The 57,671-nt window shown below is 61.0% G+C and carries 43 protein-coding genes and 1 riboswitch (2 of these 44 only partly in view); of the genes, 22 read left to right on the top strand and 21 right to left on the bottom strand.

The genetic code is table 11. The features are described 5' to 3' along the window. The 7 genes from P3C50_RS07100 to P3C50_RS07070 all read left to right on the top strand — a co-directional run. Window positions 1-377: the end of a carbamoyltransferase gene (locus P3C50_RS07100; protein ID WP_275545466.1), read on the top strand. It extends 1,399 nt beyond the left edge of the window; the window shows 377 of its 1,776 coding nt (coding positions 1,400-1,776); its start codon lies beyond the left edge, outside the window; it ends in the stop codon at window positions 375-377. A gap of 2 nt (window positions 378-379) precedes the next feature. Then, window positions 380-1,456, top strand: a complete 1,077-nt coding sequence (locus P3C50_RS07095; protein ID WP_275545465.1) for a polysaccharide pyruvyl transferase family protein — start codon at window positions 380-382, stop codon at window positions 1,454-1,456. Between the two features lie 185 nt (window positions 1,457-1,641). Next, the gene (locus P3C50_RS07090) at window positions 1,642-2,775 is read left to right on the top strand and encodes a glycosyltransferase (protein WP_275545464.1); all 1,134 of its coding nucleotides are present in this window, start codon (window positions 1,642-1,644) and stop codon (window positions 2,773-2,775) included. Continuing rightward, window positions 2,772-3,686, top strand: a complete 915-nt coding sequence (locus P3C50_RS07085) for a glycosyltransferase family 2 protein (RefSeq protein WP_275545463.1) — start codon at window positions 2,772-2,774, stop codon at window positions 3,684-3,686. The genes P3C50_RS07090 and P3C50_RS07085 overlap by 4 nt, the downstream gene beginning before the upstream one ends. Before the next feature lie 99 nt (window positions 3,687-3,785). After that, window positions 3,786-4,868 carry a CgeB family protein gene (locus P3C50_RS07080; protein ID WP_275545462.1) on the top strand — a complete coding sequence of 361 codons (1,083 nt, stop codon included), beginning with the start codon at window positions 3,786-3,788 and terminating at the stop codon, window positions 4,866-4,868. A gap of 30 nt (window positions 4,869-4,898) precedes the next feature. Further along, window positions 4,899-5,690, top strand: coding sequence for a hypothetical protein (locus P3C50_RS07075; RefSeq protein ID WP_275545461.1), 792 nt, complete (start codon window positions 4,899-4,901; stop codon window positions 5,688-5,690). A gap of 25 nt (window positions 5,691-5,715) precedes the next feature. Beyond that, entirely contained in the window at window positions 5,716-6,576 is an 861-nt protein-coding gene (locus tag P3C50_RS07070; RefSeq protein WP_275545460.1) for a glycosyltransferase, read from the top strand. On the opposite strand, the gene P3C50_RS07065 is transcribed toward P3C50_RS07070, so the two are convergent. Beyond that, the gene (locus tag P3C50_RS07065; protein WP_275545459.1) at window positions 6,509-7,786 is read right to left on the bottom strand and encodes a hypothetical protein; all 1,278 of its coding nucleotides are present in this window, start codon (window positions 7,784-7,786) and stop codon (window positions 6,509-6,511) included. The two genes, P3C50_RS07070 and P3C50_RS07065, sit on opposite strands and share 68 nt — an antisense overlap. 74 nt (window positions 7,787-7,860) lie before the next feature. Here P3C50_RS07065 and P3C50_RS07060 point away from each other — a divergent pair, with 74 nt between their 5' ends. The 6 genes from P3C50_RS07060 to P3C50_RS07035 all read left to right on the top strand — a co-directional run bounded on the left by P3C50_RS07060 (window position 7,861) and on the right by P3C50_RS07035 (window position 14,620). Continuing rightward, window positions 7,861-8,595, top strand: a complete 735-nt coding sequence (locus tag P3C50_RS07060; protein ID WP_275545458.1) for a lipopolysaccharide kinase InaA family protein — start codon at window positions 7,861-7,863, stop codon at window positions 8,593-8,595. 116 nt (window positions 8,596-8,711) lie between these two features. Beyond that, entirely contained in the window at window positions 8,712-10,532 is a 1,821-nt protein-coding gene (msbA, locus tag P3C50_RS07055) for a lipid A export permease/ATP-binding protein MsbA (RefSeq protein WP_275545457.1), read from the top strand. A 90-nt stretch (window positions 10,533-10,622) separates the two neighbouring features. Further along, window positions 10,623-11,696 (top strand): glycosyltransferase family 9 protein, encoded by a 1,074-nt coding sequence (locus tag P3C50_RS07050; RefSeq protein WP_275545456.1) that lies wholly within the window; start codon window positions 10,623-10,625, stop codon window positions 11,694-11,696. Beyond that, window positions 11,618-12,607 carry a glycosyltransferase family 2 protein gene (locus tag P3C50_RS07045; RefSeq protein WP_343252184.1) on the top strand — a complete coding sequence of 330 codons (990 nt, stop codon included), beginning with the start codon at window positions 11,618-11,620 and terminating at the stop codon, window positions 12,605-12,607. Before P3C50_RS07050 ends, P3C50_RS07045 begins: the two co-directional genes overlap by 79 nt. Beyond that, window positions 12,600-13,748, top strand: a complete 1,149-nt coding sequence (locus tag P3C50_RS07040) for a glycosyltransferase family 4 protein (protein ID WP_275545455.1) — start codon at window positions 12,600-12,602, stop codon at window positions 13,746-13,748. Before P3C50_RS07045 ends, P3C50_RS07040 begins: the two co-directional genes overlap by 8 nt. After that, complete coding sequence (locus P3C50_RS07035) at window positions 13,745-14,620, top strand: glycosyltransferase (protein ID WP_275545454.1); 876 nt, start codon at window positions 13,745-13,747, stop codon at window positions 14,618-14,620. The genes P3C50_RS07040 and P3C50_RS07035 overlap by 4 nt, the downstream gene beginning before the upstream one ends. Window positions 14,621-14,680: 60 nt before the next feature. Here the strand turns inward: P3C50_RS07035 and P3C50_RS07030 are convergent, their stop codons facing one another. Then, window positions 14,681-15,343 (bottom strand): polymerase, encoded by a 663-nt coding sequence (locus P3C50_RS07030; protein ID WP_275545453.1) that lies wholly within the window; start codon window positions 15,341-15,343, stop codon window positions 14,681-14,683. Further along, a complete protein-coding gene (locus P3C50_RS07025) occupies window positions 15,340-16,521 on the bottom strand; it encodes an O-antigen ligase family protein (RefSeq protein ID WP_275545452.1) in 1,182 nt (393 codons plus the stop codon). The genes P3C50_RS07030 and P3C50_RS07025 overlap by 4 nt, the downstream gene beginning before the upstream one ends. 108 nt (window positions 16,522-16,629) lie before the next feature. Between P3C50_RS07025 and P3C50_RS07020 the strand changes: the two genes are divergently transcribed. The 3 genes from P3C50_RS07020 to hldE all read left to right on the top strand — a co-directional run bounded on the left by P3C50_RS07020 (window position 16,630) and on the right by hldE (window position 20,455). Continuing rightward, entirely contained in the window at window positions 16,630-17,526 is an 897-nt protein-coding gene (locus P3C50_RS07020) for a GNAT family N-acetyltransferase (protein WP_275545451.1), read from the top strand. A gap of 4 nt (window positions 17,527-17,530) precedes the next feature. Next, window positions 17,531-18,952: a PIG-L deacetylase family protein gene (locus P3C50_RS07015; RefSeq protein WP_275545450.1), complete on the top strand. Its 1,422-nt coding sequence runs from the start codon at window positions 17,531-17,533 to the stop codon at window positions 18,950-18,952. An 81-nt stretch (window positions 18,953-19,033) separates the two neighbouring features. Continuing rightward, window positions 19,034-20,455 (top strand): bifunctional D-glycero-beta-D-manno-heptose-7-phosphate kinase/D-glycero-beta-D-manno-heptose 1-phosphate adenylyltransferase HldE, encoded by a 1,422-nt coding sequence (gene hldE, locus P3C50_RS07010; RefSeq protein WP_275545449.1) that lies wholly within the window; start codon window positions 19,034-19,036, stop codon window positions 20,453-20,455. A 212-nt stretch (window positions 20,456-20,667) separates the two neighbouring features. On the opposite strand, the gene P3C50_RS07005 is transcribed toward hldE, so the two are convergent. The 14 genes from P3C50_RS07005 to P3C50_RS06940 all read right to left on the bottom strand — a co-directional run bounded on the left by P3C50_RS07005 (window position 20,668) and on the right by P3C50_RS06940 (window position 37,187). Next, window positions 20,668-21,387 (bottom strand): PqiC family protein, encoded by a 720-nt coding sequence (locus P3C50_RS07005; protein WP_275545448.1) that lies wholly within the window; start codon window positions 21,385-21,387, stop codon window positions 20,668-20,670. A 167-nt stretch (window positions 21,388-21,554) separates the two neighbouring features. After that, window positions 21,555-23,804: a DNA topoisomerase IV subunit A gene (gene parC, locus P3C50_RS07000; RefSeq protein WP_275545447.1), complete on the bottom strand. Its 2,250-nt coding sequence runs from the start codon at window positions 23,802-23,804 to the stop codon at window positions 21,555-21,557. A gap of 7 nt (window positions 23,805-23,811) precedes the next feature. Further along, on the bottom strand, window positions 23,812-24,336 hold the full coding sequence (locus P3C50_RS06995; RefSeq protein WP_275545446.1) for a retropepsin-like aspartic protease family protein: 525 nt from the start codon (window positions 24,334-24,336) through the stop codon (window positions 23,812-23,814). Next, window positions 24,333-25,316, bottom strand: a complete 984-nt coding sequence (locus P3C50_RS06990) for an esterase-like activity of phytase family protein (RefSeq protein WP_275545445.1) — start codon at window positions 25,314-25,316, stop codon at window positions 24,333-24,335. Before P3C50_RS06990 ends, P3C50_RS06995 begins: the two co-directional genes overlap by 4 nt. Continuing rightward, on the bottom strand, window positions 25,316-27,214 hold the full coding sequence (gene parE, locus P3C50_RS06985; protein ID WP_275545444.1) for a DNA topoisomerase IV subunit B: 1,899 nt from the start codon (window positions 27,212-27,214) through the stop codon (window positions 25,316-25,318). Before parE ends, P3C50_RS06990 begins: the two co-directional genes overlap by 1 nt. Before the next feature lie 15 nt (window positions 27,215-27,229). Beyond that, on the bottom strand, window positions 27,230-27,841 hold the full coding sequence (locus P3C50_RS06980) for a YqiA/YcfP family alpha/beta fold hydrolase (RefSeq protein ID WP_275545443.1): 612 nt from the start codon (window positions 27,839-27,841) through the stop codon (window positions 27,230-27,232). Window positions 27,842-27,943: 102 nt separating this feature from the next. Further along, a complete protein-coding gene (cpdA, locus tag P3C50_RS06975; protein WP_275545442.1) occupies window positions 27,944-28,759 on the bottom strand; it encodes a 3',5'-cyclic-AMP phosphodiesterase in 816 nt (271 codons plus the stop codon). 216 nt (window positions 28,760-28,975) lie between these two features. Next, window positions 28,976-29,428, bottom strand: coding sequence for a DUF1249 domain-containing protein (locus P3C50_RS06970; RefSeq protein ID WP_275545441.1), 453 nt, complete (start codon window positions 29,426-29,428; stop codon window positions 28,976-28,978). Then, on the bottom strand, window positions 29,419-30,036 hold the full coding sequence (locus P3C50_RS06965) for an NUDIX domain-containing protein (protein WP_275545440.1): 618 nt from the start codon (window positions 30,034-30,036) through the stop codon (window positions 29,419-29,421). The genes P3C50_RS06970 and P3C50_RS06965 overlap by 10 nt, the downstream gene beginning before the upstream one ends. A 173-nt stretch (window positions 30,037-30,209) precedes the next feature. Continuing rightward, window positions 30,210-30,761, bottom strand: a complete 552-nt coding sequence (locus tag P3C50_RS06960) for a sugar transferase (protein WP_275545439.1) — start codon at window positions 30,759-30,761, stop codon at window positions 30,210-30,212. Window positions 30,762-30,801: 40 nt separating this feature from the next. Next, complete coding sequence (locus P3C50_RS06955) at window positions 30,802-31,758, bottom strand: UDP-glucose 4-epimerase family protein (protein ID WP_275545438.1); 957 nt, start codon at window positions 31,756-31,758, stop codon at window positions 30,802-30,804. A gap of 24 nt (window positions 31,759-31,782) precedes the next feature. After that, on the bottom strand, window positions 31,783-33,222 hold the full coding sequence (locus tag P3C50_RS06950) for an MBL fold metallo-hydrolase RNA specificity domain-containing protein (RefSeq protein ID WP_275545437.1): 1,440 nt from the start codon (window positions 33,220-33,222) through the stop codon (window positions 31,783-31,785). A 126-nt stretch (window positions 33,223-33,348) separates the two neighbouring features. Further along, window positions 33,349-35,232 (bottom strand): phosphomethylpyrimidine synthase ThiC, encoded by a 1,884-nt coding sequence (thiC, locus tag P3C50_RS06945; protein WP_275545436.1) that lies wholly within the window; start codon window positions 35,230-35,232, stop codon window positions 33,349-33,351. Between the two features lie 312 nt (window positions 35,233-35,544). After that, a riboswitch (TPP riboswitch) is annotated at window positions 35,545-35,651 on the bottom strand. A 117-nt stretch (window positions 35,652-35,768) separates the two neighbouring features. Beyond that, window positions 35,769-37,187, bottom strand: coding sequence for a mannose-1-phosphate guanylyltransferase/mannose-6-phosphate isomerase (locus P3C50_RS06940; RefSeq protein ID WP_275545435.1), 1,419 nt, complete (start codon window positions 37,185-37,187; stop codon window positions 35,769-35,771). 220 nt (window positions 37,188-37,407) lie between these two features. On the opposite strand from P3C50_RS06940, the gene P3C50_RS06935 reads away from it, so the two are divergent. The 6 genes from P3C50_RS06935 (at window position 37,408) to P3C50_RS06910 (ending at window position 48,556) form a co-directional block, all read left to right on the top strand. Continuing rightward, window positions 37,408-38,745, top strand: coding sequence for a DUF4214 domain-containing protein (locus tag P3C50_RS06935; RefSeq protein WP_275545434.1), 1,338 nt, complete (start codon window positions 37,408-37,410; stop codon window positions 38,743-38,745). A gap of 91 nt (window positions 38,746-38,836) precedes the next feature. After that, window positions 38,837-39,994 carry a glycosyltransferase family 4 protein gene (locus tag P3C50_RS06930; RefSeq protein ID WP_275545433.1) on the top strand — a complete coding sequence of 386 codons (1,158 nt, stop codon included), beginning with the start codon at window positions 38,837-38,839 and terminating at the stop codon, window positions 39,992-39,994. A gap of 149 nt (window positions 39,995-40,143) precedes the next feature. Next, window positions 40,144-40,659 carry an adenylyl-sulfate kinase gene (gene cysC / locus P3C50_RS06925; protein ID WP_275545432.1) on the top strand — a complete coding sequence of 172 codons (516 nt, stop codon included), beginning with the start codon at window positions 40,144-40,146 and terminating at the stop codon, window positions 40,657-40,659. Between the two features lie 30 nt (window positions 40,660-40,689). Further along, entirely contained in the window at window positions 40,690-41,523 is an 834-nt protein-coding gene (locus tag P3C50_RS06920; RefSeq protein ID WP_275545431.1) for a sulfotransferase family protein, read from the top strand. 15 nt (window positions 41,524-41,538) lie between these two features. Then, window positions 41,539-47,130, top strand: a complete 5,592-nt coding sequence (locus P3C50_RS06915) for an Ig-like domain-containing protein (protein ID WP_275545430.1) — start codon at window positions 41,539-41,541, stop codon at window positions 47,128-47,130. Window positions 47,131-47,602: 472 nt separating this feature from the next. Next, a complete protein-coding gene (locus P3C50_RS06910) occupies window positions 47,603-48,556 on the top strand; it encodes a DUF4214 domain-containing protein (RefSeq protein WP_275545429.1) in 954 nt (317 codons plus the stop codon). Between the two features lie 542 nt (window positions 48,557-49,098). Here the strand turns inward: P3C50_RS06910 and P3C50_RS06905 are convergent. The 4 genes from P3C50_RS06905 to P3C50_RS06890 form a co-directional block, all read right to left on the bottom strand. After that, a complete protein-coding gene (locus P3C50_RS06905; protein ID WP_275545428.1) occupies window positions 49,099-50,847 on the bottom strand; it encodes a DUF4214 domain-containing protein in 1,749 nt (582 codons plus the stop codon). Between the two features lie 248 nt (window positions 50,848-51,095). Next, the gene (locus P3C50_RS06900) at window positions 51,096-53,192 is read right to left on the bottom strand and encodes an acyltransferase family protein (protein WP_275545427.1); all 2,097 of its coding nucleotides are present in this window, start codon (window positions 53,190-53,192) and stop codon (window positions 51,096-51,098) included. Between the two features lie 19 nt (window positions 53,193-53,211). After that, a complete protein-coding gene (locus P3C50_RS06895) occupies window positions 53,212-55,299 on the bottom strand; it encodes an acyltransferase family protein (RefSeq protein ID WP_275545426.1) in 2,088 nt (695 codons plus the stop codon). Beyond that, on the bottom strand, window positions 55,296-57,671 hold the 3' portion of the coding sequence (locus tag P3C50_RS06890; RefSeq protein ID WP_275545425.1) for a glycosyltransferase. 1,365 nt of this gene lie beyond the right edge of the window; the window shows 2,376 of its 3,741 coding nt (coding positions 1,366-3,741); its start codon lies beyond the right edge, outside the window; the stop codon is at window positions 55,296-55,298. Before P3C50_RS06890 ends, P3C50_RS06895 begins: the two co-directional genes overlap by 4 nt.

The raw sequence follows: 57,671 nt of genomic DNA, 5'->3' as shown, positions 1-57,671 counted from the left end.
CCGTAGCGCCGCAGATGCTCAAGGTCGATCACCCGAGCCCGTTCATGACCTTCACCTTCGAGGTCAACGATGAGTGGAAGGAGCGTGTCAGCGAGGTCGTCCACGAAGACGGCACCTCCCGCGCCCAGGTCCTCAAGCGCGAATACAACCCGCGCTGGTACGACCTGATGCTGGAGCTGGAAAAGCTCACCGGCAACGGCGTCTCCCTGAACACCTCGTTGAACCGCCGTGGCGAACCGATGATCTGCTCGCCGACCGACGCCCTGAACATGTTCTTCGGCTCGGATCTGCAGTACCTGATCATGGAAGACATTCTGGTGGTCAAGGATGGCGTCGTTGCGCCGAACAGTGATCTGTCCGGCAGCGTGGAGTCTTAGGGTTGGCTGGCAGTCAGGCAAGGTTGAAGGCGTTGTTGTTCAACGACACGTCTTCAGAGGGCCATCACGGCTGCCATTTGGTGATGCAGCAGATCTACACGCTGGCCGAACAGGCTGGCATGGATATTTTGCGTTCCTGCCCGATGTATCACGACTGGCAAACAGACGAGCAGTTGCAAGCCGACATCCGCGCTGCCGATATATGCCTGGTCAACGGCGAAGGCACCATGCACGACGATGCGCCGCTGGCCCTGCGTTACGGGGCGCTGGCGCGCTACTGCAAAGAACATGAGGTGCCGTGTTTTCTGATCAATTCGGTTTGGCAGAACAATGATCGGCTCAATGCCGATGCGCCTTGTTTTACCCGGGTTTTCGTCCGCGACGTTCTGAGTCAGGCGGCGCTGGGCGAGCTTGGTGTCGCGGCCGATGTGGTTCCGGACTTGACTCTCTCCTATGAATACAAGGCAGGTGCGTCCCCCCGGCGGGGCCTGTTGATCAATGGAAGCGTCATAACCGAGCGCTTGCGTGAGGCATGGCGCGTTAGTCGTGCCAATACTCAACTGCGTTATGTCAGCATCCGTACAGTCGCTCCGCTGCAACTGGGCAAAGGTTTCGATATGTACTTGCGCAAGAATCTGCGCAAGCGGCTGAAGGCTTACCGTCGTATGGCCGCCAGTTATTTGCATCGCTACCCCGCCGACTTGCCAAACTCGCGGATAGACAAGCTGCGCTGGCGTTACGCCGTGCTGTCTCCCAAGCGCTTCCTGGCTTTGCTGCGGCGTTCCGAGGGCGTAATCACCGGGCGTTTTCACCTAGTTACCTTGTGCCTGGTCACCGGTACTCCTTTCTACGCCATTCCTTCCAATACTCACAAGATCGAGGCTCTGCTGGCACAGGTCGGCTTGAGCGGTCGCCTTCGTCTGTCATACGAAAATGCTGTTTCCGACGCTCGCGCCATCGCTTTCAGCGAGATGGAGCAGGCGCACATCGAGCGCCTCCTGCAAGAAGCCCGCGTCCAGGCCCGGGAGATGTTTGCGGCCATGGCGCAAGTAGCCAGGAGTCGCCGTGAAGCTGCTTAATGTTCAGGGCAATGCCACATAGACGTAGATGACTTATCAGTCAAGGTCGACTTATTGCCGGCCATCAGAAAAAATTGAACTAGCTGAAAAACCTTGCCTCCGACAGTTAAGGTCGAAGCATTCGCTGTTCAGGTTAAGGGCTAGAGTTCCTTTTTAAGTGTTCGTCGTGACTTTTGGTAGGGATCATGAAAACCAATAACAAGAGCCAAGCATGGGTGCTGCAGATTTGTCATGGCTACGATGGGCCGTTTCTCGATTGTGCTCGGCAGTACGCTGTGCTTTTTGCCGACACTCCGTACAAGGTGATGACCGTGTATCTGAGCGGCAAGTACGACGCTCAGGTGGAGGCGGGATCTGCCTCCGATGAGGTGGTCTTTCTCGAATACAGCAGCAAGCAGTTGAGGGGCTTGAAGCTCGGCGCGATTCGAGCGATTCGTCGCATCGCGTCTCAACGCAACTTCGCCCTGTGCATTGCCCATCGCTCCAAGCCCGCCTATGTGGCCATGCTGGGCACCAAGTTGCCAGTGATCGGTATTCATCACGCCTTCGGCGATTATCAACGCAAGTCGCGCCAGTTTTTCGCCAACCTGTTTCGTAAGCGGCTTTACCTGTTTGGTGTATCCGACGCGGTCCGTGATGACCTGCGCGCTTGCTTGCCGGGGTGGCCGCAGCAGCGCATTCAGACGCTCTACAACCGGATTGATCTGCAAGCCGTGCAGTCCGAGCAGCTCTCACGTTCAGTTGCACGCCAGGCGCTAGGCCTGCCGAGTCAGGCTTGGGTGATCGGTAACGTGGGGCGGTTGCATCCTGACAAGGATCAGGAAACCCTTATCCGCGCCTTTGCCGACGCGCTTCCCACTTTGCCGGACAACAGTCTGCTGGTCATAGTCGGAGAGGGGCGGCTCGAGGCCACGCTCAAGGCCTTGGTGGCCGAACTGGGTATCGCAGAGCAGGTTCGTTTCCTGGGGCATGTGCCGCAAGCCAGGCGCTACTTCCGGGCCTTCGACATGTTTGCTCTAAGTTCCGATCACGAGCCGTTCGGCATGGTGTTGCTCGAGGCCATGGCGGCTGGTTTGCCTGTGGTCTGCAGCGATTGCGGTGGCGGCAGGGAAGTGGTCGGTGAGAGTGGAGAACTGTTCACCTTCGGTGATTGGCATGCCTTGTCTGCCAGTCTGCGAAACGTCGCATCGGTTCAGCAGGGAGAGCTGGAGCGGCTGCGCGAAGACATGCGCGGCCGGCTGGAGAGCCGCTTCGTCGACTCTGCAGTCGCTCCGCGATTCTTCGACACCCTGTCCCGCTGGTCGGCCTGTCGCTTATGAGCGTGAGCGAGCGCCCCGGTGCGCCTTTGGTCAGTGTCATTGTGCCTTGCTACAACTACGCATCTTATGTGGGCGATGCACTGCGCAGTATCCTTGAGCAGGATTATCAGTCCATCGAGCTGATCGTGATCGATGACGGATCAACTGATGACAGTGCGCGCTGTATCGAGGATGCGCTGCGCGACTGGCGCAGTTACCCGGGGGTACGTCGCGTGGAATTCATCCGTCAGTCCAATCAAGGGGTCAGCGCCGCGCTGAACAAGGGGCTGGAATTGGCGCAGGGTGAATTCGTCGCCACTTTCGATGCGGACGATGTCATGGTGCCCGGTCGCATCGCGCTGCAAGCCCATTACCTGATGGACCATCCGGAAGTCGGGTGCCTTGGCGGTCGTGCGCAGCGTATCGATCAGCATGGCGCGATACTGCCGAAGAAAAACAAGGCTCGTGAGGTCCGGAGCTATGATTTCTCCCAGGCGCTGGCTCAGGCCTTGGTGGTAGGTGGGAATCTGGTGATGTATCGGCGCGATGCCATGCTCGCGGCCGGCATGTATGACCCTTCGTTGCGTGTGCAGGATTTTCAGATGACTCTGAAAATCGCCCATGCAGGTTACCGTATCGATGTCATACCCGACACCGTGACCCTGTATCGCAAGCACGAAGGAGGTTTGTCGCGTAATTATCTTGCCGAGTACCGTTACGGTATGCAGTTGCTTGATCTATTCCGCGATCATCCGGCTTACGAGTCCGGAAAGGCGCGCTTGCTCACCAAGATACTCGGTCCAGCCGTAACCCAGGACAAACGGTTCGCGTGGAGACTTTTCGCGCAGATCCCCCTGCGGCAGTGGGATCGTCAGCTGTTCAAGCGCTTTCGGCACCTACTGTTGAAACCGCGAGCCAGGCAAGCGTGCTGAGCTGCCATCAGTGTGCAGCGCAGCCGTCACCTAGCGATCAAGCGATCATTAATTCGAGCTACCGGCCGGGTGTTGCAAAGCAGTACCCGGAGCCTATGGATGGATGACATGGAGCACATGCTCGATAGCGATACGACGCCTGTTGGCAAACGCAAGTATTTGATTCTGGATGGCATAGGCGGCGTGCCACTGGGCCGCGAGTTGTACGAGGCCTTTCTCGGTGCTGGTGTGTCAGCAGTCCACTGGGATGCTTTGCAGCAGAAGCCGCGCCGCTGGTATGGCGTGGCATCGGCACTTTACAAGGCGAGAAACAAAGCCCGTGAACGGGACGGCTTCACTCATTTGCCGCGTCTGCCGCTGCAACCGCTGCGCAAGCTCATCGAGGAAGAGGCGCCGACGCACGTGTTGGTGATCGGCTTCCTGTACAAGCACTACGACGTGGAGCAGGTGGCAAGCATGGTGCGTGGCGCCGGTGCGCGCTTCATGCTCTACGATACCGACAGTTGCAACCTGTATTCCAAACGTCGGGAGTTTCTCTACTTCATCGGGCAGGAGCTGCCACGTTACGACCAGCTGTTCTCCTTCTCTGCGGTGACGACGCGTTTCTTTCGTGAAACCTTGGGGCTCGAGGCTCTGCACTTGCCGTTCGGTGCCGTGGTCCTGCCTCAGCATCAGGCTGAGCCAGAGCATGATGTGCTGTTCGTTGGTAGCGCCGATTTGCGCAGGGTGTTCCTGCTGGAAAATATCCGCGAACACCTGACGGTGCGCGGCAATCGCTGGCGTCGTAACCGGGCACTGATGTCTCCGGCGCTGCAACAGCGCGTCGACGATAGAACCGTATGGGGTGAGGAGTTGCGGCAGTTGCTACAGACTTCTCGAATGGTGCTCAACATCACCCGCTCGGATTTTTATGGCGCCGAAACAGGCGTCAATCTAAGGATTTTCGAAGCGCTATCGGCAGGCTGTTTCCTGATGACCGACTACTGTGAGGAAATCGCCGAGCTGTTCACGCCTGGAGAGGAAATCGAGATATTTCGCTCAAGAACCGAGCTAAGGGACAAGGTTCGTCATTATCTGGCCAACCCCGAAGAGCGTGAGCGTATCGCACGTAAGGGGCAGGCGCGCTTTCTTGCAGAACACACCTGGACGCATCGCGTGGCGCGTATTCTGGCCTGTTCCTGATGGCGATCTTTTTACGTTTCGAGATATCGCATGAATGATTTCCCTGCATCGTCACCCGTATGGTTTGACGTAGTGATACTCAGCTTCGCCAAGGACGACGCCTTGCGCCAAGTTACCGAACACTGTCTGGACTCTCTGGTCACCTCGGAAGACTCCGAGCGGATTCGCTTCCGTATCTGGGTGCTCGAGTCGAATGCACAAGCGCCTATCTATACGCAGCCGGACGTGGTCACGCTATATCCCAAAGGCGTTTTCAACTACCACGCCTATATGAACATCGGCATTCGCGAAGGACAGGCGCCCTTCGTGGCCATTTGCAACAACGATCTGTCCTTCCATCCCGGCTGGGCTTCAGAGCTGCTGCGTGTGTTCGAACAGGATCCGAGCGTCAGCAGTGCCAGCCCGGCTTGCTCCCTGCATCATCCGGCCAAGGGGTTCCCGCTCGACAGCGGTGTCTATCCAGGCTACGGCGTGCTGCGGGAAATTTCCGGGTGGTGCCTGGTGTTTCGCCGATCCATTCTGGACATCATCGGCGCGCTGGATGAGCGGTTTTTCTTCTGGTACGCCGATAACGACTACGCCTTGACGCTGCAGGCGAATGGATTGCGGCACGTGCTGGTCACCTCTTCGGTAGTCGATCATCTCGATAGCCGCACGTTAAGTACTCACACCTCGGCTCGCCAGTGGCTGATGACCAAACGAGCCAAGTACATATTCGAGGAGAAATGGCTCGGCCGTAGCCGGGGTTACCTGCTGCGTAAAAAGCTCAAGCTGTACCTCAAGTTTCCACTCTATTACCTGGGGCTGAAGAAAGTTAAATGAACGGTGGTTTTTCGGGACGCGTCGCGTGATTTCCGTTGTGATCTGCAGCGCCCAACCCGCAAGGTTGCAGGCGGTGGCTCGCAATATCGAGGCCACGATCGGTGTCGAACACGAGCTGGTCGCCATGGACAACAGTATCGAGGGGCGAGGTATTTGTGCGGTCTACAACGAGGGGGCGTCGAGGGCGAGCTTCCCATTCGTGTGTTTCGTGCATGAGGATGTCGAGTTCCTCAGCCCGGATTGGGGCGCGCGTGCGCTAGCTCATTTCTCAGGCGACGCAGAGCTTGCCCTCATCGGGCTGGCGGGAAGCCGCTACAAGGCGGCAACGCCCTCTGGTTGGCACAGCGGTGATGAAGACGATCTGTGCATCAACGTACTGCACGGTTCATCGAGTGCAGATGCCAGCGCGGCTTTCGCCAAGCCTGCCGACAGCGGTTCGAGCCAATGCGTGCCTGTCGTGGCGCTGGACGGCGTCTGGCTGTTCGCGCGCCGTTCGGTATGGGCTCAAACGCGCTTCGACGAGCGACTGAGGGGGTTTCATTTCTACGATGTTGACTTCAGCCTGCGCGTGGCCCGGGCCGGCAAGGTCGCAGTCGTCTTCGATATCGATCTTTTGCACTTTTCAATGGGCAGCTTTGGCGAGGCCTGGGCTCGTCAGGCGCTTGCCTACGCTGATGCTGCGCCGCTGGAGTTGCCTTTTTCCTGCGCGCGGCCGTTGGCCAAGGGGCAGCAGCGGCGTAAGGAGGCACTAGCGGTGCGTTACTGGCTGCGCTTGTTGAGAAGAGCGCACCTTCCGCTGGCATTGCGCGTTCGCTGGCTTAAGGCCGTGGGAATTCAGCGCTATCCGGCTCAATGGCGGGTGGCGTTGAAGTTTCTGCTGCGTTGATGATTTCGCGGTAGCGAAAAAACGAGGCGCCCAGCAGATAATCGGCGATCAGCCGGGTGTCGATTGGAGATTCAATCAGCGCTGCCAGCTCCGCGGCAGTCCGGAAACTGGGGACTCCATCTGCGGTGAGGTTGAGGCTCTGTGCCCGATACAGTGCACAGGGGACGTCGAACATCATCGTTTCGAACAGGCTGGTGGTATTGAAGCCGACGACCAGGTCGTAGCGTCCGGCGCGTAGTGTATCGGCAAGGGTAGGACTGTCATCGAGCGTTGCGCTGGGCGGCAGAGCAGCCAGCAATGTTGCATTGCTGGCGAGCAGCGGGTGCAGGCGCACTGTAAGCGGGTAGCGTGGCTGCAGTGCGGCCAGTAAACGGAGTAGTTCGATGCTGTCCTTCACGTAGCGTTTGCCTGGCAGCACGCAAAGGAGGTGCTTCTGCGCATGTGCGGGCCGCGGTGAAACTTGGGTTGGCTCAGGCGGGTTAATGTAACCGGCAACCTGCATGTCGAAATCGGGGGTTCGGGCTGTTTCGCGGTAAAACGCCTCGATCTCCGTACGGCAGAACTCGCTCCAGACCAGCAGAGTACCGGCGGTGACGTTTTCGTAGTTGATGATGTCGATCGGTTGCTCGCCGCGATAACGATGATAAAGCCCATGCTGCAGCGAGTAGGTCGGCAGGCCGTGATGCCGGCAGGCGGCGACCAGAAAGCACTCGGGAATGTTGGCGCTGTTGTAGCTCACCAGGGAGGTGATTTGCTGGGGTATCTGCAGTGTGTCGATGGCTTTGAAATGTTTGATGGTGTGGCACAAGACGCTGAATACGTAGAACCGTTGTAGCCAGGGCAACGGGCAGCGCCGTGTTATCTTCCAGGCTGCGTACATGGCACGCCAGTCCAGCGATTTGTCGGCGTCCTGCTTGATGGCAGGCATGAAGCTGATATTGCGCTCGAGCTGCTTGCCCAGGCTCATGGCCAAGGCGCTCTGGTCATCGCGGTCGCAGTGCCAGATGTACGCGTGGCCCTTCAACTGCTCGTGGTTGCTGTAACGCGGCGTCATGCGTATCAGCTTGATTGCGCTGCGAATGCGCTTGCGTGTAGAGCGATTGTCGAATAGCAGGTGTGCCAGCAGCGCGGCTGCTGGATTGCATAGGTTGTGGCCGGCATAAGTAGCGAGCCTTAGGCTCTCTTTTGTTTTGGCGTAGAGGCTATACATGAATCGATCCATGGGGCAGCAAGAGGCTGCACGCGAAGCACCCGACGCCGCCAGACTTCACTGGGAGGCTCTAGGTGAGTAAAACCATAGTCTTTCAAAAGGAGCTGCTCGGGCGCAAACAGATCGGGGCGTTGTTGCCGGTCTTCGCTCAGTTAGACGATTTTGCGCCGGGGCGAGCGGTCGCCAGGATTACGCGGGGAGACGACGTCCTGTTCGTCAAACGTTATCGCCGCTCGATGAAACCCTGGTGGAAGCGAATATTGCGTCGGCCCTACCGTTCTCCTCTACGCGATGAGGCGATGGTGCTGGCAAGGCTGCATACACTGGGATTTGCAGCCCCAGAGCCACTAATGTACACCGAAAACCGGCATCCGCGTTGTCACGAAAGCCTGCTGCTCACGCGGTTTTTGCCGGGCGTACCACTGGCGACATTGACGGGGCCGCAATTGTTGCGAGGCGCTTGCCAGTCGCTGAGCCTGCTTGGCCAGTTGCACGGTCACGGCATCGCCCATGGTGACTGTAACCCCTATAACTTCTTGGTCGCCGACGAAACTTGTCTGCTGGATTTCGAGCGTGCAGATGATTTCAGCGAAGAAGCAGGCGTCGAAGATCTGAAGAAGATTCTCCTTCGCTTGCGCGATCTGGGGCTGAGTGATCCCGAACTTCAAGATGTGGTTGCATGCTATGCCTCTGCAATTAGGTCGCCGAGGATCGACGCACGGGCTGTGCTGAATGAGCTGCATGGTATGAGCGTGGCCTGCAAACCGACACGCTGGCGTCCGCCGCAGGAATTGCAGAGTTCGCCATGACGCCATCCTGAGCTGAGCGCCAATGCAGGCGCACAAATGCGAAGGTATTTCGCCTGCATTTGGTTGCGTGTTGCCTGATGGTACAATCGCGCGCCTAATCACAGAGCCAGCATCTTATGCCTGATTCAAGCGCCAAACCGTCTTCCCTCTCCAGCTTCAAGTTGTACATGCGGCTGTTGAGCTACATGAGGCGCTACTGGTTCATGTTCGGCGTGAGCATGATCGGTTACATCATCTTCGCCTCGACTCAGCCGATGCTCGCCGGCCTGCTCAAATACTTCGTCGACGGGCTCGCCAGCCCCGAGGCCGGGATGGTCGAATTGCCGCTGCTGGGCAGCATGCAGTTACTCTACGGCGTACCGCTGGCGCTTTTGCTGATCACCTTCTGGCAGGGTATCGGCTCCTTTCTTGGCGGCTATTATCTGGCTAGGGTATCGCTGGGGTTGGTACAGGATCTGCGCATCGCGCTTTTCAACAACCTGCTGACACTGCCCAACCGCTATTTCGATAACCACTCCACGGGCTACCTGATTTCCCGCATCACCTACAACGTCGGCTCGGTCACCGGCGCGGCGACGGACGCCTTGAAGGTCATGGTGCGAGAAGGCCTGACGGTGGTTTTCCTGTTCGGTTATCTGCTGTGGATGAACTGGAAACTGACCATGGTGATGGTGGCGATCCTGCCGCTCATTGCATTGATGGTTAAGAGTGCGAGCAAGAAATTCCGCAGCCAGAGCCGCAAGATTCAGAGCGCCATGGGCGAGTTGACCCATGTTTCTTCCGAGACCATTCAGAACTACCGTGTGGTGCGCAGTTTCGGTGGCGAGCGCTACGAGCGTGAGCGCTTCTACGAGGCGAGCGAGGACAGTACCCGCAAGCAACTGCGCATGACCCGCACCAGTGCGATCTATACGCCTAGCTTGCAGCTGGTGAATTACGCCGCCATGGCGTTCCTGATGTTCCTGGTGCTGTTCCTGCGCGGCGACGCCAGTGTCGGTGATCTGGTGGCGTATATCACCGCCGCAGGGCTTCTGCCCAAGCCGATTCGCCAGCTTTCGGAGGTCAGCTCGACCATCCAGAAAGGGCTTGCCGGCGCCGAAAGCATCTTCGAGCAACTGGACGAGGCGCCCGAGCCGGATCAGGGCACGGTCGAGAAAGAGCGGGTCAGTGGAGCTCTCGATGTCAAACATCTGAGCTTCGTCTACCCGGGCACTGAAAAAACCGTCCTGCAGGACATCAGTTTTAGCGTGGAACCGGGGCAGATGGTTGCGTTGGTCGGTCGTTCAGGTAGCGGCAAGTCGACTCTGGCCAATCTGATTCCGCGTTTCTACCAGCATGATCAGGGGCAGATTCTGCTCGACGGCACGCCGATAGAAGACTATCGCGTCGAGAACCTGAGAAAACATATTGCCCTGGTCACGCAGCAGGTCTCCCTGTTCAACGACTCCGTCATCAACAATATTGCCTATGGCGATCTCCGGAATCTGCCTCGCGAGGCGGTCGAGCAGGCCGCCGAGGCTGCCTATGCCCGCGAATTCATCGATCTGCTTGCGCAGGGTTTCGACACCAAGGTGGGCGAGGATGGCGTCATGCTGTCGGGCGGCCAGCGTCAGCGTCTGGCGATCGCCCGGGCGCTGCTCAAAAGCGCGCCTGTGCTGATTCTCGATGAGGCGACCTCGGCACTGGATACCGAGTCCGAGCGTTATATTCAGGCCGCTCTGGACAAGGTCATGGAGGGACGCACCACGCTGGTCATTGCGCATCGGTTGTCGACCATCGAGAAGGCTGATCTGATCCTGGTCATGGATCAGGGACGCATCGTCGAGCGCGGTACCCACGAGTCACTGCTTGCGCAAAACGGTTACTACGCCCGCCTTCATGCCATGGGCCTCGAGGAAAAGGATGAACCGCAAGTGCAGGAACAGCCCGAGCCCTGACTGAAAGGGCGGACGTCGAAGCGACAGCGACACGGCGTTCCGAATGAGCGGATGTGCTCAAAAGTTTGCAGTACTTGGTCACGGACGATATTGGATTATGCGGGAGTTTTGATGGGCGAGGTTTTAACGCACGCTGATACCCATCTATCAGTGGTGTCGGCTGATTGTCGGATCGCATTGGTGCCTTCCATGGGCCTGGGCGATGGATGCGTCTACCTGGTACTGGCTGCCAACCTGGCGCGCGCTGGTTATCGGGTTACAGTGCTGAGCAATCACTTTGGCGCCCTCAACGACTGGTTGCCGCTATTCGAGACCCGGCCGCTGCCGCCGCCCGCAGACACATTCGCGGTGCTCGATGGTTTCGATCTGGTCATCTCAGACATGGGTAGCATGCTGACCCGCTATGCTGAGGCGGCCGAGGAATTGGCCAGGCGTTATGTCTTCGTCGGCACACTCAAAGTCGACTCACGATTCGTGCAAGACCCGGCGGTCGATACCCTGGCGCGACTGCCAGCGGAAAAGGCTCGCCTTCTGGCTCCTCTGGCTGCAGCCGCCGGGCCGCTGCGTTGCCTGCCGGACGATAGCGTCAGTATGGTCGAGCAGGCGGTCGCCTTCTGCCGTATGCGTTTGGGGCTGAGCGATGCCAGTAGCGATATCGGCCTGCAGACGCCGCCCACGCTCCAGCATCGCCGACATGCTCGGCGTGTGATGTTCCACCCGCTTTCGTACAACGTGAAGAAGAACTGGCCCGCATCTAAGTACCTGGCCTTGGCCAGGCGTTTGCGCGCTGCCGGCTATCAACCGCAGTTCGTGCTGTCGCCCAAGGAGCGCGACGATCATGTGGATGTGTTCGCACCCGAATTCGAGGTCCCCGAGTTTCCAGATGCCAAAGCGTTGGCCGCGCACTTGTACGAGTCCGGTTATGTGATTGGTAACGATTCGGGGGTTGGCCATCTGGCTTCGGCGTTGGGCGTGCCGGTTCTGACGCTTTATCGCAAGCGACGAGATGGTTTTTGCTGGCGACCGGGCTGGGGCACAGGCCAAGTCGTGCGGCCGGCTTTGTCGCTGAGTTTCATGCGTGATCGATGGGCGATGTTCATGAGTGTCAATCGCGTGGCCAGAGGCTTCCGCGTACTGAGTCGAAAGGTCGGAGGGGACCGTTAATGAGTGGGCCTACTGCGATCACGATCGTTATTCCGGCATATAACTATGCCAAAACTCTGGGACGCACCGTTCGCTCGGTGGTGCCGCAGTTGGGTGATGATGATGAGTTGCTGATCATCGATGACGGCTCCAAGGACGACACGCCGCAAGTCATCGAGGCGTTGAAGGTCGAATTTCCCGATCGCTTTACCGCACTGCGCAAGGAAAATGGTGGATTGGCCTCCGTGCGCAATCTGGGTATCGAGAGGGCTCGCCATGACTGGCTGATCTTTCTCGATGCGGATGACGAAATGGCGCCACACAGCCTGGCTCTGATTCGTGCGCACCTGATCGGCAACCCCCATACGCGTATGGTGATCGGCGGGCATTGGTCGGTCGATCAGAATGGGCGGCGTCGCCAGCATTCGCCCGATCATTTGCCTGATACACCGCTGCTGCGTGTGCGCGCCTATCTGCTCGACAAGACACTGAGCATTTCCAACGGCGCCTGCGTGATGCATCGCTCCATCTTCCAGGCTGGCAACTATCCCGAGCGTTTTCGCAACGCCGAGGATATTCCCGTCTTCGCGCAGACCCTTGCGGTTTATCCGATCACGCTGCTGCCAGAACCATTGGCGATGATTCACAAGCATAGCGACAGCCTTCGCCATGATTTCTCTTCCAGCCTCGCGGGCGGGGTTGAACTGGTCGACGAGGTGTTCGGGCGATTGCCCGAGGCACTGCAACAACTGCGTGCGGCCTTTTACCAGCAACGCTGCCTTTCACTGTTTCGCAGTGCCTGCCTGGCAAGAGATTTGCCAGCTGCCAAGCAATTCTACCGCCAGGCGGTGGCGAGCGACTGGCGTGTCCTGCTCAAGCTGTCTTATTTGCGCAAGGCTATTCGTCTGTGGATAGGACGGATGGATGGCTAAGGCCCTGAAAGTTCTGCAACTGCAGACACGCTATAACGCAGCGGACACCAATTCCGACCTGGGCGAACAGATCCTGCAGGGGCTGCCTGCAGAGCGCTTCGAGGTTGTCAATGCCTACCTGGAAGGCCGGCCTGCTGAGGGTGAGCTCAACCCGCCAGACCGACGCCAGGTGTTCTTCGAATTTAAAGAGAAGGACATGAGCGGTTTACGCCGCAAGGTGCGGGCGCGACTGCTGGAGTTCTGTCGTGAGGAAGGTTTCGATGTGGTGCTGCTGCACCGTTTCAAGGCCGTGAACCTGTTCATGCACCTCAACAAGCAGTTGCGTATTGCCCGCTGTATCGGCGTATCCCACGGCTTTGGCGAGTACGACCGGTTCTATCGGCGCTGGCAGGCCAGGCGTTTGATTGATGAGCGCTGGCGCTTTGTCGGAGTGTCGCCGGCGGTGGTCGACTACCTCGTCTCTTTGCGCTGTGGTTTCACGGCGGCGAACACGCTGGCGATAACCAATGCGCTGGATATCGACTTGGCGGAGTCCCTACAACTGTATCGAGACGAAGCGCGTCAGTCGTTGGGCTTGCCGATGGAGCCGGTGATCATCGGTGCCATCGGGCGTCTGGTTCCGATCAAGGGGCATACTCATCTGATTGAAGCATTCGCTGCCGTGAGTCAGGAGTTCCCGCAATCGAATCTGGCCATCGTCGGCGGCGGGCGTGAATACGACAAGCTCGCTGCGCAGATCGCCGGGTTGGGGCTGCAGGGGCGTGTTCATCTTTGCGGCACGCAGCCCGATGCGATGCGTTACGTCAAGGCTTTCGATATCTTCGCCATGCCTTCGCTGCAGGAGGGGCTTGGCCTGGCCCTGCTGGAAGGTATGTGTGGCCGTTTACCGGTCATCGGTTCGGATATTCCGGCAATGCGGCCGTTGTTGCAGGGCGCTGGCGGGCGGCTGTTCGCCGCTGGCGACGTGGCCTCGCTGACCGGACAACTGCGTGCCAGCCTGGCCGATAGCGAGGCCGAGCGGATCGAACTGGGGGAGCGGGCCTACCAGTATCTTCGTCGGGAGCACGATATCGAAGACTTCCGTCGTAAATACCGTGAGCTGCTCGAAGGCGATCAGCCGCTGACAGGATCGTCTGCATGACCGACAACAACCCGCTGCCTCTGGTATCGGTACTGATCTCCTCGTATAACCACGCCGACTTCATCGAGGCCAGTATCCGTAGCGTGTATGCGCAGCGTTACCCCAACATCGAGTTGCTGGTGGTCGATGACGGCTCGCGTGACGGTAGCGTCGAGCTGATCCGGCGCTTGCAGGCGGAGCTCGGGTTCGACTTCGTGGCACAGGCCAACAAGGGGCTCTGCACCACACTCAACGAAATGATCAGCCGTAGCAAAGGCCGCTATATCGCGCCGCTGGGGTCGGACGACGTGATGTTACCCGAGCGTCTTTCCCTGCAGATCCCATTTATGGAACTGCATCCGGAGACGGGTATCTGTGCAGGTGGCATCGTGCTCATTGATGGTGACGGCAAGCCACTGCCCGACAAGAAGCAGCGTCATCGCCCCGCTCGGCGCCTCGATTTTGACGATCTGTTCATGGATCGCAAACCGGGCCCACCAGCGCCGACCCTGCTGTTTCGCCGTCAGGCACTCGAAGAGGTGGGCGGCTTCGATCCGACCATTCGTATCGAAGATTACTTCGTGGAGCTGCGCATAGCGCGGGCCGGCTATTTCATCGACATACTCGAGGAACCGCTGGCCCTGTACCGTGTACATGGCAGCAACACTTACAAGAACCGCCGCCTGATGATCGAAACCGAACTTGCGATCTACCGGCGCTTCAGCGACCACCCGGGCTACGAGGCGACGCGCCTGCGTTACCTGAACGCCATGTTCACCAAGGTCGCCAATGAGGATCGTCAACTCGCTGGCGAGCTGCTCGCGCAGATTCCCTGGCGCTCGCGCAACCTAAAGACGCTCAAGGGGCTTTGGCGCTACTGGCTCAAGCGTTGAGCGGTCCCCGTCTCGGCAATAATGCTGCTGCCGTCAGTCGGCTGGCTGGTTCGTCCGGTATCACCTGTCCTTCAGCCACTTCTTCAGATCACGGGTGAAGCGCGCGGCGTCGCGCTGGCCGGCGCCACGCGCATAGCCGGCTAGCCAGCTGTCCAGATGCTGTTGCGTCAGCCAGTCGATGTCCTCGGCGTAGCGCAGGATGTGCTGGAGATTGCGGCGCCGCTTCCAGGGCGCGAGCGGGCTGCCCTCCAGCTTCATGTCGGAAAGGTCGATCAGGCCGAAGGAACCGTCCGGCAGGAGCAAGACATTGCCCAAGTGCAGAGAGCGAAAGTAAACGCCACGTTGATGCAGCTCTGCGAGAAAGGTGCCGAATGCCACCACCAGTTCGGCGCGTGCCACGGGATCCGCCAAGCCCAGCTGACTACGCAGAGTGTCACCTGGCAATGGCTGATAACGTACAGCGCTCAGGCGGCGTTCGCTGATGATCAGGACATCGAGGATGGTCGGGGCGGTAATGCCCAGTTGCAGCAGGCCTCGGGCATTGTCTGCAAAGCGTTGCGCCGGCAGGTTCCAGAGGTCGGAAGACAGCAGTCGCTTGCGCCGGTAGAGCTTCAGGAAATCGCCGCCCTGCAGGCGCGCGACCTTGATACCCAGGCCATCCTCTTCAATGGTTTTGGCGCCCTCCAGCAGCAGGTTCAACTGCGCCGCATCGATTCGTTTCATGCCTGGGCCTGTCGGTGTCGGATGGAAAGGGCGCCCAACAATGCCAGGGGAATCCAGATCAGAAACCAGCTTTCGTTGGGGCGCGACAGATAGTTGCCGCCTTCGGTCAGGCCTGCGGACAAGCCATAGATCAGCAGTGCCGAGGCGATCTGGAACTGTGGCAGCGCACGCAGGCGCATGCAGCGATAGAGGGCGAAGGTGTACATGGTCGCCCACAGAGCGAGACCGATCAGGCCCAGTTCGAGAAGTACCGCTAGCTCGACATTGTGAGGGTCGTACAGCAGATGGCCGACGCCCGGAATATCGAACTCGAACTTGCTGTTATAGCCGGCACCGAACCACAGATGCTCGCCAGCCTGGCGCCAGGCATCGGCCCAGAGCTCGGGGCGAAAAGAGGTACCGCGCTGCAGAATGATCTCCGGGGCTGCAAGATAGGCCGCGCCGGCGCCGATTGGCAGGAGGGCGTTGAGATAAATCGCGCGTTGGCGGCTCATCAGCAGCATCCAGCAACTGGTCAGTACCAGACCCATCAGCGGTGTGCGTGAGCCGGTTGCGACCAGCGCTGCCAGCAAGGGGATCGCCATCAGTATTGGCAGCCAGTCATGACGCTCGTTGCGTGACAGCCATGCCGCGATCCAGTAGGTGCACAGAAAACCAAGTACGTGGGAGGTGAGCAGGGGGTTGCGCAGGGCGCCGGTTCCGATCAACCGAGCGCCCGGCGCCGCGCTGTACAGGAACCAGGCGACGTTGATCAGCGCGGCCAATGCACCGATTGCTGCGCCAATGCGCAGGGTTTTCAATAGCAGCTGTTCGCTTTTGATGGCGATCAGTGCGCAGCCTATGAATAGCATGAGCGCGTAGAGAGGGCGCTTGGCCAGGCTGCCAGCGCTTTCCTCGGCGCGGCCCCAGCTCATGCTGATCAGCAGCCACAGGCTGAACGCAAGAAAGCTGAGAATCACCGGATCGCGCAGGATGACCCTCAGCTGAGCAGGGGCGAGCAGGGCCGCCAGTAGGGCGGGTGCAGCGAGAAAAGCGTAATAGAATTTCGTGTACAGGCTGCCGTCGGGTATCCAGAACAGGCCGGTCAACAGGACCAGATAACCCCCCACGAGCCAGCGACTGGTGATGAAATCGTGGAGTCGCAGGCGTCTGGCGCCAGGCTGTGAAGGTGTTTGCACCAGAAATCCTAATCATCGATCAAAGGAGCCTATGTTAAAGCATCGACCGGGTGAGAGGCAGCGACTGCGTGTTAAGCTTTGCGATCTTTTCGTTCGAGCCGGATACCGATGTTCAACCCGTTACAACGCTGGCGCGAGCGTGGCTGGCGCCCCATCAGCGCTGATCTTTATGCACAGATGTGGGAGCGGCTGGGCGGCAGCGTGATGACTCACCCACAGGTGGTCTCACGGCTTTCGGCACTGGCAGGTATCTCCGTGCGCTATCTGGGCTGGCCACTGCAGGGTGAGTTGCGGGCAGCCGTCCCCGTGTGGGGACGCCATCTGGCGTTGTCGCGCGATGTGCTCAAGCGTCAGGGGCGACGGGACTTGTTCGATCTGGGCAATGCCGAGGTCATATTGCCGATCGCCGCGGGGGCGATGGCCCCGGTTCGCCAGCGCATGCGTTATGTAGCTGCCCTGCATGAGGGCGGCATATCGACGCTGCGCAAACAGCGAGAAGAGCTGGCGCTGGCGCGCCAGCCGGAGGAATACGGCAAGAAGTTTCGCTACAACCAGCGGCGCGAGTTGCGAATGCTGGAAGGGGCGGGTGGTGAAATCCTGCCGGTTTCGGGCCTGTCGCCCGATGCCCTGGCTGCCATCTACACGGAACTGTTCGAAAAAAGATGGGGCTTCGCTGTCCCCGGCAAACAGCATTTGTGCGAAGTGTTCGACGCACTGAAGGATTTTCTCTGGGGCAATTATCTGCAGCTGGACGGCAACCCGATTGCCGTTCAGGTGCTGTACAGGGTCGAATCGCCAGACTGGATCAGCATCGAATACATCAACGGCGGAGTCGATCCAGCCTCCCGTGATTTCAGTCCCGGTAGTGTGCTCAGCTTTATCAATACTCAGTCCGCCTGGGAAGATGCGCGTGCTCGAGGGAAGCCGCTACGCTACTCATTCGGCCGAGCCGATGTGGAATACAAGGATCGTTGGTGTAATCGCCAACCTGTTTTTCAGGTGTAAATGAATGGAAGCACGCAAGCAGCAATTGCTACGTCGGCATCGGCGTAACAAGCGCATTCTCATGGTCGTGGCACTGCCGATTCTGGTCGGTTTGGACTGGTTCGGATCATGGAGTACCACCCCGGTGGTGCTGCTATTGGCCTGGATCGCCCACGAAGCCTGGTTCTCCGATCATCTTTTCTACTCCCCCCGCGATGACTATCGCCATGCCTTTCCGCCCGACAGCCTGAGCTTCCCGGTTCTGCTCGACCGTAAGGGGTTGGTATCTCCGAATGGGGCCGCATTGCCCGACGATGCCGACACGCTGGTACTGGCGGTGCACATCCGCAGCGGTTGGCTTGGCCGTTACCTCGATCCTCATGTGCTCATCGGCGAGGGCGAAGCCCAGGATCGGCAGGATTTCGAGCGAGGCGTCAATGGCGTGCGCTTTCTCAATCTTTCGGGTTGCCTGCCGTCGCTGCGCAGCGGGCAGTTGCGACTGCGTGGGCGCTTCTGCCGGGTAGGTCGTGAGGCGACCCTGTATTGCTTCAACAATCCCGATTACTCCCGGCGTCGGGTGATGGTGCTCGCCCCTCATGCCGACGATGCCGAGCTTGCCGCGTTTGGTCTGTACAGCCGCAGTAGTGAAGTTTCCATCGTCACCCTGACCCAAGGTGAGATCGAGGCCGATTTCTACCGTCGCCTCGGTCTCAGTGATGCGGCCGCGGCTCGTCTCAAGGGACGGCTGCGCAGCTGGAGCAGCCATACGGTGCCGTTGTGGGGCGGTGTCGAACCCAGTCGTTGTGTGCACCTGGGTTATTACTGCATGCAACTGAGGCACATGGAGGGCGAACCGAACATGCCATTCGCCTCACGTGAATCCGGCGACTCCGACATCCGCAGCGTGCGTCGCTTCAATGCGATGAAGTTGCCCGCCGATGCGGATGGCGCCCCCACCTGGCATAACCTCAAAGCCGATCTTGCCGCCCTGCTGAATCACTTCAAGCCAGAAGTGGTGGTGCTGCCTCATCCCGAACTCGACCCTCATCCCGACCACATCCAAACAGGGCGCGCATTGCTCCAGGCCATTGAGCAAAGTGGTTGGCAGCCGGATGTGCAACTGCTCTACGCCAATCACCTGGTTGATAATGATCGTTGGCCCATGGGCCCTGCGGGTAATGGTATCGCTCTGCCTCCGTGCATCGAGCCTTTGCCGGCCGACAAGCTTTGGTGCCTGCAGCTCGATGACCATGTGCTGCTCGACAAGAGTCAGGCGCTGGCGATGCAGCACGACCTGCAAACCCCGCTGGCTTTCAAGAAGCGTCTGCGTCGCTTCATTCAATGGTGTCTGGCTGCACGTCGCTGGCCGCAGGCGGGCGAAGATGAGTTCTTCCGCAAGGCTGTGCGTCGGCATGAATTGTTCTGGGTGCGTCCCTTCGTCCGCTGAGCTGCGCTGAATAGCACACGGCGGTGCGTGAAAGCCGATGTGTTATTCTCCGCGGCGATTTTGCAATCCCGGAGTTTCCGCATGAAATTATCCATGCCCCGTTTCGATCAGGCGCCCGTCTTGGTAGTCGGTGATGTCATGCTCGATCGTTATTGGCACGGCGGCACCTCGCGCATATCGCCCGAAGCCCCGGTGCCCGTGGTGCGGGTCGATCAGATCGAGGATCGTCCGGGCGGCGCTGCCAACGTGGCGCTGAATATCGCGGCGCTCGGCGCGCGTGCCTTGCTGGTCGGCGTCACCGGCGACGACGAGGCGGCTGAAAGCCTCGGCGACAGCTTGCGTGGCGCCGGGGTGGAGGCGCACTTTCAACGCATCGATAACCAGCCCACCATCGTCAAGCTGCGTGTGATGAGCCGTCATCAGCAGCTGCTGCGCATGGATTTCGAAGAACCCTTCAATACCGACACCGCTGCGCTGGCGCGTGAGGTCGAAGCATTGCTCGACGGGGTCAAGGTGCTGGTGTTGTCGGACTACGGCAAGGGCGCGCTACAGAACCACCAGGCGCTGATCCAGGCGGCACGCAAGAAAGGTATTCCGGTACTCGCCGACCCCAAGGGCAAGGATTTTTCCATCTACCGTGGTGCCAGTCTGATCACGCCGAATCTTCACGAGTTCGAGCTTATCGTTGGTGGTTGTACTGATGAGGCTGAGCTGGTCAGCAAAGGTGCCAAGCTGATGCGTGAGCTGGAGCTGGGCGCGCTGTTGGTCACCCGTGGCGAACATGGCATGACCCTGCTGCGTCCCGAGCATGCCCCGCTGCACCTGCCGGCTCGGGCCCGTGAGGTGTTCGACGTTACCGGCGCTGGCGACACGGTAATTTCCACCCTGGCGGCATCTATCGCCGCAGGGGAGGAGCTGCCGCAAGCGGTTGCCCTGGCCAACCTGGCCGCCGGCATCGTCGTCGGCAAGCTGGGCACGGCTGCTATCAGCGCGCCGGAACTGCGTCGTGCGGTGCAGCGCGAGGAAGGCTCCGAACGTGGTGTGCTGAGCCTGGACCAGCTTTTGATCGCCATTGAGGACGCCCGCGCCCATGGTGAGAAAATCGTCTTCACCAATGGCTGTTTCGACATCCTTCACGCCGGTCACGTGACCTATCTGGAGCAGGCTCGCGCGCAGGGTGATCGACTGATCGTTGCGATCAACGACGACGCCTCGGTCAGTCGGCTCAAGGGGTCGGGCCGGCCTATTAATGCCGTCGATCGTCGTATGGCAGTGCTCGCCGGTCTCGGCGCCGTTGACTGGGTGGTGAGTTTCAGCGAAGACACGCCCGAGCGACTGCTCAGCCAAGTGCAGCCGGATGTGCTGGTCAAAGGCGGCGACTATGGCATCGACCAGGTGGTCGGCGCCGATATCGTTCAGGCCTATGGCGGCGAAGTGCGCGTACTCGGTCTGGTGGAGAACAGCTCGACCACCGCCATCGTCGAGAAGATCCGCAGCAAGTAGGTGCAACGTTATCCTGAGCGACTGCCGCCGGCTCGCTGCTTGATGGTGCTTGTCGCGGCGAGCGCGGTGTCTTGAGCTTCGACGGCCAAGGCTCACAGGTGTAGTGGCGATGATGCAGTCGAATGCATCGAGCCGTCCCCGGGACTCTGTGAGCTCGGCAAATTCAGCTGTCTTTTACCCATAAAAAAGCCCGCATCAGCGGGCTTTTTTGTCTAGAAACGAAACACTTCCGTATCGATCTTGATCGGTTCTGCCACCGGAATCTTCGGCCCGGCAGTGGTCGGTTCCTGCGGTTTGGCTTTGGCCACCGGCGGTTTTTTGCGCGGCTCGGGTGTCGGTTCGGCTGCGGCAACAGGTTGAATGGCCACTGCCATCTCAGCGGCCAGGCGCTGCAGCAGAGTGCTCTGCGCCTTGACCTGCTCGGCCAGCGGGCCCCCGTGTGGCTGTTCCAGGCGAATCAGGCGGCTGTCGCGCAGTTGTCCGCGCCGATCGAGCAAACGCCATTGTGCTTCGAGCACGGCCGGTTGGGTTGGGCCGGAGTCCAGGCGGGTAATGGTCAACATGACCTGTGCGTCGGCGCTGAAGCCGGGTGCGGCAGGAGCCAGTACCAGGCGCTGGCTATCCAGGCGCCAGGCCAGCTGGCGCAGCACCTGCTGGTCGATATCGTTGGCCAGGCTGCTGGCCCAGCGAGCGTCCTGCGCGGCAACCAGGCTGCCATCGGCTTGGCGCTGCAGCAGATGCTGTTGGCGCAGGTAATCGGCCACGCTGATCGGGCCGACCAGCACGGTTACACCATTGTCTTTGGTCGGCGTCACCGCATCGCCGCTGTCGAGTTGGTAAAGGGGCACCGGCTTCTGCTGCAGCAGGCTGCAACCGCTCAGTGCGAGCAGCGCGGTCAGAAGCAGAGCCATCGGGCGTACTACAGTCATCATCAATTCCAGGCAGCCGCTTCTGGGGCAGCTGCACATCGATCCCATATCATGCAGGGGGTCATGGACGACCCAGGGCGCGTATCATCCGTCAAACCGCGCTACGACTCCAGCCTTGGCTGCTTGCCGGTAGCGCGGATATCCCGGACGAACGGGGCGTGTTGCCGACGCTATTCCACCAGAAGCTGGTCGACGCGCTGGAAGCCGCGCGGCAGTTTGTTGCCACGGCGGCCGCGCTCGCCCTTGTAATGCTCGAGGTCGTCGGCTTTGAGTGTCAGGGTACGCTTCCCGGCCTGCAAAACCAAACTGGAGCCGCTGGGCAGTACGGCCAGATCGGTCAGATACTCCTCACGCGAGGCCACGCGCTCGCCAGGAATGCCGATGATCTTGTTGCCCTTGCCTTTGCCCAGTTGCGGCAGGTCGGTGACCTTGAACAGCAGCAGGCGGCCTTCGGTGGTCACGGCGGCCAGCCAGTCGTCTTCCAGGTTGGTGACCGGCTTGGGAGCAACCACCTTGGCGCCGTTGGGCAGGCTGAGCAGGGCCTTGCCGGCCTTGTTCTTGGCTTGCAGGTCCTCGCCCTTGACCACGAAGCCGTAGCCGGCGTCGGAGGCGATCACATACAGCGCGCTGTCTTCGGGGAGCATCACGCATTCGAAGGTCGCGCCCGGCGGCGGGGTCAGGCGGCCGGTCAGCGGCTCCCCCTGGCCTCGGGCTGATGGCAGGCTGTGGGCGGTGAGCGAATAGCTGCGGCCAGTCGAATCGATAAATACCGCGTACTGGTTCGAGCGTCCAGGCGCCGCTGCTTTGAAGCCGTCGCCAGCCTTGTAGGAGAGGCCGGTGGCGTCGATGTCATGACCCTTGGCGCAGCGCACCCAGCCTTTTTCCGAGAGCACCACGGTGACCGGTTCGGTCGGCATCAGCTCGGTTTCCGACAGCGCCTTGGCCTCGGCGCGGGCGACGATCGGTGAGCGGCGGTCGTCGCCATACTTCTCGGCATCCTCAAGAATTTCCTTGCGCACCAGCTTCTTCAGCTTGGCTTCGCTGCCGAGCAGGGCCAGCAGTTTCTCGCGCTCCTTGGCCAGTTCGTCCTGCTCGCCGCGGATCTTCATTTCTTCCAGGCGTGCCAGCTGACGCAGGCGGGTGTCGAGGATGTAGTCGGCCTGCACGTCGGTGAGGCCGAAGGTTTCCATCAGCACCGGCTTGGGCGAGTCCTCGGTGCGGATGATGCGGATCACCTCGTCGAGATTGAGGAAGGCGATCAGCAAGCCTTCCAACAGGTGCAGGCGCTTTTCCACCTTGTCCAGGCGGAACTGCAGGCGACGGCGCACGGTGCCGACGCGATATACCAGCCACTCGCTGAGCAGGGTGCGCAGGTCCTTGACCTGCGGCTTGCCGTCGAGGCCGATGACGTTGGTGTTGACGCGGTAGCTGGACTCCAGATCGGTGGTGGCGAACAGGTGGGTCATCAGTTCGTCGGCATCGACGCGGTTGGAGCGCGGGATGATGACGATGCGGGTCGGGTTCTCGTGGTCCGACTCGTCACGCAGGTCGGCGACCATCGGCAGCTTCTTGGCCTGCATCTGGCCGGCGATCTGCTCCAGCACCTTGGCCCCGGACACCTGATGCGGCAGAGCGGTGACGACGATGTCGCCGTCCTCGACGCGATAGACGGCGCGCATGCGCACCGATCCGCGGCCGGTTTCGTAGATCTTCAGCAGGTCGGCCTTGGGCGTGATGACCTCGGCTTCGGTGGGGAAGTCCGGGCCCTGGATATGCTCGCAGAGTTGCTCGACCGTGGCGCTTGGCTCATCGAGCAGGCGTACGCAGGCGGCAGCGACTTCGCGCAGGTTGTGCGGTGGTACGTCGGTGGCCATGCCCACGGCAATGCCGGTGGTGCCGTTGAGCAGCAGGTTGGGCAGGCGCGCCGGCAGCGTCGCCGGCTCGTTCATCGTGCCGTCGAAGTTCGGCACCCAGTCCACCGTGCCCTGGCCAAGTTCGGCCAGCAGCACTTCGGAGTAACGCGACAGGCGCGCCTCGGTATAACGCATGGCGGCGAAGGACTTGGGATCGTCCGGCGCACCCCAGTTGCCCTGGCCGTCGACTAGGGTGTAGCGGTAGCTGAACGGCTGCGCCATCAGCACCATCGCTTCGTAGCAGGCGCTGTCGCCGTGCGGGTGGAACTTGCCGAGCACGTCACCGACGGTACGCGCCGATTTCTTGTGCTTGGAGTCGGCGTCCAGGCCCAGCTCGCTCATGGCGTAGACGATACGGCGCTGCACGGGCTTGAGGCCGTCGCCGATATGCGGCAGCGCGCGGTCCATGATCACGTACATGGAGTAATTGAGATAAGCCTGCTCGGTGAAGTCGGCGAGTGAACGGCGTTCAACGCCTTCCAGGCTCAAATCGAGGGATTCGCTCATGCGGGCCTCATTGCAAAGTTGATTGGCGCAGCACCAGGGTGCCGCCCTTCTGGCTGAATTCGAGTTGTTTCAGGGCGCTCATGCCCAGCAGGATCTCGTCGCCGTCCATGCCCGGAGCAATCAGCGCGGAAATGTCATGCAGGACGATGTCGCCGAGCTGCAGGCGCTCCAGGCGCGTGCGGTGCGCGGTGGCGATACCGTTGGCGGTGCGGATCTGTACCGGTGCGCCGGCCTGCAGGCCGAGGTTTCGGGCGACCTGGCTGGGAATCGCCACCTGGGTGGCGCCGGTATCGAGCAGGAAGGTCACGTCCTGCCCGTCGATCTGGCCGTTGACCACGTAGTGCCCCTGGCGGCTGCTGGCCAGGCTCACTTCGACGAAACCCTCGCCATGCAGCGACTGCGGCGCTTGGTTGGGGTTGCGCTGGCGATCTTCCCAGCCGCCAAAGAAATGCGTAGCCAGCAGCAGGCCGGCGCCCCAGGCGAGCACCCACATCACGCGTCCGGCACGACGGCCGGGCGTCTGCTCACTCACGGACGCCGGCTCCAGCCGCCCTTGGGAGCAGCGAAACGCCAGACGATGGGGCGTTCTTCACCATCGGCGCGGGTCTGGCTGCCATTGTCGACGCCGATCCAGGCGCCGTCCTTGTCGATCCACAGCGCTTCGGCCATGCCGTAGTCTGGCGCGTAGCGGCGCGGCTCGCTCAGGGCCTCATCGGCGAACGACCAGCAGATCTCCGCGACGCCGTCGCTCAGGGCGCGGCGGCAGATGCGATGCGCCTGGCGTTCCAGGGTGAAGAGTTTCTCGCCGAAATAGGCCAGGCCGGAGAAATCGCGAGGGGCCGGATGACCGCCAAGGGCTTGTGGCGAAGGCTCATCACCGCTTTCGCTGGTCAACACGCAGCCACCGGTGCAGCGCCAACTGCTGTTGCTACGATGCAGCACGGCAAGACCGCGGCGGCGCTGCTCGGCGGCCAGCCACAGGCGCTCACCGGCAGGGTCGACGGCGATGCCTTCGAAACCCTGGTTGAAGTGCAGCAGCATGCCGCTGGCGCGGGCCTGGCGCACCAGTCCGCTGGGCAGGTTGAGCCACTGGGCGTTGCCGTTGCTGGTGACCTGCAAAACGGCGGCGCGGGTTTCGCTGACCAGATAGCGGTTGCCTTGCGTGTCGCATGACAGGCCCTCGAAATCCAGCTTGCCGCCGCGTACCAGGCCGGCCGCCCAGTTGCGCATGCGCAGGCCCCAGGGCAGGGCGCTTTCGGGCGGCTCGGGCGTGACGAAGGTTTCCGCCTCGGCACGCAGCAGACCGTCTTCGCGGTGCAATTGATAGAGGCGGTCGTCATCGCGGTCGGATACCGCCCACAACGTCTCGCCGCACAGCGCCAGGCCGGACAGGTTGCCGTTGGGCATGTCCGTTACCGGATACTCGGCCTGCAATTGCAGCTCTTCCAGCACCACTGGCTCGGCATTCGCGACGCCGGCCAACAGACCGAGTGCAAGGAGATGATTACGCATCAGGCCAGTACCTCGGCCAGGTTGCCCTTGGTTTCCAGCCAGTTCTTGCGGTCACTGGCGCGTTTTTTCGCCAGCAGCATGTCCATCACTTCGCGGGTGCCCTCGAAATCGTCCAGGGTCAGCTGCACCAGGCGTCGGGTGTTGGGGTCCATGGTGGTTTCGCGCAGCTGCGGCGGGTTCATCTCGCCGAGGCCCTTGAAGCGGGTGACCTGCGGCTTGCCGCGGCGCTTCTCGGCCACCAGGCGGTCGAGGATGCCGTCGCGCTCGGCGTCGTCCAGGGCGTAGAAGATTTCCTTGCCCAGATCAATCCGATACAGCGGCGGCATGGCGACATAGACGTGGCCTGCGTCGACCAGCGTACGGAAATGGCGCACGAACAGGGCGCAGAGCAGCGTGGCGATGTGCAGGCCGTCGGAGTCGGCGTCGGCGAGGATGCAGATCTTGCCGTAGCGCAGCCCGGAGAGGTCGCTCGAACCCGGGTCGATGCCGATGGCCACGGCGATGTCGTGCACTTCCTGGCTGGCCAGCACTTCGCTGCCGTCCACTTCCCAGGTGTTCAGGATCTTGCCGCGCAGCGGCATGATCGCCTGAAATTCCTTATCGCGCGCCTGCTTGGCGCTGCCGCCAGCAGAATCACCTTCGACCAGAAACAGCTCGCAACGCATCGGGTTCTGCCCCGCGCAGTCGGCCAGCTTGCCGGGCAACGCCGGGCCCTGAGTGATCTTCTTGCGCTCGACCTTCTTGCCCGCCTTGAGGCGGCGGCCGGCGTTGCTGATGGCCAGTTCGGCCAGTTGCAGACCGGTTTCCGGGTTAGCGTTGAGCCACAGGCTGAAGGCGTCCTTGACCACGCCGGAGACGAAAGCGGCGGCTTCGCGCGAAGACAGGCGTTCCTTGGTCTGGCCGGAGAACTGGGCGTCCTGCATTTTCATCGAAAGGACGAAGGCGATGCGCTCCCAGACGTCTTCCGGCGCCAGCTTGACCCCGCGCGGCAGCAGGTTGCGGAACTCGCAGAACTCGCGCATGGCGTCCAGTAGGCCCTGGCGCAGGCCATTGACGTGGGTGCCACCCTGAGCGGTGGGGATCAGGTTGACGTAGCTTTCCTGCACCGCATCGCCGCCTTCCGGCAGCCACAGCAAGGCCCAGTCGACCGCCTCCTTGTTGCCGGCCAGGCTGCCTACGAACGGCTCGGCAGGCAGGCGCTCGAACTCGCTGACCGCATCCACCAGATACGAGCGCAGGCCGTCCTCGTAGAGCCACTCGACCTTCTCGCCGGCGGCCTTGTCCTCGAACGTGACGGAAAGGCCCGGGCACAGCACGGCCTTGGCCTTGAGCACGTGCTTGAGGCGGCTGACGGAGAACTTGAAGGAGTCGAAGTACTTGGCGTCCGGCCAGAAGTGCACGCTGGTGCCGGTGTTGCGCTTGCCGACGCTGCCGATCACTTCCAGCTCGCTGGCCTTGAAGCCATCGGCGAAGCTCATCTGGTATTCGTTGCCGTCACGCTTGACGGTGACCACCACGCGGGTCGACAGGGCGTTGACCACGCTGATGCCGACGCCGTGCAAGCCGCCGGAGAACTGGTAGTTCTTGTTGCTGAACTTGCCGCCGGCATGCAGCTTGGTGAGGATCAGCTCGACACCCGGCACGCCTTCTTCCGGATGGATGTCCACCGGCATGCCGCGGCCGTCATCGAGCACTTCCAGCGAGTTGTCCTCATGGAGGATCACCTGGATCGACTTGGCGTGCCCGGCCAGGGCTTCGTCGACGCTGTTGTCGATCACTTCCTGGGCGAGGTGGTTGGGGCGCGTGGTATCGGTGTACATGCCCGGGCGCTTGCGCACCGGGTCGAGGCCGGAAAGGACTTCGATGGCGTCTGCGTTATAGGCGTTCTGCTGGGCCATAGGGGCTCTTGTTCATCAATTGAATACGGAAAAGTCGATATCGCGCCAGAGTGTGGCGTTAATACCGGCAAAAGCGAAGAGCATCGGCAGGCGCTGGGCGAAACCCTGGAAGCCATGGTCGCCACCGGCCTGGATGCGCAGGGCGCAGCCGCGGTAGTAACGCTCGGCGTCGCGGTGGTCGAGGGTTTCGTCGCCGGTCTGCAGCCAGACCTGATAACGCATCGGATCGCTCGGTGGCGGAACTTCGAGTTCGGCCAGAGCGTGGACGTGATCCTCGGTCAGGTCCCAGGTCTCGTCGCTGTAGTAGTTCTTCTGCGGGCCGAGGTAACCGTCGAAGCGCGAGTGCGGCTGTACGGCGGGGTTGATCAGCAGCGCCTTGAGCCCGTGCTGCTCGGCCAGGTAGGTGGCGTAATAGCCGCCCAGCGAGCTGCCCACCAGCACAGGATTACCCAGCTCACTGACCAGCGCCTGCAACTGGGTCATCGCCTGGCGCGGATGGTGATGCAGCGCGGGTACGCGCAACTGGTTTTCCAGGCCAAGCTGGGCTATGGCGCGGCTCAACTGGCTGGCTTTGTGCGAGGCGGGCGAGCTGTTGAGGCCGTGTATATAGAGGATGGATGCGGTCATGGAGCGGGAGGCTACTACAAAAAGCGGCTATAAGCTGCAAGCGTGTAGGAGCGAATTTATTCGCGACAAAGGCGACCTCCAGCTCCTCACAATCAGGGGCGTTCAGTAGCCCTTTACGCTGTAATCCACTTCGAACTGGATGCCGGTGACGCGTGATACGCCGGTGTCCAGCGTGCCGTCGTCATGCAGGCGCAGCCAGCGATAACCCGGGGCCTCGCTGCCGACCTGGAAGTCTTCGCTGCCTGGCGCGAACTGCACGCAGGTCGAGGGCGAGGCGAGCAGGCGCAGATTGCCGCGCATCTGGTCAAACTCCTGATGCACGTGCCCCCAGAGCACGGCACGGGCGTGCGGGTGGCGGTCGAGGATGGCGAACAGGGCATCGGCATTGCGCAGGCCGATGGGGTCCATCCACTTGCAGCCGATCGGCACCGGATGGTGGTGCAGGCAGATCAGGTGATGACGCTGCGGCGCTTCGCTGAGGGAGCGCTCGAGCAGATCGAGCTGGTTCTCGGCGAGAAAGCCCGGCACCGCGCCGGGGATCGAGGAATCGAGCATGACGATGCGCCAGGCACCGAGGTCGGTCACCGGCTCCAGTAGCTCGCTGTCTTTGCACACCGCCTGCATCGGCGGCGTTTCGTCGTGGTTGCCGGCCAGCCAGCGGCACGGCGCGCTGATCGCCGCGGTGAGTTGGCGAAAGCGCTGATAGGACGCCTCGCTGCCGTCCTGGGAAAGGTCGCCCGTGGCAAGGATCAGGTCGATCTGCGGCTGCTGTTCCTGCACCTGCTGGATCACTCGCTGCAGGCTGTCGCAGGTGTCCATGCCCAGCAGCTTGCCGTCCGCTTCGGCGAACAGATGGCTGTCGGACAACTGTACCAGCAGAACCGAGGAATCAGAGGGTGGGGTGGGCAGGCTCGGCAAGACCGTCTCCTTGGGCTTTATCGAGTGAATTATGGTGGTTGCCGCCACAAAGGGAAAACCCGGGAAGCGGACGCAGATCACAGAAAAAGCGCCGAAAGGGTTTTTCGTCTTTCCTCGCCATGACCCACTGGGTGGCCATCATGTAATGGCAAGTCACACAAGCATGCGACGACGCGCTATCGGCCGGATGGAAAGAAGCTTGAAGACTAGGGTGTGTTACATCACCGGCTGCGGCTCATGCCCACAGGCCAGGCAGTGGCTCAGCCACTCGCCGAGGAAGAGGTTGAGCTGGCTCTTTTCATCCGGCTGATGCATGGCAGCGTTCGGATAAGGGTAGCGAATGTGCAGGCGGCGGGCATTCTCGGCACTGACCACTTCAGCCATGCGCGCGTCGTGATAGACCCGCACTTCCAGCTGCGGCACCGGCAGCCAGGGCAGGCTGTGTTCCTGGCGCACGCACAGGGTGGTGGTATAGGGGCAGGTTTCCAGCACTTCCAGCGCCAGCACGCCGAGCAGGTGTTCGCCTTCGCTCAGGGCGACGCGGCGGCTTTCGGTGTGCTCGCGCATATGCGGCAGCAGGCGCATCAGGCGCGCATAGTTGGCCTCGCAAGCCGCCTGCAGCTCGACCAGGTCGACCCGATAGCGGTCGCGCAGCAGATTCACGACCACATCCCCCGCACTTCGTCGCGGTTCAGCGCCAGCCATTGCAGGGCGATGATGCTCGCCGCGTTGTTGATGCGTCCGTCGCGCACGGCGGCCAGGGCATCGGCCAGGGGCATCACATGCACGCGAATATCCTCACCTTCCTCGGGCAGGCCATGGACCCCGCCGGCACCGGCGCTGTCGCAGCGACCGAGGAACAGGTGGACGAACTCGTCGGAGCCGCCAGGGGAGGGGAAGTACTGGGTGATGGGCCACAGCGGGCCGAGGGTCAGGTCAGCTTCTTCGACCGCTTCGCGAAGCGCGACCTCCTCGGGCTCCTCGTCCTTGTCGATCAGACCGGCAACCAGCTCCAGCAGCCAGGGATTGGCCGCCTTGTCCATGGCGCCGACACGGAACTGCTCGATCAGCACCACCTCGTCGCGCTGCGGGTCATAAGGCAAGACGCAGACGGCGTCATGGCGCACGAACAGCTCGCGGGTCAGCTGCGGGCCCATGTTGCCGGCGAACTGGCGATGGCGCAGCTTGATCCGGTCGAGGCGGTAGAAGCCGCGAAAGCAGCTCTCGCGCTCGATGATTTCCACCGCTTGCGGATCAGGCTTAAAGGGTTCACTCATCTACTACGCTCTCGTTCGCAGGCTTACCGCATTCATCCTAGGGGCTGTTCAGGCTCTCTCGCAAGCACGGTTGTACATGGCTTTTGCCAATCGTATCGACAGTGCGGCGACCTTGCTTATGCACAGCAGGCCAACGCAAGGTAGTGGTCGCGCTGGCCAATATGTGCCGGTAGCTACTGCTTTACCCGGTCACCTTGTCCCTTGCCCAGGACCGTCATCAGAATGAGTTTGAAATAGTGAGAGAGAGTCAGTTCCCTCAGCATTTCTGCATCGGTCTGAGCCAGCAGCTCGGGGGTGGACATGTCGATCCCGTTCACCTGCGCAAGTCCGGTGATACCAGGCCTTGCCTCGAAGACCTTGCGGATACTGCGCTCATGCATCAGTTGCTCTTGATTAAAGAGCCCTGGGCGTGGCCCGACCAGGCTCATCTCGCCTTTGAGCACGTTCCATAGCTGGGGTAGTTCGTCGAGCTTGGTCTTGCGCAGCAGGGCCCCCAGGCGAGTGATACTTGAGCGTGAGGCCAGGTGGCTCGCCACGGAAGCGGTATCGACATGCATCGTACGAAATTTGACCAGGGTGAACGGCTTGCAATGCCGCCCGACACGTCGCTGAAAAAACAGCGGAGAGCCCGTATCCAACAAGCCGACACAATAAATCAAGAGCAAGACAGGAGCGCCGACCACAAGGCCGAGCAATGAAAACAGAATATCGACGAAACGAATCACTCACTCACTCCAGCCAACTACAAAAAAGCTGGCAATTCAATCATGAAATCGCGTTGGTAGCGCGCTGGGTATACCACTGCGCCGTAACACGCAAACCCTCATCAACGGTGAATGGGGGGCTCCAGCCAAGCTGGGTGGTAATCTTCTGATTACTGAGCACCAGTGACCGCGTGAGTCTTTCGATCATGGCCTGACGTCCCAGAACCCTTGCCGCTGCATTCAGCACCCACAAGGGCACTGCGAAGTCGCGATTAGGTGCGCCCAGGCTCCTGGCGATGGCTGCGACCAGTTCACTGCTGGACAGAGCATTGCCGTCATCGAGCAGATAGGTTTCGCCTGCCGCCTCGTCATGAGTTGCACACAGGATCAGGGCGTCGGCCAGATTGCCGACAAACAGCAGACTGCGCTTGTTGGTGATGGCCTTGAAAGGCATCGGCCAACCGCCGCGTACACGGCGCAGCAACTGCAGGAAATTGGCGCGTACGCCCGGCCCGTAAACCAGAGGCGGGCGCACGATCACCACTTCCAGCCCAGTTTCAACTCCCACCCGCAACAACGCCTGTTCGGCCTCCCATTTTGACAAGGCGTAAGCGTCATCGGGGGCCGGAGCATCGGCCTCCGAAAATACCTCACCCGCAGGGGAGTACTCGCCATTGACCTTTATCGAGCTGACGAACACAAAACGCCGCACACCGGCCTCTACCGCTTGGCGCGCCAGATTCACTGTGGCCTCGACGTTGGTTCTTCGAAACTCGGAAAGTGGATCAACGGCAGCATCACGCATTACATGAACGCGAGCGGCCAGGTGTACCACGACATCGATATTTTCGAGGGCAGGCCGCCAGTCCGTATGAGCGGTCAGCTCGCCACTGGCATAGAACCGCTCTCCGTCTATCGCATTGCGCATGGCGGCACGACAGTAAAGCCCTCTCGCTGCGAGTTCATTACACAGCGCAGTACCTACGAAACCATTCGCCCCTGTTACCAGAAAACGCATCGTACTCCCGGGACGCTCCTGCACTCATACCTCACTGTTTATTATCATCACCTCGCGCTGTACTTCAGCGTAGGTGCGTGTCAGCGCTTCACCAAGCGAATGACGCGCCTGAGCCTCGCCGTGCACCAGACGAATTTCGCCGGGCCATTCGCGCATGCCGGTTACGAAACGCAGCAGCCCAGCTTGATCGGCATGTGCCGAGTAACCGTCGATAGTCTGTACGCCAGCACGGATGTCATAACGCTCACCATCCAATTCTACATAACCCCTGTCGGGCCCGAAGCGTTGAATTGTACGGCCTGGCGTGCCCAGGGCTTGATAGCCGACGAACAACACATCATGCCGCGGGTCGCCCAGCATGGCCTTGAGATAATTGACGATGCGACCACTGGTGCACATGCCGCTACCGGCGATAACAATGGCGGGGCGAGCGCTAGTGGTGAGATGGTTGAGGATTCTCTGGTGGTCGGCATGGCTGTCTACCGTGATCAGTTGCTCAAACGCCAGCGGGCGACGACCGGATTGCACCCGCTCCTGAGCTTCCTCGTTCCAGAACTCCTTGAGTTCGCGGTAGGCCTGGGTAAGCCGGCTGGCCAGAGGCGAATCGAGGATAACAGGCAGGTGTGGCCAGTTTACGCCCTCGTCGTCTGTAACCGTCGGCTGATCAAGTTGACGGGTGTGGATGATGTCCTCGAGCTCATAGAGCAGTTCCTGGGTACGCCCCAAGCTGAAGGCCGGGATCAGCACCGTGCCGTTATCGGCCAGTGCGTGCTCGATCACCTGTTCAAGGCGCTCACGGCGGCGCTTGCGGTTCTCATGCAAGCGATCGCCGTAAGTGCTTTCCAGCACCAGTAAATCAGCCCGCTCAGGCGCATTGCATGCCTTCAGGATGGGCGCGTCGGGTGCGCCCAGATCTCCGGAAAAGACCACGCGGGTGCTCTCAGCCCCCTGCCCCTCGTCCAGATCCACTTCCACATACGCCGAACCGAGCATATGGGCAGCACGTTGCAGGCGCACCCTAGCCAGCAGCCCGGGCTTGTCCTGCAGCTTGAACCAGGTCGCGTATGGCAGAGCGATCATGCGCTGCTGCACCTCGGCTATATAGCGCTCGACCTGGTTTCGATCGCGGCTGAAAGACAACTTGAAGGCATCTTCAAGCACGATCGGCAAGAGTTTGGCGGAAGGAATGCTGCACAGGATCGGTCCCTTGAAGCCGGCAGCTAGCAGATAGGGTATGCGCCCGACATGATCGGCGTGCACATGGGTGACGATCAGTGCCCGAATGCCCGTGAGGGAAAAGTCGACAGCCTGGTGGTGCTCGTCACCTTCGACCGTTGAAATGTCTGCACCCTGAAACAGGCCGCAGTCGATCAATACACTGTTATCCGCATCCAGAAAAAGCTGGTGGCACGAACCGGTGACCCCTTTGTCGGCGCCGTGATGAATAAGTTGTGGTAGTGACATCGCAGGCGGCCCTCCCTGAGCCGTGGAACATTCCTGATAATGCCTGCGATGTTAACAACGTACTGGAAGTGTGCGTGAAGCGCTTTCACCGATCATACAACGGCACGTTTCCGCACATCTGCTGCCTCAAACCTGTCGATAGATCACCGAGCCTTCTTCCCGGAAGCGCTCGGCCTGCTCCCTGAAGCCGACCTCAACGGCCTTGCTCTCATCGGAAAGACCGTGGTCCTTGGCGTACTCGCGCACCTCTTGGGTGATCTTCATTGAGCAGAACTTCGGCCCGCACATGGAGCAGAAGTGAGCGACCTTGGCCGAATCCTTCGGCAGCGTCTCGTCGTGGAAGCTGCGCGCGGTATCCGGGTCCAGGCCCAGGTTGAACTGGTCTTCCCAACGGAACTCGAAACGCGCCTTGCTGAGGGCGTTGTCGCGAATCTGCGCACCCGGGTGGCCCTTGGCCAGGTCCGCGGCATGGGCGGCGATCTTGTAGGTGATGATGCCGGTCTTGACGTCATCCTTGTTGGGCAGCCCCAGGTGCTCCTTGGGGGTGACGTAGCAGAGCATGGCGCAGCCGAACCAGCCGATCATCGCCGCGCCGATGCCCGAGGTGATGTGGTCGTAGCCCGGCGCGATGTCGGTGGTCAGCGGGCCGAGGGTGTAGAACGGCGCCTCGTCGCAGCACTCGAGCTGCTTGTCCATGTTCTCCTTGATCAGCTGCATCGGCACGTGGCCGGGGCCTTCGATCATGCACTGCACGTCGTGCTTCCAGGCGATCTTAGTCAGCTCGCCGAGGGTTTCCAGTTCGCCGAACTGCGCGGCGTCGTTGGCATCGGCAATCGAGCCCGGTCGCAGGCCATCGCCCAGCGAGAAGCTGACGTCGTAGGCCTTCATGATTTCGCAGATTTCCTCGAAGTGGGTGTAGAGGAAATTCTCCTTGTGGTGCGCCAGGCACCACTTGGCCATGATCGAGCCACCGCGGCTGACGATACCGGTGACGCGCTTGGCGGTCAGCGGCACGTAGCGCAGCAGCACGCCGGCGTGGATGGTGAAGTAGTCCACGCCCTGCTCGGCCTGCTCGATCAGGGTGTCGCGGAACAGCTCCCACGTCAGGTCTTCGGCCACACCGTTGACCTTTTCCAGCGCCTGGTAGATCGGCACGGTGCCGATCGGCACCGGCGAGTTGCGGATGATCCACTCGCGGGTTTCGTGGATGTGCTTGCCGGTGGACAGGTCCATCACCGTGTCCGAGCCCCAGCGGATGCCCCAGGTCAGCTTGGCCACTTCTTCCTCGATGGAGGAACCCAGCGCCGAGTTGCCGATATTGCCGTTGATCTTCACCAGGAAGTTGCGGCCGATGATCATCGGCTCCAGCTCGGTGTGGTTGATGTTGGCCGGGATGATGGCGCGGCCGCGAGCCAATTCCTGGCGCACGAACTCGGGAGTGATCTCCTTGGGAATGCTGGCGCCAAAGCTGTTGCCGCCATGCTGCTCATTCAGCAGGCCGGCCGCGCGGTGCTCGGCGAGCTTCATGTTCTCGCGGATGGCGACGTATTCCATTTCCGGGGTGATGATGCCCTGGCGCGCGTAGTGCATCTGGCTGACGTTCTTGCCGGGCTTGGCGCGACGCGGGTTGCGCACGTGGGCGAAGCGCATCTTGGTCAGTTCTTCATCGGCCAGGCGGCGCTGGCCGAACTCCGAGGACAGACCATCGAGGCGCTCGGTATCGCCACGATCCTCGATCCAGGCGCTGCGCACGTCGGCCAGGCCCTTGCGCACGTCGATGGTCACGCTCGGGTCGGTGTAGGGGCCGGACGTGTCGTAGACGGTGACCGGGGCGTTGATTTCGCCACCGAAGTCGGTCGGCGTCACGTCCAGGCTAATTTCACGCATCGGCACGCGGATGTCTGGGCGCGAACCTTGTACGTAGATTTTCTGCGAACGGGGGAAGGGCTGGATCGACTGCTGGTCGACCTGGGCGGATTCACTGAGGTTCTGTTGTTGTTTGATGCTCATCGGGTGGCTCCTCGGTTTGATGTCGGGGAGAACCTGATGGGCGCACGCGATGAAGCAACGCCGGGCCCTGGCTGCTTGAACATGCAGGATTCGAAGAACGTAATCACGACCAGCTGCGCGTCGGCCCCGCTGCGTTGGAAGCAGGCTCGAAATGCTCATGTACAAAAGTACACTCCGCTTTCTCACCTACTTCCGCCTTGCTGGGCTCTAGCTCGCAAGATCGTGAATACGTTCTTGAACGCACATGATCAAACAGCCAGGGCGCGGGCACACCACGAGTGCGGTGTGGGGGAATCCATCCAGCGGGTGCCGGAGCGGATACCTCTTGTTCCCTACGCAGGCCTTAACCTGATCAGGTTCAACGGGATCCGGAACTCTCCGATCTCAGCCTCCGATTCGAGGCACCCCGACAAGAACCTGGCCAGTCTACTGGCAGCAACAGGTGTCGGCAACGGCAGGCGCCGCAATCGGCTGAACGGTATTCCGTTGGCGGCCAGGACATCTGTGTTCGTCCTGGGCTGCCAACAGAGAGGCCATCACGAAGGAACGCGTCCGTAACGGTCCTGGAAGCGCACGATGTCATCTTCGCCGAGATACGATCCGGACTGCACTTCGATCAATTCCAGAGGCACCTTGCCGGGGTTGGACAGCGCATGCTTGACGCCCAGTGGAATATAAGTGGATTGATTTTCCGACAGGATCTGCTCGTTCTCGCCGCAGATGACCTTGGCCGTGCCCGACACCACGATCCAATGCTCGGCACGGTGGTAATGCATCTGCAGAGACAGGCTTTCGCCAGGCATCACGCAAATGCGCTTGACCTGATAACGGCTGCCACGGTCAATGCTGTCGTAGTGGCCCCATGGCCTGCTGACCTGCGGATGCTCGACGAACTCACTGCGATCGGCGGCCTGCAGTTGCTCGACGATTCCTTTCACCTGCTGAGATTGATCGCGGTGCGCCACCAACACGGCATCCTTGGTCTCGATTACCAGCAGGTCCTCGACACCAACCGTAGCCACCAGGCGATGATTGGACTGCACCAGGCTATTGCGTGTGGCAATGCTCAGCACGTCGCCCTCGAAGCGATTTTCGTCAGCATCGCGCGGGCCAGCTTCCCAGATCGCGGCCCAGCTGCCCAGATCGCTCCAGCCCGCATCGAGCGGCACGACCAATCCCAGCGAGGTATGTTCCATCACTGCGTAGTCGACCGACTCGCCCGCACAGGCCGAGAAGGTTTCAAGCGGCAAGTGGAGAAAGTCGCGATCCAGCTCGGCTTTCTCCATCGCAGCCCAGCAGCAATCAAGGATATCCGAGCGCAAGCGGCCCAATTCCGCCAGAAAAACCGAGGCGCGGAACATGAACATACCGCCGTTCCACAGATAATCGCCACTGGCCACATATTGCTCGGCCACTTCAGCTTCCGGCTTTTCCTTGAATGCAGCGATGGCGAAGCCGCCTTCCTCGGCTGCTGCCCCGCACTGGATGTAGCCGAAGCCCGTTTCCGCGTGAGTAGGTGTGACCCCGAAGGTCACCAGGCGGCCTGCACGCGCCTGTATTTCGGCGCAGCGAATCGCGGCGCGGAAAGCATCGTCATCGCGTATGTGATGGTCGGCGGGCAGTACCAGCAATACAGGATCATCACCGTCCCGTACGGCCTCGAGCGCTGCCAGTGCGATGGCCGGTGCTGTATTGCGCGCGATCGGCTCAAGTAGAATGCGCCGGCCGTTGACGCCAGCCTGGCGTAATTGTTCGGCTACGACGAAGCGGTGATCCTCGTTGCTCACGACAAGCGGGGCGGAGTGCTCCAGCCCCTCCAGGCGCGCCAGCGTGCGCTGGAACATGGTGCCGAGGCCCTGCCCATCCAGCGACAGAAACTGCTTGGGGAAGCGCTGGCGAGACAGCGGCCAAAGGCGCGAACCGCTACCGCCGGCCAAAATTACAGGCGTGAACATCGAAAGCTCCAGTGTCGTTCCTATCAAGGCGGGTAGCGGATTATCAGAGCCTGGGAAGCGTCATGCAACAAGACTGATCGCCTCCGGCCAACCGCGAACCTGATTAGCGCTCGATGCGGCCTGTTTGTGCGATTTGCTGCACACCAGAGCCTTTCCTGGGTTGCCGTCAGCAACTTGGCTCCAGATACTGCAACTGCAATCAAAGGATGAGATAGCAGGCATGCTCAAAGAGATTCAAACCCTTAACGACTACCCCTACAACGCCATCGTTCACCTGGAGGTGAGCTTTCCCGACGGACTCATCTATCGGGGCACCGGCGCTCTGGTAGGCCGCAACGATGTTCTGACCGCCACCCACATGCTCTACAACCCGGACTACGGCGGCTGGGCCACTGGCATTGACTTCTATTTCGGCGCTGACTACAACGCCCGCGAAGGTCGTTACGAGTCCGGCACACTGCTCAACCAGGGCAACTATCGCTGGGAGGCCACTGCCTGGCCTAGCGGCGTATATCAAGACGGTGACAATCAGGGAATGACACTGAGCGAAGTGCAGAGCGATGTCGCCCTCATAGGCCTGGATATTCCCGTTGGCGACGATCGGGGCTGGTTCGCCCTGTCCCCTGGCTACGACCAACCGCAGTGGGCATACCAGATCGGTTATCCCGATGGCAGCACCGGCATGATGCTGGGCCAGGCCTGGATCAACAAGGAAAGCGGCTACGAGGTGTATTCCGGCTATTACCGCCAGGGCACCGACATCATGGGTAAAGGCAGCTCCGGCGGCCCGTTGTTTGTCTATGAAAATGGAGAGCCGACCATCATTGGTGTCAAATCCGCCGGCACCGAGATCAGCAGCTTCTGGGCTGATATTGGCCTGCATTACGATGAACTGATGCAGCTCATTGCAGATAACGACGCCATGCTGCCGCCGCGCTACGCGGCGAGCACCGATGGTGACGATATTTTCTACGCCACCAATGCGCCTGACGCGTTCGACGGCGGCGCCGGTCGCGATACGGTGATCTACAAGGGCTACCACGGTGACTTCCAGTTCAACCTGGGTGCCGATTACACCCAGATCATCAGCCGTAGCGATCCTGCCGATGTCGATACGCTGATCAGCATCGAGCGTGCCGCCTTCTGGGACGGCACCATGGCCCTGGACGTTGGCGCTGGCGAGACCGCAGGCAGTGCCTATCGGCTTTATCAGGCCGCTTTCGACCGCACCCCCGACACTGCCGGGCTGAGCTACTGGATCAGCGCGATGGACAAGGGCATGTCGCTTGGCGAGGTGGCAAGCTACTTCACCAGAAGTCCCGAGTTCATTGGTATTTACGGCAGCGCTCCGAGCAATGATCAACTGCTCACCGGGTACTATAACAACGTGCTCGACCGTGATCCGGACGCCAGCGGCAAAGCCTATTGGCTGGATAAAATGCAGCAGGGCCTGCCGAACAGCGAAGTGCTGGCGTACTTCGCCGAGAGCCCTGAAAACCAGATCAAGCTGCAAGGCGTTCTGGAACAAGGCATTTGGCTCGAAGGTCAGTACGTCTGACTGCTGCCGGGCCGCACCGTGGCCGGCGTGAGGGTGCTGACGTACACTCACGCCCCCGCGGCTCAGCCAACCGGCCAGGTACATGCCCCCCATGAAGTTGCTGCTCAATACCGAATCACTCAAGCCGCCGATCACCGGCATCGGCACTTACACCCTCAACCTCCTGCAAGCCTTCGCACGCGACGATGCACTTGAAGTGGAGTGCTTTTCCGGCAGCCGCTTCCAGACCCCGCAGCAGGCTCTCCTGGCCGCCACAGCACCTGCGCCTGCCGCCAGCAGCCATTCCGGCGGTATGGTCGGTCGTCTGCTGCGCAACTCCATGCTCGCATACAGAGCAAGAGAAGTACTGCGCAATGGCTTGCTCCAGCTCAACGCCCGGCGCCTGGGCGGGCATGTCTACCACGAACCCAATTTCATCCTAAAGCGCCACCGAGGCCCGTGCGTAGCGACCATTCATGACCTGTCGTTCATTCGCTATCCGCAGCACCATCCTGCCAAACGTGTCGCCTGGCTGAGCAGTCAATTGCCCGCCACACTGGCACGCGCCGATGCGCTGATCACCGATTCCGAATACGTACGCCGCGAACTGCTTGAGCACTATCGAGTCGCTCCCGAGAAAGTACGGACCATCCATCTCGGGGCCGCAGCCCATTACCAGCCCCGTGGCGCCGAGGCTACCCGCGAAACCCTGCAGCGCCTGGGTCTCGAGCATGGCCGTTATCTGCTGTTCGTCGGCACGCTGGAGCCGCGCAAGGGCGTCGATACGCTGCTCGATGCCTGGCAGGCCTTGCCTGCCAAAATACAGCGTGAGTACCCATTGGTGCTGGCCGGTGCATCTGGCTGGAAGAACATCGAATTGCACAGACAAATCGAACGACTGGTCGCCAACAATGGCCTGCGCCACCTCAATTTCGTACCAGCCGCCGAACTGCCGCTGCTCTATGCTGGCGCCGCCCTGTTCCTCTACCCGTCCCGCTACGAAGGTTTTGGTCTGCCGGTACTGGAGGCTATGCAAAGTGGCGTGCCGGTGATCTGCACCGCCGATACCTCGATGGCGGAAATTACCGGTGACAGCGCGCTGCTGGTCAACGCCGGTGACAGCGCTACCCTGCGTGAACTTCTATTGCAGGCACTCAGCGACGAGCCATTGCGCCAGCGCCTGGCAAGCGAAGGCGTGCAACGGGCGCAGGCCTTCTCCTGGCAGCGTTGTGCTGAGCAGACGCTGGGGGTTTATCGCTCAGTGTCCTGAGCATGAAGCGGTATGAAAAAAGGGGGAGAGAGATAATATTTTCGGTTTTACGATAAATATTGCGAATTGCCATCAAAGCTGGATACTTCGCTGATACCTTCCCAATCAAGCACACAACAACAATACGGTGCTTTCCCGGAGCTTCTCCCATGGCTCAACCAAAAGCTGCGACCTGGTGGCTTACCGGTTTGCCGAGTGCAGGTAAAAGTACCCTTGCTCAGGCTCTGGCGGTCGCCTTGCGTGAGCGCGGAGAAGCTGCCTGCATTATCGACGGGGATGAATTACGCGCCGGACTTTGTAATGACCTTGGCTTTGACGTCTCCAGTCGCGCGGAAAACGTGCGCCGCGCCGCACATATGGCGCGATTGCTCAATGCCAACGCTATCCATGCTGTCGTCGCCATGGTGTCCCCATCCTCGCATGCCCGCGAAGCAGCCTACGCAATCATAGGGCTTGAGTGCTGCAAGGAAATTCACGTCAGCACCCCGCTGTCAGTGTGCGAAGCGCGTGATACCAAAGGGCTGTACGCCCGAGCTAGAAACGACCACACCATGCAAATGACAGGCGTGCAGGCGGCTTATGAAATGCCGCTGACACCTGCGCTGTGCATCGACACCAGTCAGATCGAACTTAACGTGGCCGTGCAGCAGATGCTCACGGCTTGACCGTTCACCCTTGCGACGTACACCCCTACTATGAAGCCAACACCGCGCTACCACTTCATCTCTGGCCTGCCTCGCTCGGGCAGCACGCTGCTTTCGGCATTGTTACGGCAGAACCCGCGTTTTCACGCGGGTATGAGCAGCCCGGTAGGCGCGCTGGTGTCTGCCAATATCAAACTCATGAGCAGCGGAAGCGAAGTTGCGCTGATGGTCGATGCACAACAGCGCCGCAGGATACTCGCAGGGATTTTCGACTCTTATCATGGCGACCGTGCGCAAGACGTGGTGTTTGATACCAACCGCATGTGGTGCGCCAAGATGCCTTTCGTGGCCGATATGTTTCCTCAGGCCAAGGTGATCGCTTGCGTACGCGACGTACCATGGATCATGGACAGCATCGAGCGCCTGCTGCAGAAGAATCCGTTCGAGAATACCAAGCTGTTCTCCAGCGAATCCGAGCGAATGACCGTATACAGTCGCATGGCCGCGCTGGCGCGGCATGACCGTCTCATAGGCTTTCCCTGGGCGGCCTTGAAAGAGGCTTATTACGGTCCTCACGCGAGCAATCTCTTGCTGGTGGACTATGATCTATTGGCTCGTGCGCCGGCGCAGGTCTTGCGTCTGGTTTATCAGTTCATCGAAGAGCCCTGGTTCGACGGGCACGACTTCGAGAACGTGGAGTTCGATGCCCCAGAGTTCGACGAGGCGCTGGGCATTGCAGGCATGCACCGCATCCGTCCGAAAGTGGCCTTCGAAGAGCGCACCACCGTGCTGCCACCCGACATTTTCGAGAAGTACCGAGACATGGCTTTCTGGCGTAACGATACACGCGGCCAGGCCAGAGTCATCAAACCCAATGCGAACTGAGTAAAGGACTACAGGATGGCCCTCTCTTTCATCCCCGGACAGATGCTCTGGTATTTCTCGAGCAACAGTGACAACTCCAATGCCAGTACAGCCCAGTTCGCTGACTTCGATGGTGATGGCGATCTCGATATCTATATCGGCGTAGAAAGGGCCGCAGGTAGTCAGGGCAGCCAGATCTGGAAAAATGATGGTGCCGGCAACTTCACTTTGCACCAGACCTTTCCTGCCGCACGTGTTGTCCAGTCGTGGCTGGTCAATATCGACAACGATCCTGAGTTGGAGTTGATCACTCGGTCATACGACTCACCTCTGCAGATATGGCAAAACAACGGTAATGGCACGTTTACAGCTGGTGCGACCATTGGCAGCAATGTAAGGACCGCTGACATTGGTGATCTGGATAACGATGGCGATCTGGATATATTCGTCGGAAATTTTCAGGGCAACTACGCCGTATACAAGAACAATGGCTCCGGTGCGTTCACACTGTCGTCCAGCCCGGCCAAGGTCAGTGATCCGCTTTCATTGACGCTGGTGGATCTGGACAAGGACGGCGATCAGGACGTCGTGGCCGTTGAAGAGAACTCCATCCGAATTCTGCGCAACGATGGCAGCGGTGGCTTCACCCAGCTCAGCAGCTTTGGTGATGTTTATGGTGGCATTGCCCGCTCTGCGGACCTGACGGGCGATGGCTACGCCGACGCTCTAGTCAGTGGAATGAACGGCCCGCCAGCCAATCTCATCCTGTTCGAGAACAACGGCAGCGGTACGATCGGAACTCAGTTGCAGGTTTTCAACTCTTCCGAAGCGCCAGGCGCATTCGCCGATGTCGATGGAGATGGATACCTTGATGGTCTGGGCCAGAAGCTCATGATCAACAACGGTTCCGGCGTGCTCGTGGATTCGGGCTTCACCTTCCAGGATGGTGCCTTCACCTACTACGGTGCGCCGGTGAATGGCAGAATCCTCGCGGCCGGGGATGTCGATGGCGACGGCGACCTGGACCTGGCAGTAGCGTTCTACTCGATGGACTGGGCTACATACACCTACTCCGCCGCAGTCAAGATATTCATCAACAACTCGACGCCCCCAACCAACGCCGACGGCACCCTGACTCCGGCCCCCGGTGTCAGCGAACCTGTCGGCCTGCCTGCATCCGCCGACACGGTGGGCGAGGCGGTGAATGTCTTCGACTTCACCCTGACGGATGGTGGCGGTGGTGACAACGTCGCCCTGGGTGTCAGCAGCCTGGTGGTCCACACCTCGGGCACAGGCGACTTCAGCAAGGTAACCTGGCGCCTGAACGGCGATGATGCGAACAATGTCATCGGCACCTACAGCGCAGCGACCAATACCATCACCTTCGCCGGGCTGAACATCTCGGTGAACGATGGCGGCGCCGAAACCTACACCATCAACGCCTACTACAACGATACGACTGGCCTGGCCGGAGGGCAGACCTACATCCTCTCCATCGACGGCGATACGGATGTCACCACCACGGCTGGCACGCGCATGCAGGCGGGGCAGACGGCGGTAACCAATGGCACAGGTACCGAAGTCATCGTCAATGCGGCGCCCACTGCCACCAACCTCACCCAGACGGTGAGCTACACCGAAGACGCGCCCTCCGTGGCCCTCGGCGATATCGTCGTCACCGATCCCGACGGCGACATCCTGACAGTGACACTGACCCTGAGCAACCCGGTCGCAGGCAGCCTGAGTACCGGCACCTTCGGCGGGGCGACCTCCACCTATAACGCCGGCACGGGTGTCTGGACGGTGGTCGGCGTGGCGGGCGACGTCAATCTGGCACTGGCAGCGGTAGCCTTCGCGCCTGCGGCCAACTGGGACCAGGACATCACCATCACCACTCGTGTGCGCGATACCCTGGGCAGCGGGCCAGCCGACGGCGTGATCACGCTCGACGTCACCCCCGTGAACGATGCGCCTACCGATATCGCGCTATCGGCTGCCACGGTGAGCCACTCCGGCGGCATCAACGCGAGCGTTGGTAGTCTTTCCACCACCGATGTCGACACTGGCCAGACGCACACCTACACACTGGTCAGCGGCATGGGCGACACCCACAACGCCTTGTTCTCCATCCAGGGTGGCATGCTGCGCGCCAATGACGCGGCAGCGCTTGCCCCAGGTGCTTACAGCGTACGCGTTGCAACCAGCGACGGCAGCGCTACCTTCGAGAAAAGCTTCACCATCACCGCAACGGACGACGTGGCGCCCATCGTCACCTCGATCACGCGCGATGGTGCTGCCAGCACCAACGCCACCAGCCTGGGTTACACCATAACGTTCAGCGAAGCGGTGACGGGCGTGGACATTTCCGATTTTGCCCTGGGCTCGACCGGTACGGCGAATGGCACCATTACCAGCATCAGCGGCTTCGGCAGCAGCTACACCCTGACCGTGAGCGACGTGAGCGGCGACGGCACGTTGGGGCTCTATCTCAATGCCGCAGCAACCGGCATAAGCGATATCAGTGGCAACCCCATCCTCGGCGGCTTCGTGGGGCAGAGCTATACCATCGATACCACACCGCCGAGCGCCTCGATTGTCGTGGCTGACGCCACACTTGCGGCTGGTGAAACCAGCACAGTGACCATCACCTTCAGCGAAGCCGTTACAGGCCTCACAGAGGATGACCTGACGGTCGCCAACGGTACCTTGAGCGCCCTCAGCTCCTCTGATGGGGGTATTACCTGGACCACGACCCTGACCCCCACTGCCAATATCAGTGCCCCCACCAACCTGATCACCCTCGACAAGTCGGGCGTCAGCGACCTCGCCGGTAACGCAGGTACGGGCATCGCTACGTCGAACAACTACGCCGTTGATACCGCACGGCCGAGCGCCACCATCGTGGTAACTGATAACGTGTTGACAATCGGCGAAACCAGCCTGGTGGTCATCACCTTTAGCGAAGCCGTGCTGGACTTCACATTGTCTGACCTGAGCGTCTCTAACGGCAGCTTGAGCGGCCTTAACAGCAGCGACGGCGGCGTAACCTGGACGCTCAACCTGACCCCCAATACCGGGGTCGCGGATGCCACGAACCTGATCACTCTCGATCTTTCGGGAGTTAAAAACATCTCTGGCAATGCAGGTATAGGCCGCGCCGACTCCAACAACTATGCCATCGACACTGTGGCACCGACGGTCGGCTCCGTCAGTGTGCCGGCCAATGGCACCTACGGCATAGGTGCGGACCTCACCTTCACCGTTAACTTCAGTGAAGCGATCAACGTGGGCGGCGCGCCACGCATCGCTATGCTGATCGGTGCCGATACGTACTATGCGAGTTACGTCTCCGGTTCGGGCACATCGGCGCTGCAGTTCAGCGCTATTGTCCAGCCAGGCTGGCTCGATGCGAATGGCATCACCGTCAGTTCGCTTTCCCTTAACGGCGGCAGGCTCACTGATCTGAACGGCAACGACGCGGTGCTCACGCTCAACTCGGTCGGCAGTACAGCAGCCGTGCTGGTGGACGGTATAGCGCCCAGCGCGCCGTCGGTGCCGACACTTCAGCCAGCTTCGGACACCGGCGTCAGCAACAACGACGGTATCACCCGCGACACCACCCCGACCCTAACGGGAACAGCCGAATCCGGCGCCACGGTCAGCTTGTACGTTGGCACCACGCTGCTGGGCAGCACCACGGCCGATGGCGCCGGCAACTGGAGCATCACCAGCTCTGCGCTGGCCGACGGCAGCCATGCCCTGACGGTCCAGGCCACCGATGCAGCGGGTAACAAGTCGGTGTTCAGCAGCCCTCTGCTCATCACCATTGACACCACAGCGCCTGCCTTCGACTCTGCAGGCAGCACGCCCGTGGACGATGCGACCGGCGTTTCCATCACCAGCGACCTCGTACTGAAGTTCTCCGAGCCGCTGAGCATGGCCGGTAGCGATCTTTCCCGCGTCTATCTAAAGAGCACGGCTACCGACACATTGGTGCCGGCCACCATCACCATCAACGCTGACGGCGCGCTGGTCATCAACCCCACCGCCAGCCTGGCCTACGGCACCAGCTACTACATCACCTGGGACGCAGGTGCGCTGCAGGACCTGGCGGGCAATGCCGCCGCTGCTGTGACCGACAAGACCACCTACAACTTTACCGCACAGCCTGTGCCGTCTTCGCCCCAGCCAACGCCGACGCCGGGACCTGACGGCGACAACGTGAGTACCGAAGAAGAAAACGCCGTGCCTGGCCTGCCTACACCCGGCGGTGGTGCGCCGCTGCAGGGCGATGGCAACGGCGACGGCATCCTCGACAGCCAGCAGCGCGAGGTTACCTCGCTGATGTTCCGCCAGACTGGCCAGATCAGCACCGATCCCTCGGCGCTGCAAACACCGCTCACCCTGGTGGCCAACAGCCTCGCCGGCCAGATCAGCCCCGACGGCAGTGCCCAGATCACCTACCTCGAGCAGATGGATGCGCCTGCCGTCCTGCCGGGTGGCCTGAGTGCGCCACTGGGTTTGCTGGCCTTCGCCACCAAGGTGGACATTCCGGGCTCCGTTGAAACCTTCAGCCTGTTCGTCGACGCCAGCCTCGGTATCAACGGCTACTTCAAGCAGAACGCCAGTGGCGTCTGGGTGAACCTGGCCGACCCGGCGAATGGTGGCCAGATCGTCACCGAGTACGGCAAGACCCGCCTCGACTTCGTGATCCAGGACGGCGGCGAATTCGATAGCGATGGCAAGGCCGATGGCATCATCACCGACCCCGGCATCCTCGGCATCCTTGCCGAAAATGTCGCGTGCCCCCACGACCCGTTCCGTATCGATGCGGACCAGGACCAGATCCCTGATGCCATCGAGTTGCTCACGGGCACCGACGTCAACCAGAAAGACAACGATGTCTTCGGTAACGCCAGTCAGTGGGTCAACCAACTGTGGCGAGACCTCTATGGCCGCGAAGGGCACGGTGACAGCCAGGCCGCCGAACTGGCCAGCCAACTCAGCCAGGGCAACATCGGCAAGGTCGAAGTGTTGAGCCAGGTGCTGGGCAGCAGCGAGCTGGATACCCATGCCGCCGCCATCATTCGCCTCTACCACGCCATTCTGGACCGTAGCCCCGAACTCTGCGGTTATAACTACTGGCTGGCCCGCGCCAACGAAAACGTAGGCCAGGCGCAAATAGGCGAGGCGTTTCTGAATTCCCCCGAATTCATGGCGCAACACGCTGACTTGAGCAACAGCCAGTTCGTCGACTTCATCTACCAGAACGTGCTCGGGCGTGCGGCGGATGCCGAAGGTGGAGCCTGGTGGCTGGATAAGATCGACACCGGCGTGACGACCCGTGGCGGCATGCTCTACGGTGTATCCCAATCCAGCGAATACAAGGCCGCGATGGCTGATGACGTAGCGGTTGACCTGCTCTACCTGGGCTTGCTCAACCGCGCACCGGATGCCGAGGGCCGCGACTTCTGGCTCCAGCACTATGCCGCAATTGGCGATGTCACCCAGTTCATGGCGGTGTCGACCGCGACCACCGCTGAGTACCACGACCGCTTCCTGCCCAGCGATGGCAACGCAATCGGCATCGTCGGCGTGCCGGCAGTGGTCGACATAGGTCTGGGTTAAGCTGCGATCTGGCCGATCCATATGCGCTAGCGTAAATGGACAGGCCAGGTCGAATAGCCTGCCATTGTCCCAATTCTGTTCACTCAAGACTCCTGCGCTTGACTGCCCCTTCCCGTTCGGCGCGGGGCGCGTCTGGCGGATAGGGGGGGCGGGCAAGAGGCTGATTGCTTTCGCTCTTTATTACGTGAGCGGCATCAAGCCGTTGCCGGCTACAAGCGTTTGGGCGTGATGCACCGCGGGACCTGATCAAAGAAAGGCGCGAGAGCCGGTAATGTGCTCTAAAGCTAGTTGAGTAATCTGCGCTCGCCTGCAGCACCAGCGCTATGCAGCAGATGTTGATTGGCGTTGCGGTCGGCTAAACCCCCCATTGCAGAGCCATCGCACAGTATTTTTTTTGTTTACCGCCTGTCGCTGCGCTCGATATCATTTTGCCTGCATATGACTGTCACATGGACAATGGAGTTTCACTAGCATGGCAAGCGCATCCTCTCTCGCAATGGTCCAGAAAGCCTACGTCGCCTTCTATGGGCGACCGGCTGACTACGCCGGCCAGCAGTTCTGGGCTCAGGTACTGGAACAGAGCGGCGGCAACCTGGCTTCCATCATCGATGCCTTCGGGGCCTCGGCTGAAAGCACCGCGCTTTACGGCGCAGGCACCACGCTGCAGCGAGTCGAGAAAATCTATCTGCAACTGTTCAACCGTGAAGCGGAAGAGTCGGGCAAACAGTGGTGGGCCAATCAGATCGACTCAGGCAATGTTTCGCTGCAAAGTGCAGCCCTGTCGATTCTCAACGGCGCCACCAGTGGCGATGATCTGATCATCGTCAACAAGAAGGTCGAAGCCGCCGCGCTTGCGACCACGCAGATGGAAAGCAAGGGTCTGAGCGGCTCCTATGACGAGCGCGATATCGATGCGGCACGTAGCTTTCTCAGCAGCATTGGCAAGGAGTCAACGTCCGGGCAGATCTCGTCCGGTGTTACCACGTTTCTCGGCCAGGTAGAGGCCTCGCCGCCCATCAAGCCTCTGCCGAAAATCTACGATGATCGTCAGGTCGATACCTACGCGCAGCTCAGCAAGCTGACCAAGATCACCTTCGATACCCATGTCGAGGGCGTGCTGGGGCTGCGCTACAACCAGGACGGGCAGATCTACAAGGACACCTCCGACGGCTACACCTTCACCGCACCCAGTGACGGCGTGCTGCAGATGGATTTCTATGGTGACCCAAGTATCTACGTCAACGTGGCGGGGCTGTTCGACAATTACGTCAGCAAGGCCACCTACCGTGGCCCGGCAGAGGACTACCATTACCAGGCGACCGCGACCGTATTCGCCGGTGAGCAGGTGATCATCCAGCTGGGTGGCGGTGAGCTTAACGCTGCTGGCCAGGGCAGCTACTACAGCTTCGACTTTGCCATCATCTGACCATCGCGCGTGGTGCGACTGCTGCCAAGCGGCGCACTCGGCAGTCTAGGTGCTGGGTGAAATAACGCATGGCACATTAGAAGCGCTTGAAGCTGTACCCAAAACGCCCCGGCTTACGGGGCGTTTGCTTTTGCACGGGCTGCGTATTGGCTGCTTTGTTGCGAGCAGGGAAGCTCGCGGGCGATGAGTGCGGGCGTACAGTAATTGTATGTGAAAGGTCGGCCAGTGCAGGCAATATTACCCATCGCTCTGACGTGTCGGAGTCAATATATGCTCGTGTCTTGCGGTCGCTATAGTCTGATGAGGGCGCTTTGATGATGCAGCTAGTGAACTCACTGACAGTGCCTGAGTAAGCACAATTATTCAGTCATGGCATGGTGCAAGGCAGGAGCGCCTACTGTCACTGATGAGCGCCTTTGTCGTAGCAGGACGCCTATTAAGGGGGCAGCTAATTAAGGTCAATAAAAAACCCGGCAAAAGCCGGGTTTTTATGGCTACACGACACGGGCAGGTGCCGTGTCGTGCAGGACGGACAGATCACATCAGGCGATGGAGATCAGGCCGGTTTGGGCATCGAAGCTTACTTTGCTGATGTCGGTAACACCGGCCAGTTCGATGGTGGTTACTTCTTGAGTGGCTGCGTTGCTACCGAACGCAGTCTGCTCGACTACAACGTGGACGTTGCCAGCACCATTAGCCTGGGTCAGGAACACTTCCAGGACGCTGGCGTCACCGCCCTCAACCTTGACGGTGGTCTTGTCAGTGTCGGTACCCAGCTTGAAGCCCGGGCCAACGAACAGGACGTCGCCAGCGGTGATGGTGATAGTAGAGTCAGTATCGCCAACCAGGAAAACATCCTTGCCAGCAGTGCCAGCTTCGGTAGCTGCATCAACTACCTCAACGGTGTAACCCAGGCCAGAAGTGATGGCAGTTTCAGCAGCGGTGATTGCATCAGCCAGGGCTTGGTACTCGGCTGCGTCAGCGGCCGCCTCGTTGAACGGCGGAATGGCATCTTGCAGAGCTTTCTGCTCAGCCAGAGCTTCAACCAGGTCGGCAGCCGGGCCACCAGCGAAGGAGCCGGCGGTATCACCTACAACAGCGGTGTAGGCGTCGGCGCCCAGGGCATCGATCTGTGCACCAGTTTTGTCGAGGGCAGCAGCTGCGTCAGTTTGCGCTTTTTCAGCGGCCAGGCTGGTTTTGATGTCTTTCAGCAGTTCGTTGGCTGCAGCCAGCTGAGTCGGATTGGCGCCGGCAGCGTAAGTGCTGTCAAGAACCAGATTGTTGCTGCTGTCCAGAACGATAACGTTAGCAATAGTGCCGTTAGCGTTAATGGTAACGGCACCACCGTTGACCACTTCGAACTTGGCCTGTTCGGCATCTTGCTCGAGTTCAGCAGCATTGGCGGCCTTAACAGCGTTCTCGAAAGCAGCCAGCTGAGAGTTGAAGGTGTTGACCTTCGCGGTCAGGCCGGTTACAGCGCTAACGCCTGCTTGAGCAGTGGTCACGTTGTTAGCAGCCAGGGTGACAGCAGACTGGATCTTGACAGTGATGTTTGCAGCGCTGTCACCGGTACCCGGGGTCGGATCAATAGCAGTACCGCCAACGGCAGTAATTGCATTGTTCAGAGCGGTAGCAGCAGTGCCAACAGCGGCGTTGATGTCGCCTTGGGCGGTAGCAACGTCAGCAGGGGTCTTGGTTGCTGCAGCGCCCAGGTACGCTTCGGCGTAGGCCTGTTGTGCATCTTGCGCGGCATCCAGAGTAGCCAGGGCAGAGGCCAGCTGTGCATTGCTTACGCCGGTAACAGCAGCAACGTCGTTCAGCGCAGCGGAAACGCTGGCAACGGTGGCGTCTACGCCTGCCAGGATGCCGGCGCTTTCAGCCTTGCTGGCTTCGACGTAAGCGTCGCCCTTGGCGGAGGTGTAGTAGTTAGCAACAACGATCTTGTTGGAAATGATCGCAGCATCGTTGGCACTCAGGCCGCTCAGCAGGCCTTCGATCAGCTGGTCTTCGGTGATCAGACCGGTGTTGATGGCGTTGGTCCAGAACTCCAGACCGGCTTCGTCAGCAACGCGACCCAGGACGTTTTCGTAAACGGCAGCTACTTTTTCGCTGACGGTCATGCCTTCGTACTGAGCGTTGTACTCGTCGCTGTTGACGAATGCAGTGTGAACGTTGTCCAGGCTCAGGCCGCCGCTGTTGATGGCGTCCAGCCAGAAGTTCAGACCAGCTTGGTCGGCCGCGCGGCCGAAGTAACCGATGTACAGCTGTTGCAGATCAGATGCAGTTGCCATTTAGCAATCTCTCCAAAAAATTTAGGTCGAATCGACATGTAGACCTGGGTGCATAGAGCCCGTCGGCTCGGCCTACCTGCCATGCCCCATCGGGGCATGGCCCCCCTTGATGGGTGGTGCAGTATCAGGTGCCGCAATGCTCGTTGTCCTAGGCATTTGCATACACTCGATATCAAGCCCCGTCATGCTACACATTTTTCGTCGCAGGCAACAAGACTAACATCAAAATGATGCGAGCAATTTCAAGGTCATGGCGCCAATTTCCTGTCTTCATCAACTGCCTGGGTTTCCAGATGGTGAATGAAGTAGGGCAGCAGCAATTGATTACCATAGCCGCTGAGATGGTCGCCGTCGAGAAACAGGGGCTGGCCGTCGCGCCAGGCCGAGCACTCGGCCCCTGGGCACAGCAGCGGGAAGGGGTCCCAGATGCCCACGCCGGGCAGTTGCCGGGCAATTTCGGCAAAGCCATCCAGTACCGGCTGGCGGTACGCCTGTAGCTCTTCACGCGGTAGGCTGAAGCCGGGTGCGCAGACCGGGTTGTGCCGGCTGAACCAGTCCGCACAGCGGAACGGTGGGGCCTTGAACAGCGGCTTGGGCCCCTCCAGGATGATATGCACGCCGCCAGCGGCAAACTCACGCAAGACCTCTACCGCGTCAGCCTGTGCGCGCTGGCGGCCGGCAATGGCGCGGTCGCTGAATACCTGTTCCTGTACTTTCTCATCACTGAACACGCCCCACTGGTCAGCCAGCCTAGGCATGCGCAGCGAGGGCAGGAAGAGGATATCGCCCGGTTTTATCCGGGTACGCAGGTCGCGTAGCGCCGCGTCGATGTGCTGGAGGCAGCCGGGGTTTTCGCTGTCCCGCCAGGGCTGCAGGCTGATGAAGGGGCAGCCGCCATTGTTATAGGCATGCACGGTGCGCCCGGTTTGCATGGCGTACTGCTTGAACAGTCCTTCATAGGCCAGGGCGTGGGAATCACCGATGACATAGAGCGTGGTGCTGGCTGGCGGCAGCGGCTCCTGGCAGCCCCGCGCCTGATAGATCAGCAGCAACCCGCCCTCGGCATTGCGGTATTCGGGATCGGCATTGCATCCGGGGCGCTGGGGGTTGGCGGACCAGCCGTGGGGGTACCACAGCTCGGGCTGGCGGCTGAGCTGGCTCAGGGAGATGGAGGCCGTGTGTTCGTCGAGCAGGCGCGCGCCCCAGCTCCCCAGGCCGATGGCTGCCAGCCCGGCAAGGATCGTCACCGCCTTCGGCAGGCGCCGCAGCAGGGTGGCGTGGCGCAGCGGGTTTTCCACCCAGTGGTAGGAGGCAAACGCCAGCAGAAAAGCCAGTGCCACTGCTGCCAGCCGGGTTACAGCGGTCTCCAGGCCGCAGGTCCAGCGAAACAGTACGAACACGGGCCAGTGCCACAGGTACAGGGAGTAGGAGATACGCCCGACCATCACCAGGCCCCGCCAGCCCAGTACGCGATGCATGAAGCCGGGGCGGCGGTGCAGGCAGATGATCAGCCCGAGGGTGCCCGCCACGGCCAGCAAGGCGCCGGGGAAGGGAAAGTTGCTCGAGCGCGACAGGATGAACGCCAGCAGAATCAGCAGCAGCGCCGCCAATGCCAGCCCGTCCCAGTGCCGCGCCGTTGGCTGTTCGCGGCGCTGGCCGATGCACTGGTAGAGCAGCACGCCCGCCGCCAGCTCCCAGAAGCGTCCCGGTGCGAGAAAGAAGGCCGCTACAGGGTCGCTGCGCAAGGTCCATATGGCATAGCCGATGGAGGCCAGCGCGCCGATGGCGAACAGCCCTGCGGACAGCTTGCGCCCTCGGCCCCCGACCAGCCAGGCGATGAATAGCAGCGGAAAGACGAGATAGAACTGTTCCTCGACCGCCAGCGACCAGGTGTGGGTGTAGGGGTTGTACTCGGTGGCCGGTGCGAAGTAGTCGCGCCCCGATTGCGCGAGGATGAAGTTGCTCAGGCCGAAGAACGCATAGAAGCCGGTTTGCTGGTTGACGGCGCTGAGCCAGGCAGCAGGAATGAACAGGGCGCTGAACAGGGCGGTGACCAGCAGGCAGACGATCAGCGCGGGAAAGATGCGGGTGATGCGGCGGCTATAGAAGTAGCCGAGGAACTGCCACAGGCCCCGGCCTTTGAAGCCAGCGATCGAGGCGCTGACGACGAAGCCGGAGATGACGAAAAATACGTCCACACCGACGAAGCCGCCGGGCAGCCAGGGACCGTGCAGGTGGTAGATCAGTACCGAGAGCACGGCCAGCGCCCTCATGCCATCTATATAGGGTTGATACGGCAGGGGCGCGAGGGGGCTGCCAGTGACGCTTTTCAGCGAGGACGACATGCGTGCGGGGCCATTTCGCTCAAGGGGTATGCCGCGCCAGGGGGCTTTCCAGGCGGGCGTTCATGTAGGTGCTGAAGTCTGCCAGCAGCCGGCTGTTGCCGTAACCACTGATGTGGTCGGCATCCAGAAATAGCGGCCTGGCTTCGTGCCAGGCGCTGCAGGTTTCGGCGGGGCAGAGAATGGGGAAGGGGTCCCAGATGCCGATGGTGGGTAGCTGTCGCTGGATTTCGGCAAAGGCCGTCAAGACCGGCTGACGATATTCCTGCAGTTGCTGTCGGGAGATTTCCAGGCCCTGCGCGCAGATCGGGTTAGCCCGGTTGAACCAGTCGGTACAACGGAACGGCGGCGCCTTGAACAGCGGCTTGGGTGCCTCGAAAACCACCTGTACGCCGCGCTCGGTAAATTCGCGCAGCATGACAACGGTTTCGTCCACGACCTGCCGGCGACCGGCATCGGCTTGTGCGCCGAACATGCCGTCGTACGCCTGCTCCATACCGAGGAAGGCCCATTGATCGGCGAACCTGGGCAGGCGCAGCGACGGCAGGAACAGCACGTCGCCTGCCTTGAGTTCGGTCAGGTTGCTGAGAACATCGCGGGCGAACTGCCGGCAGGCGGCGTCGTTGTTCCAGGGTTGCAGGCTGATGAAGGCGCATCCGCTTTTGACGTAGGCGTGCACGCGAATCGACTCTGTGATGGCGTATTGCTTGAACAAGCCTTCATAGGCCATGGCGTGGGAGTCGCCGATGACGTAGAGCACGCGCTCCTTCAGGGGGCGGGGCTGGGTGCAGCCGTGCGGGGTGTAAAGCATCAGGGTGGCGCCATTGACCACCCGGTATTCGGGGTCTGCGATGCAGCCTGGAAATTCCTTGAAGCTGGATGCACCGCGTGGATACCAGTCATCTGGGGTATGGCTGACGCTGCTCAGCGACAGTTGCGGCTGTTTCATATCGATATAGCGTGCGCCCGACCAGCCGGCCAGGATGATCAGCAGGCCGCAGGCGATCACTGCGGGCTGGGGTATGCGGCGCATGAAGGCGGCATGACGCACCGGCGTTTCGATCCAGCGGTAGGAGGCCATGGCCAGTGCGAAGGCCAGCGCTACTGCGAAGGTTCGCTGCAGCGGGGTTTCCAGCCCGACGGTCCAGCGGAACAGAACGAAAACCGGCCAGTGCCAGAGGTACAGTGAGTAGGAAATCCTGCCCACGGCCACAAGCGGGCGGCTGCCGAGCAGGCTGTGCAGCCGATGCAGGCCTGCGTGATGGTAGAGCAGCCCCAGCACGCCCAGGGTTCCCACAACGGCCAGCAAGGCGCCGGGCATGGGGAAGCGCTGGGGCGTCGATACGACGAAGGCGAGCAGCACCAGCATCAGCGACAGGCTGGCTGCAAGCGCGTAGAGCCAGGTGTGACGCGCCTCGCTGGTGCGTTCAGGCAGTTGGCTGAGCAGCTGGTACAGCAGCACGCCTGCCGCCAGTTCCCAGAAGCGGGCCGGCGTCAGAAAGTAGGCTTGGGTGGGGTTGGCTTGGCTCTGCCAGCCCGCGAGGACAACGGAAGCCGCTGCGGTGGCGGCAAACAGCAGGACGGAGAGCTTGCGGCCGCGAGGGCCTGACAGCCAGGCGAGGAAGAGGAAGGGGAAGACCAGATAGAACTGCTCTTCGACGGCCAGCGACCAGGTGTGGGTGTAGGGGTTGAACTCGGTGGTGGGGGCGAAGTAATCCCGTCCGGTTTGCGCGAGGATGAAGTTGCTCAGGCCGAAGAAGGCGTAGATGCCGGTGCGCTGGTTGACCTCGCTAAGCCAGATGGAAGGTATGAACAGCGCACTGGCCAGGCTGGTTATCAGCAAGCAGGCAATCAGGGCCGGGAAGATGCGGCGGATGCGGCGGGCGTAGAAGTAAGCCAGGAACTGCCACAGCCCCTGGCCCTTGAAGCTGGCGATGGAGGCACTGACGACGAAGCCGGAGATGACGAAGAACACATCCACCCCGACGAAACCGCCGGGCAGCCAGGGGCCGTGCAGGTGGTAAACCAGTACCGAAAGCACGGCCAGCGCACGCAGACCATCTATATAGGGGTAATAACGTGCGGGTGACCCCGTCACTCCGTGACTCATGGGTGCTGTTCTCTGTCGCGAAGAATGATCCGCTGAAGGTTGTCGGCACTTTGCTGCCAGGTCAGCCAGGGCATGTCAGTGGAGGCAGGCCTGAAACCGTCGAGCCGCCAGGCATTGATGGCAGCAGCCAGTTGTGCCGGGTTGCCAGCCTGGAAGTAGGCAGCATGCTCGCCCGCGACTTCGCGGAATACCGGGATGTCGCGCGCCAGGATGGGTAGGCCTTTCTGGGCGGCCTCGATCAGGGGCAGCCCGAAGCCTTCGTCTTCCGAGGCAGCGAGCAAGCCATCGGCTTCGGCGTACAGGCGCTCCAGGAACTCGTCGCTGACGCCATCGAACCAGTGCAGCCGCTTACCCATTTCCGGGTGCTGACGCAGTAGTTGCATCAGTTTGGGAATATCGCGGCGCTGGCCGTCGGCCAGATCCGTCCAGCCCTCGCGGCCGACTATCAGCAGGTTGATGTCCACGCCCTGCTGCCACAATTCGCCGAACGCCTGAACCGCCTGCAGGTAGCCCTTGCGCGGCTCCAGCGTGCCGACCATCAGCACGCTGGGACGCGCGGCGATGCCGGCGAACAGTTGCTCGGCGTCATCCGGCAGGCCGAGCGTGGGAGCGGAGCCGGAGAGGTCGGCACCATGATGGGAGTAGTCGATGGTCAGGGTTTCGGCTCGCGCCGGGCGCTCCTGGCGCAACCATGCCCGCAGCTCCTCGCTGACGGTACGGGTCACGCAGATGATGCCGTCGAGCGCGATGGCGTGCTCCAGCCAACGCCCGAAATGCTGGTGCGACTGGGCAGGGAACAGTTCGGGGCGTGTCACTGGCAGCAAATCGTGGAGCAGCAGGTGGCAGCTCACGCCCTGCTCGCGCAGATGTTCGTACAATCCGCTCTGGCTGGCCCGTACCAGGGCCTCGCCGGAGTAATCGAGGGCAATGAGGCGATCACCTGGGCGGCAGGCGATGCCGCGGTCCGGCACGACGGCCTCGATGCCGAGCATGCGGCAGGTGTAGGCATTAGCCAGGCGATAGTGCCAGCGTCCATCCTGGTGCGTGAGGTAGACCGGCTCTACGCGATAGCCTTCTGGCGGCGATTGCAGCAGGGCGAGCGTCAGGGCGCGGGCAACGCGCTCGATGCCAGTACGTCGTTCCGACTGCGCGGTGGCGGTGATATCGATGTAGATACACGGCTGGTGCAGGCTGACCGGCTGAGACGGCATCAACTGTTCGGCCACCGCCAGTAGGGTGTTTCGATGCAGCGGCTGAGGCAATTTGCCTAGCGCCTTGAGTTGCAGTTGGCGGCTGGCTTGCTGCTCGGCGACCACCTGACTGATGGCTTGCTGGTAGAGCGCCGCACAATGTTGCGGCGCGTGCTGCTGCTCGATGATTGCGCGCGCACGCTGGCCAAGCGCCTGGCGCCGCTCGGCGTCATTGCCAAGCGCCTGCAGCGCGGCGGTCAGGGCTTCATCGGTGAAGTCATCGGCGATGCGATAGACGCTGTCGCTGCTGAGGTCGGCCATGCTGCCGTTGGCGTTGACGATGGTCGGCAGGCAGTGGTTCATGCAGTCGAGAACGGCGGCAGAGGTTTCCCCACGCGACAGTGCGCGCAACTGCACGGCCATGTCGGCGGCACCGAGATACAGCCGATAATGCTCGCTATCTACCCGGCCGGTGATGCGAATCCGATCCTGCAGGCCGCTCTGGGCAATGGCGGCGCGCAGCTTCTGCGCATAGGCGCTCTTGCCGAGCTCGCCGACGAAAATCAGATAGCTGTTGTCAGACTGCGCCAGGGTACTGGCCAGCCAGGCCTGAAGCAGGCGATGGTTGAGCTTGGTTTCGCCCAGTTGGCCGTAACTGCACAGGATGAAGGCGTCACTCGGCAATTGTAGCCGCTGGCGGATGGCGTGTTTGTCACCCAGCTCGGCAGGCGCCCGTAGCAGAGGGATGGTGTGCCAGTCGGCGCCAGCCTGCGGTCCGTACCACTGCTGGGCCAGGCGAATGGACACGTCGCCGTGGACGATGATGCCGGTCGCGCTCTCGATGATGCTGCGGTTGAATGGGTAGCTGTAGGCGATCTGTGCGCTGCCAGCTCCCTCCAGGCATTCCCTGAGGGCCAGGTAGCCATGGCTGTACTGCAGTTCGCGCAGCTTGACGCCACGGTGCTCGGGCATCTGTTCGAGCGACCAGATCAGGCCGCTCAGGTAGAAGTCATGCAGCACGATGATGCCGGGAACGTCGTCGAGCAGTGCCACCATCCAGTCGTGATAGGCCGAGTTGCCGATATGGTAAAGCACCGCATCGAAATCATCGGCGTGCTCACGCAGCCAGGCCGCGTCATGAATTGGGTAGGCATCGGCTGGCTGCAGTGGGTCGAGCCGAGG

It is taken from the genome of Pseudomonas sp. Marseille-Q0931, from assembly GCF_940789645.1.
Classification (GTDB): Bacteria; Pseudomonadota; Gammaproteobacteria; order Pseudomonadales; family Pseudomonadaceae; genus Aquipseudomonas.
This window is presented reverse-complemented; position numbering and strand designations above follow the sequence as displayed.

Bases quoted from the DNA above. Each gene is read 5' to 3' on its own strand.
- hldE (WP_275545449.1), top strand. From the start codon at position 19,034: ATGAAATTATCCATGCCCCGTTTCGATCAGGCGCCCGTCTTGGTAGTC.
- P3C50_RS06900 (WP_275545427.1), bottom strand. From the start codon at position 53,192: ATGTCGTCCTCGCTGAAAAGCGTCACTGGCAGCCCCCTCGCGCCCCTG.
- P3C50_RS06905 (WP_275545428.1), bottom strand. From the start codon at position 50,847: ATGGCAACTGCATCTGATCTGCAACAGCTGTACATCGGTTACTTCGGC.
- P3C50_RS06895 (WP_275545426.1), bottom strand. From the start codon at position 55,299: ATGAGTCACGGAGTGACGGGGTCACCCGCACGTTATTACCCCTATATA.
- P3C50_RS07085 (WP_275545463.1), top strand. From the start codon at position 2,772: ATGAGCGTGAGCGAGCGCCCCGGTGCGCCTTTGGTCAGTGTCATTGTG.
- P3C50_RS07045 (WP_343252184.1), top strand. From the start codon at position 11,618: ATGGGCGATGTTCATGAGTGTCAATCGCGTGGCCAGAGGCTTCCGCGT.
- P3C50_RS07020 (WP_275545451.1), top strand. From the start codon at position 16,630: ATGTTCAACCCGTTACAACGCTGGCGCGAGCGTGGCTGGCGCCCCATC.
- P3C50_RS06910 (WP_275545429.1), top strand. From the start codon at position 47,603: ATGGCAAGCGCATCCTCTCTCGCAATGGTCCAGAAAGCCTACGTCGCC.
- msbA (WP_275545457.1), top strand. From the start codon at position 8,712: ATGCCTGATTCAAGCGCCAAACCGTCTTCCCTCTCCAGCTTCAAGTTG.
- P3C50_RS07090 (WP_275545464.1), top strand. From the start codon at position 1,642: ATGAAAACCAATAACAAGAGCCAAGCATGGGTGCTGCAGATTTGTCAT.
- parE (WP_275545444.1), bottom strand. From the start codon at position 27,214: ATGGCCCAGCAGAACGCCTATAACGCAGACGCCATCGAAGTCCTTTCC.
- P3C50_RS06930 (WP_275545433.1), top strand. From the start codon at position 38,837: ATGAAGTTGCTGCTCAATACCGAATCACTCAAGCCGCCGATCACCGGC.
- P3C50_RS07030 (WP_275545453.1), bottom strand. From the start codon at position 15,343: ATGAAACGAATCGATGCGGCGCAGTTGAACCTGCTGCTGGAGGGCGCC.
- P3C50_RS07065 (WP_275545459.1), bottom strand. From the start codon at position 7,786: ATGTATAGCCTCTACGCCAAAACAAAAGAGAGCCTAAGGCTCGCTACT.
- P3C50_RS06920 (WP_275545431.1), top strand. From the start codon at position 40,690: ATGAAGCCAACACCGCGCTACCACTTCATCTCTGGCCTGCCTCGCTCG.
- P3C50_RS06915 (WP_275545430.1), top strand. From the start codon at position 41,539: ATGGCCCTCTCTTTCATCCCCGGACAGATGCTCTGGTATTTCTCGAGC.
- P3C50_RS07035 (WP_275545454.1), top strand. From the start codon at position 13,745: ATGACCGACAACAACCCGCTGCCTCTGGTATCGGTACTGATCTCCTCG.
- P3C50_RS06950 (WP_275545437.1), bottom strand. From the start codon at position 33,222: ATGTCACTACCACAACTTATTCATCACGGCGCCGACAAAGGGGTCACC.
- P3C50_RS07080 (WP_275545462.1), top strand. From the start codon at position 3,786: ATGGATGACATGGAGCACATGCTCGATAGCGATACGACGCCTGTTGGC.
- parC (WP_275545447.1), bottom strand. From the start codon at position 23,804: ATGAGCGAATCCCTCGATTTGAGCCTGGAAGGCGTTGAACGCCGTTCA.
- P3C50_RS06935 (WP_275545434.1), top strand. From the start codon at position 37,408: ATGCTCAAAGAGATTCAAACCCTTAACGACTACCCCTACAACGCCATC.
- P3C50_RS06990 (WP_275545445.1), bottom strand. From the start codon at position 25,316: ATGCGTAATCATCTCCTTGCACTCGGTCTGTTGGCCGGCGTCGCGAAT.
- P3C50_RS06955 (WP_275545438.1), bottom strand. From the start codon at position 31,758: ATGCGTTTTCTGGTAACAGGGGCGAATGGTTTCGTAGGTACTGCGCTG.
- thiC (WP_275545436.1), bottom strand. From the start codon at position 35,232: ATGAGCATCAAACAACAACAGAACCTCAGTGAATCCGCCCAGGTCGAC.
- P3C50_RS06940 (WP_275545435.1), bottom strand. From the start codon at position 37,187: ATGTTCACGCCTGTAATTTTGGCCGGCGGTAGCGGTTCGCGCCTTTGG.
- P3C50_RS06965 (WP_275545440.1), bottom strand. From the start codon at position 30,036: ATGAGTGAACCCTTTAAGCCTGATCCGCAAGCGGTGGAAATCATCGAG.
- cysC (WP_275545432.1), top strand. From the start codon at position 40,144: ATGGCTCAACCAAAAGCTGCGACCTGGTGGCTTACCGGTTTGCCGAGT.
- P3C50_RS07040 (WP_275545455.1), top strand. From the start codon at position 12,600: ATGGCTAAGGCCCTGAAAGTTCTGCAACTGCAGACACGCTATAACGCA.
- P3C50_RS07015 (WP_275545450.1), top strand. From the start codon at position 17,531: ATGGAAGCACGCAAGCAGCAATTGCTACGTCGGCATCGGCGTAACAAG.
- P3C50_RS06980 (WP_275545443.1), bottom strand. From the start codon at position 27,841: ATGACCGCATCCATCCTCTATATACACGGCCTCAACAGCTCGCCCGCC.
- P3C50_RS07075 (WP_275545461.1), top strand. From the start codon at position 4,899: ATGAATGATTTCCCTGCATCGTCACCCGTATGGTTTGACGTAGTGATA.
- P3C50_RS07005 (WP_275545448.1), bottom strand. From the start codon at position 21,387: ATGATGACTGTAGTACGCCCGATGGCTCTGCTTCTGACCGCGCTGCTC.